Annotated in this window: 50 protein-coding genes, 1 pseudogene and 1 other annotated feature; of the genes and pseudogenes, 47 read left to right on the top strand and 4 right to left on the bottom strand. The window is 41.3% G+C overall.

From position 1 onward, the window contains the following. Positions 1-149, bottom strand: a pseudogene (locus BU200_RS11230) (IS5/IS1182 family transposase); the annotation flags it as partial. 106 nt (positions 150-255) lie between these two features. Between BU200_RS11230 and BU200_RS04170 the strand changes: the two are divergent. After that, entirely contained in the window at positions 256-999 is a 744-nt protein-coding gene (locus BU200_RS04170; RefSeq protein ID WP_075098972.1) for a polyphosphate polymerase domain-containing protein, read from the top strand. A 70-nt stretch (positions 1,000-1,069) separates the two neighbouring features. Further along, complete coding sequence (locus BU200_RS04165; RefSeq protein WP_428843387.1) at positions 1,070-1,663, top strand: DUF4956 domain-containing protein; 594 nt, start codon at positions 1,070-1,072, stop codon at positions 1,661-1,663. 193 nt (positions 1,664-1,856) lie between these two features. On the opposite strand, the gene BU200_RS04160 is transcribed toward BU200_RS04165, so the two are convergent. Then, entirely contained in the window at positions 1,857-2,027 is a 171-nt protein-coding gene (locus BU200_RS04160; RefSeq protein WP_075098970.1) for a DUF3042 family protein, read from the bottom strand. Positions 2,028-2,095: 68 nt separating this feature from the next. Here BU200_RS04160 and miaA point away from each other — a divergent pair, with 68 nt between their 5' ends. The 32 genes from miaA to BU200_RS03995 all read left to right on the top strand — a co-directional run bounded on the left by miaA (position 2,096) and on the right by BU200_RS03995 (position 39,091). Further along, on the top strand, positions 2,096-2,989 hold the full coding sequence (gene miaA / locus BU200_RS04155; protein WP_075098969.1) for a tRNA (adenosine(37)-N6)-dimethylallyltransferase MiaA: 894 nt from the start codon (positions 2,096-2,098) through the stop codon (positions 2,987-2,989). Then, on the top strand, positions 2,982-4,232 hold the full coding sequence (gene hflX, locus BU200_RS04150) for a GTPase HflX (RefSeq protein WP_075098968.1): 1,251 nt from the start codon (positions 2,982-2,984) through the stop codon (positions 4,230-4,232). The genes miaA and hflX overlap by 8 nt, the downstream gene beginning before the upstream one ends. Next, positions 4,219-4,845 carry a cystathionine beta-lyase gene (locus BU200_RS04145; protein WP_075098967.1) on the top strand — a complete coding sequence of 209 codons (627 nt, stop codon included), beginning with the start codon at positions 4,219-4,221 and terminating at the stop codon, positions 4,843-4,845. The genes hflX and BU200_RS04145 overlap by 14 nt, the downstream gene beginning before the upstream one ends. A 10-nt stretch (positions 4,846-4,855) precedes the next feature. Further along, the gene (gene rnz, locus BU200_RS04140) at positions 4,856-5,785 is read left to right on the top strand and encodes a ribonuclease Z (protein WP_075098966.1); all 930 of its coding nucleotides are present in this window, start codon (positions 4,856-4,858) and stop codon (positions 5,783-5,785) included. Further along, the gene (locus BU200_RS04135; protein ID WP_075098965.1) at positions 5,782-6,537 is read left to right on the top strand and encodes an SDR family NAD(P)-dependent oxidoreductase; all 756 of its coding nucleotides are present in this window, start codon (positions 5,782-5,784) and stop codon (positions 6,535-6,537) included. Before rnz ends, BU200_RS04135 begins: the two co-directional genes overlap by 4 nt. A 946-nt stretch (positions 6,538-7,483) precedes the next feature. After that, positions 7,484-9,031, top strand: coding sequence for a cardiolipin synthase (gene cls, locus BU200_RS04130; RefSeq protein WP_075098964.1), 1,548 nt, complete (start codon positions 7,484-7,486; stop codon positions 9,029-9,031). A 397-nt stretch (positions 9,032-9,428) separates the two neighbouring features. Then, the gene (gene recJ / locus BU200_RS04125) at positions 9,429-11,672 is read left to right on the top strand and encodes a single-stranded-DNA-specific exonuclease RecJ (protein ID WP_075098963.1); all 2,244 of its coding nucleotides are present in this window, start codon (positions 9,429-9,431) and stop codon (positions 11,670-11,672) included. Positions 11,673-12,506: 834 nt separating this feature from the next. After that, entirely contained in the window at positions 12,507-13,019 is a 513-nt protein-coding gene (locus BU200_RS04120) for an adenine phosphoribosyltransferase (RefSeq protein ID WP_075098962.1), read from the top strand. Between the two features lie 661 nt (positions 13,020-13,680). Then, a complete protein-coding gene (gene metA, locus BU200_RS04110) occupies positions 13,681-14,622 on the top strand; it encodes a homoserine O-acetyltransferase MetA (protein ID WP_075098960.1) in 942 nt (313 codons plus the stop codon). Between the two features lie 9 nt (positions 14,623-14,631). Next, positions 14,632-15,309: a DnaD domain-containing protein gene (locus BU200_RS04105; protein WP_075098959.1), complete on the top strand. Its 678-nt coding sequence runs from the start codon at positions 14,632-14,634 to the stop codon at positions 15,307-15,309. Positions 15,310-15,312: 3 nt separating this feature from the next. Then, positions 15,313-15,999 (top strand): tRNA (adenine(22)-N(1))-methyltransferase, encoded by a 687-nt coding sequence (locus BU200_RS04100; protein ID WP_075098958.1) that lies wholly within the window; start codon positions 15,313-15,315, stop codon positions 15,997-15,999. After that, positions 15,986-16,780 (top strand): Nif3-like dinuclear metal center hexameric protein, encoded by a 795-nt coding sequence (locus BU200_RS04095; protein ID WP_075098957.1) that lies wholly within the window; start codon positions 15,986-15,988, stop codon positions 16,778-16,780. The genes BU200_RS04100 and BU200_RS04095 overlap by 14 nt, the downstream gene beginning before the upstream one ends. 72 nt (positions 16,781-16,852) lie before the next feature. Beyond that, on the top strand, positions 16,853-17,722 hold the full coding sequence (rfbA, locus tag BU200_RS04090) for a glucose-1-phosphate thymidylyltransferase RfbA (protein WP_075098956.1): 870 nt from the start codon (positions 16,853-16,855) through the stop codon (positions 17,720-17,722). Further along, positions 17,722-18,315: a dTDP-4-dehydrorhamnose 3,5-epimerase family protein gene (locus tag BU200_RS04085; RefSeq protein WP_075098955.1), complete on the top strand. Its 594-nt coding sequence runs from the start codon at positions 17,722-17,724 to the stop codon at positions 18,313-18,315. The genes rfbA and BU200_RS04085 overlap by 1 nt, the downstream gene beginning before the upstream one ends. Positions 18,316-18,448: 133 nt before the next feature. Further along, on the top strand, positions 18,449-18,910 hold the full coding sequence (locus tag BU200_RS04080; protein WP_075098954.1) for a phosphoribosylanthranilate isomerase: 462 nt from the start codon (positions 18,449-18,451) through the stop codon (positions 18,908-18,910). A gap of 36 nt (positions 18,911-18,946) precedes the next feature. Further along, a complete protein-coding gene (gene rfbB, locus BU200_RS04075; protein ID WP_075098953.1) occupies positions 18,947-19,993 on the top strand; it encodes a dTDP-glucose 4,6-dehydratase in 1,047 nt (348 codons plus the stop codon). Positions 19,994-20,321: 328 nt separating this feature from the next. Continuing rightward, complete coding sequence (locus BU200_RS04070; RefSeq protein ID WP_075098952.1) at positions 20,322-21,017, top strand: glycosyltransferase family 2 protein; 696 nt, start codon at positions 20,322-20,324, stop codon at positions 21,015-21,017. A gap of 3 nt (positions 21,018-21,020) precedes the next feature. Next, positions 21,021-21,365, top strand: a complete 345-nt coding sequence (locus tag BU200_RS04065) for a DUF2304 domain-containing protein (RefSeq protein ID WP_075098951.1) — start codon at positions 21,021-21,023, stop codon at positions 21,363-21,365. Next, a complete protein-coding gene (locus tag BU200_RS04060; protein WP_075098950.1) occupies positions 21,349-22,635 on the top strand; it encodes a lipopolysaccharide biosynthesis protein in 1,287 nt (428 codons plus the stop codon). Before BU200_RS04065 ends, BU200_RS04060 begins: the two co-directional genes overlap by 17 nt. Next, positions 22,616-23,404, top strand: a complete 789-nt coding sequence (locus BU200_RS04055) for a glycosyltransferase (RefSeq protein ID WP_075098949.1) — start codon at positions 22,616-22,618, stop codon at positions 23,402-23,404. The genes BU200_RS04060 and BU200_RS04055 overlap by 20 nt, the downstream gene beginning before the upstream one ends. Before the next feature lie 192 nt (positions 23,405-23,596). Further along, the gene (gene rfbD / locus BU200_RS04050; protein WP_075098948.1) at positions 23,597-24,445 is read left to right on the top strand and encodes a dTDP-4-dehydrorhamnose reductase; all 849 of its coding nucleotides are present in this window, start codon (positions 23,597-23,599) and stop codon (positions 24,443-24,445) included. 22 nt (positions 24,446-24,467) lie between these two features. Next, positions 24,468-25,490: an LPXTG cell wall anchor domain-containing protein gene (locus BU200_RS04045; protein WP_075098947.1), complete on the top strand. Its 1,023-nt coding sequence runs from the start codon at positions 24,468-24,470 to the stop codon at positions 25,488-25,490. A 1,543-nt stretch (positions 25,491-27,033) separates the two neighbouring features. Continuing rightward, positions 27,034-28,182, top strand: a complete 1,149-nt coding sequence (cps2T, locus tag BU200_RS04040; RefSeq protein ID WP_075098946.1) for a beta 1-4 rhamnosyltransferase Cps2T — start codon at positions 27,034-27,036, stop codon at positions 28,180-28,182. Then, positions 28,179-29,114 (top strand): glycosyltransferase family 2 protein, encoded by a 936-nt coding sequence (locus BU200_RS04035; protein WP_075098945.1) that lies wholly within the window; start codon positions 28,179-28,181, stop codon positions 29,112-29,114. The genes cps2T and BU200_RS04035 overlap by 4 nt, the downstream gene beginning before the upstream one ends. 2 nt (positions 29,115-29,116) lie before the next feature. Next, positions 29,117-29,923 carry an ABC transporter permease gene (locus BU200_RS04030; protein WP_075098944.1) on the top strand — a complete coding sequence of 269 codons (807 nt, stop codon included), beginning with the start codon at positions 29,117-29,119 and terminating at the stop codon, positions 29,921-29,923. Then, the gene (locus BU200_RS04025) at positions 29,923-31,122 is read left to right on the top strand and encodes an ABC transporter ATP-binding protein (protein ID WP_075098943.1); all 1,200 of its coding nucleotides are present in this window, start codon (positions 29,923-29,925) and stop codon (positions 31,120-31,122) included. The genes BU200_RS04030 and BU200_RS04025 overlap by 1 nt, the downstream gene beginning before the upstream one ends. Before the next feature lie 8 nt (positions 31,123-31,130). Next, positions 31,131-32,174, top strand: coding sequence for a LicD family protein (locus BU200_RS04020; RefSeq protein WP_075098942.1), 1,044 nt, complete (start codon positions 31,131-31,133; stop codon positions 32,172-32,174). A gap of 9 nt (positions 32,175-32,183) precedes the next feature. Next, positions 32,184-33,416 (top strand): rhamnosyltransferase WsaF family glycosyltransferase, encoded by a 1,233-nt coding sequence (locus BU200_RS04015; protein WP_075098941.1) that lies wholly within the window; start codon positions 32,184-32,186, stop codon positions 33,414-33,416. After that, positions 33,409-34,389: a glycosyltransferase family 2 protein gene (locus BU200_RS04010; RefSeq protein WP_075098940.1), complete on the top strand. Its 981-nt coding sequence runs from the start codon at positions 33,409-33,411 to the stop codon at positions 34,387-34,389. The genes BU200_RS04015 and BU200_RS04010 overlap by 8 nt, the downstream gene beginning before the upstream one ends. Continuing rightward, positions 34,386-35,864, top strand: a complete 1,479-nt coding sequence (locus BU200_RS04005; protein ID WP_075098939.1) for a DUF2142 domain-containing protein — start codon at positions 34,386-34,388, stop codon at positions 35,862-35,864. Before BU200_RS04010 ends, BU200_RS04005 begins: the two co-directional genes overlap by 4 nt. A gap of 27 nt (positions 35,865-35,891) precedes the next feature. Further along, entirely contained in the window at positions 35,892-38,303 is a 2,412-nt protein-coding gene (locus BU200_RS04000; RefSeq protein WP_158015098.1) for an LTA synthase family protein, read from the top strand. A gap of 311 nt (positions 38,304-38,614) precedes the next feature. Further along, entirely contained in the window at positions 38,615-39,091 is a 477-nt protein-coding gene (locus tag BU200_RS03995; RefSeq protein WP_075098937.1) for an EbsA family protein, read from the top strand. On the opposite strand, the gene BU200_RS03990 is transcribed toward BU200_RS03995, so the two are convergent. Continuing rightward, a complete protein-coding gene (locus tag BU200_RS03990) occupies positions 39,092-39,289 on the bottom strand; it encodes a ferredoxin (RefSeq protein ID WP_075098936.1) in 198 nt (65 codons plus the stop codon). A 50-nt stretch (positions 39,290-39,339) separates the two neighbouring features. Here BU200_RS03990 and BU200_RS03985 point away from each other — a divergent pair, with 50 nt between their 5' ends. From BU200_RS03985 to BU200_RS03955, 7 genes are all read left to right on the top strand, one after another. Next, positions 39,340-39,837 carry an SAG1386/EF1546 family surface-associated protein gene (locus BU200_RS03985; protein ID WP_075098935.1) on the top strand — a complete coding sequence of 166 codons (498 nt, stop codon included), beginning with the start codon at positions 39,340-39,342 and terminating at the stop codon, positions 39,835-39,837. 8 nt (positions 39,838-39,845) lie between these two features. After that, the gene (cmk, locus tag BU200_RS03980) at positions 39,846-40,523 is read left to right on the top strand and encodes a (d)CMP kinase (protein ID WP_075098934.1); all 678 of its coding nucleotides are present in this window, start codon (positions 39,846-39,848) and stop codon (positions 40,521-40,523) included. A gap of 26 nt (positions 40,524-40,549) precedes the next feature. After that, positions 40,550-40,679, top strand: a sequence feature (ribosomal protein L20 leader region). A gap of 15 nt (positions 40,680-40,694) precedes the next feature. Next, the gene (gene infC, locus BU200_RS03975) at positions 40,695-41,225 is read left to right on the top strand and encodes a translation initiation factor IF-3 (RefSeq protein ID WP_075098933.1); all 531 of its coding nucleotides are present in this window, start codon (positions 40,695-40,697) and stop codon (positions 41,223-41,225) included. 26 nt (positions 41,226-41,251) lie between these two features. Beyond that, a complete protein-coding gene (gene rpmI / locus BU200_RS03970; protein WP_003025048.1) occupies positions 41,252-41,452 on the top strand; it encodes a 50S ribosomal protein L35 in 201 nt (66 codons plus the stop codon). Between the two features lie 42 nt (positions 41,453-41,494). Further along, complete coding sequence (rplT, locus tag BU200_RS03965) at positions 41,495-41,854, top strand: 50S ribosomal protein L20 (RefSeq protein ID WP_075098932.1); 360 nt, start codon at positions 41,495-41,497, stop codon at positions 41,852-41,854. A gap of 337 nt (positions 41,855-42,191) precedes the next feature. Then, complete coding sequence (locus BU200_RS11675) at positions 42,192-42,347, top strand: helix-turn-helix domain-containing protein (RefSeq protein WP_158015095.1); 156 nt, start codon at positions 42,192-42,194, stop codon at positions 42,345-42,347. A gap of 4 nt (positions 42,348-42,351) precedes the next feature. Beyond that, the gene (locus BU200_RS03955) at positions 42,352-42,729 is read left to right on the top strand and encodes a transposase (RefSeq protein ID WP_075098930.1); all 378 of its coding nucleotides are present in this window, start codon (positions 42,352-42,354) and stop codon (positions 42,727-42,729) included. Between the two features lie 131 nt (positions 42,730-42,860). On the opposite strand, the gene BU200_RS03950 is transcribed toward BU200_RS03955, so the two are convergent. Then, a complete protein-coding gene (locus BU200_RS03950; RefSeq protein ID WP_075098974.1) occupies positions 42,861-44,993 on the bottom strand; it encodes an LTA synthase family protein in 2,133 nt (710 codons plus the stop codon). 170 nt (positions 44,994-45,163) lie between these two features. On the opposite strand from BU200_RS03950, the gene BU200_RS03945 reads away from it, so the two are divergent. From BU200_RS03945 to BU200_RS03915, 6 genes are read left to right on the top strand one after another with little or no spacing between them, the layout of a single operon-like run. Further along, the gene (locus tag BU200_RS03945; RefSeq protein ID WP_075098929.1) at positions 45,164-46,327 is read left to right on the top strand and encodes a class I SAM-dependent rRNA methyltransferase; all 1,164 of its coding nucleotides are present in this window, start codon (positions 45,164-45,166) and stop codon (positions 46,325-46,327) included. Beyond that, the gene (gene aroD / locus BU200_RS03940; protein WP_075098928.1) at positions 46,324-46,998 is read left to right on the top strand and encodes a type I 3-dehydroquinate dehydratase; all 675 of its coding nucleotides are present in this window, start codon (positions 46,324-46,326) and stop codon (positions 46,996-46,998) included. Before BU200_RS03945 ends, aroD begins: the two co-directional genes overlap by 4 nt. Continuing rightward, positions 46,999-48,165 carry a chorismate synthase gene (aroC, locus tag BU200_RS03935; protein WP_075098927.1) on the top strand — a complete coding sequence of 389 codons (1,167 nt, stop codon included), beginning with the start codon at positions 46,999-47,001 and terminating at the stop codon, positions 48,163-48,165. It begins immediately after the preceding gene. Between the two features lie 3 nt (positions 48,166-48,168). Beyond that, positions 48,169-49,272 (top strand): prephenate dehydrogenase, encoded by a 1,104-nt coding sequence (locus BU200_RS03930; protein ID WP_075098926.1) that lies wholly within the window; start codon positions 48,169-48,171, stop codon positions 49,270-49,272. A gap of 9 nt (positions 49,273-49,281) precedes the next feature. Beyond that, positions 49,282-51,051, top strand: a complete 1,770-nt coding sequence (locus BU200_RS10625) for a T7SS effector LXG polymorphic toxin (protein ID WP_083609353.1) — start codon at positions 49,282-49,284, stop codon at positions 51,049-51,051. After that, the gene (locus BU200_RS03915; RefSeq protein ID WP_075098925.1) at positions 51,048-51,464 is read left to right on the top strand and encodes a hypothetical protein; all 417 of its coding nucleotides are present in this window, start codon (positions 51,048-51,050) and stop codon (positions 51,462-51,464) included. The genes BU200_RS10625 and BU200_RS03915 overlap by 4 nt, the downstream gene beginning before the upstream one ends. Positions 51,465-51,718: the final 254 nt, after the last annotated feature.

Below are 51,718 nucleotides of genomic sequence, written 5' to 3'. Positions count from 1 at the left end.
TTGCGTGGACGACCTCCTTGACGATGTTGACGTTGGTAAGCTACATTGAGACAGGTAAGCATTTCTTGAAAGGTCTCTTTTTGAACACCTATGAGAAGTTTGAAGTTCTCTGAACTGAGTTTTTGAGATTTTTCATACATTGTTTCCATACAAATAGTATATCACATTTGGTTACCGAACAAGTCTAATGAAATTTTCAGCTTTTTTTCATGTTTCTTAGCTAAACTATCTTTATCAATGATAAAGGAGTGACAGATGAAGACAAAAATTGTACAAAAGCAGTTTAGGCGTAAGGAATCAAAGTATATTGTGGACAAGGCGGTATTTGCTCAATTAGAGACGGAATTGAAAGTGTATATGGTGGCAGATGAATATGCCAATTCTACTATTACCAATATCTACTTTGATAATGAGAATTTTGAGATGATCCAAGATGCGATCGACAAGAAATATGGTCGGGAAAAGGTGAGAATGCGGGTCTATGATGCCCAGCCAAGTAAAAATAGTCAAGCCTTTTTAGAAATTAAGAAGAAAGAAAATAAAATTGGCTTCAAGTATCGTCTGACCTCAACGCCACTGGCGGTTATGGAGTATGTAGAAAAAGGTTTGGCTGATCAGACAATGGCTGATGAAAAAGTGATGTCTGAATTGGCAACATTGAAGAAGCGTTACGGCTCGATCAAACCTAAGATGTATATCTACTATGACCGTGTGTCTTTTAAAGGCAAGGAAGATCAGAAGGTGCGCGTGACTGTGGATCAAAATCTGCTTTATCGGGCTGACCATATTGATGTGGAGAGGGGAAGATTTGGCAAGGCTCTGCTGGATCCAGATAAGGTTATCATCGAAATCAAGGTAGCCGAGGAGCAACCCACATGGCTAGTGGACTTGCTTGAAAAATACCAGATTCAAAAGCAGTCTTTTTCAAAATATGGCAATGCCTATCGGTTGGCGAGCCTAAGTAGGGGAGGTGAGCAGCATGCAAACGCAGCTATTTAGCAGTATTTTTACCAGTGGTACAGCCAATGTTAGTATCGCCCAACTCGGATTGAGCTTGGCTGTCAGTCTCATGCTGGGCATAGGATTAGCTTGGATTTACAAGTATAAAGCCAGCTATACCAAGGAATTTGTCGTAACCCTGACCTTGCTCCCTAGTCTGATTGCGGTGATTATCTTCTTAACCAATGGGAGTTTAGGGACTAGCGTTGCAGTAGCAGGAACGTTTAGCCTCATTCGTTTTCGATCAGCAGCTGGGACTTCCAAGGAGCTTCTAGCAGTCTTTATGGCGACAGCGATTGGACTGGCGACAGGTATGGGGCACTTGGTGCTTGCGCTGCTAGTCACTATTATCTTAGGGGTGATGGTCTTGATCTTAGAACACACTCGCTTCGCCCAAGTGAACCAAAATCGTCGCTATCTGTTAGTCAGTGTTGCAACAGACTTTGATTACCAAGAATTTTTTGAGCATCAATTTGGCAAGGCTTGTCAGGAGCTAGCCTTGCTCTCTATCCACTATAAGTCTAAAAAGGGCATTTTAGACTTGGAATATGAGCTACTCTTGGATCGCAAAATAAGCGATCAGCAGTTGATGGATCGCTTACTTGCAGCAAATCCTGTCTCGGTCAGCCTTCATAAGCAGGCTCCTAAGAAGAAGTACCTATAATATTATAAAAATGAAATTTTCCCAGTTTTGATATTAGTATGCAAAAAAATGAGAGTGGAAAAATCGCTCACTCCTAAGAGTTTGATTTTTCCTACTCCCTACATTATTAAGCTCATAAAAAAATGCTCCACTGGAGCATTACTCGCTTTTATGTTTCTAGACTCGTGAAAAAATGCTCCACTGGAGCATTTTTTTAATGTGCGACGCGGCGGCGCGCTGCTTTTTTACGATTTTCTTCGATGAACGCTTCTTTCTTTTCTTCAGGTTCGATAATTGTTTTATGAATAGTAAAAATCGCACCTGCGGCAAGAGCAACTGTGCTAGCAACTCCTGTCAAGAAACCTTTTCCAAAACCTTTAGCCATAGTTGTTTCTCCTTTACTTGTGTTATAATAGATTGTAGCGAAAAAACAAGAAATTTTCAAGGAAAAAGATGAAAACGAAGATAGTAGTAGTGGTAGGCCCGACTGCGGTGGGGAAAACTGCCTTAGGAATTGAGCTTGCTAGACGCTTTAATGGTGAGATTATCAGTGGCGATAGCCAGCAGGTTTACAGGCAGTTGGATATTGGAACAGCCAAGGCAAACAAGGAAGAGCAGGCTCTTGCCCCCCACCATTTGATTGATGTCCGTGATGTGACCGAGGGGTACTCTGCTTTTGATTTTGTGGTAGAAGCCAATAAGCGTATTGAGGAGATTGCCAATCGGGGCAAGTTACCGATTATCGTAGGGGGGACAGGGCTTTATATTCAAAGTCTGCTCGAGGGCTATCATCTGGGTGGTCAGGTAGCACATGAAGAGATTCTCGCCTACCGTAAGGATTTAGACAGCTTATCAGACGAGGACTTATTTGGGAAAATAGCAGAGCTAGGGATTGAGATTCCCCAAATCAACCGTCGCCGTGCCATGAGACAGCTAGAGTTGGCACATCTAGGTCAAGAGTTAGAAAATCAAGAACCGCCTTATGAAGCCCTGCTGATTGGCTTGTCAGATGAGCGGCCTATCTTATATGAGCGCATCAACCAGCGAGTAGATCAGATGCTGGAAGCGGGCTTGCTAGTAGAGGCTAGGTGGCTCTATGAAGCGCACCCGAAAGCTCAAGCCAGCCTAGGGATCGGCTACAAGGAATTTTTCCCCTATTTTGCTGGGGAGGTTAGCCTTGAAGAAGCTGTCGATAAGGTCAAGCAAAATACTAGGCGCTTTGCTAAGCGCCAGTTGACTTGGTTTCGCAACCGGATGCAGGTGGCATTTGATAGGGTATCTGAAGCCGGTGTGAAAGACAGGATCTACCAACGAGTAGCGGAATTTTTAGAGGAAACACATGATTGAAACGAAAAAAGAAGAAGAGCGTGTCTTGCTGATTGGGGTAGAATTGCAACAGACAGAGAACTTTGCCATGTCAATGGAAGAGTTGGCTAGCCTTGCCAAAACTGCTGGGGCAGTGGTCAAGGGCTCCTATACCCAGAAACGAGAAAGGTATGACAGCAAGACCTTTGTAGGCTCTGGTAAATTAGAAGAAATCAAGCTCATGGTCGAGGCTGACGGTATCGATACAGTCCTTGTCAATAATCGCTTGACACCGCGTCAGAATGTGAATTTAGAAGAGATTCTGGGGATCAAAGTCATTGACCGTATGCAGCTGATTTTAGACATCTTTGCTATGCGGGCGCGAAGCCATGAGGGAAAATTACAGGTGCATCTGGCGCAGTTGAAATATATGTTGCCGCGCTTAATCGGACAAGGGATCATGCTTAGCCGTCAGGCAGGCGGAATCGGATCTCGGGGACCGGGAGAAAGCCAGCTCGAACTCAACCGTCGGAGTATTCGTAACCAGATTGCCGATATTGAACGCCAGCTGAAAGTCGTGGAGAAAAATCGTGCAACCGTGCGGGAGCGTAGACTACAATCGGGCATTTTTAAAATCGGTCTGATCGGCTATACCAATGCAGGCAAGTCTACGATCATGAATGCTCTGACGGACAAGCGCCAGTACGAAGCAGATGAATTATTTGCAACCTTGGACGCGACGACTAAGCAGGTTCAGCTATCCGATACCTTTCAGGTGACGGTGACCGATACGGTTGGATTTATCCAAGATCTACCAACAGAGCTGATTTCAGCCTTTAAATCCACCCTCGAAGAGTCCATGAACGTGGACTTGTTGCTCCATGTCATCGACGCTTCTGATCCTCATCACGCAGAGCAGGAAGAGGTGGTCTTGAGCATTTTGCAAGAGTTGGAGATGGAGGACATTCCCCGCCTAGCCCTTTATAATAAATTAGATAAGACAGACGACCGCTTTACACCGAGCCAATTTCCTCACGTTATGTTGTCTGCTAAAGACGAGAATGCCAAGTCCCATATCCAGATGATGATCTTAGCCAAGATCAAAACCCTGTTTGAACCTTTTGAGATTCGCATTCCCTTGAAAGACAACTATAAGATTCATGACCTTGGACGAGTGTCCTTGATCGATCAGCGCTTCTATGAGGAAGATGTCGAAATCATCAAGGGCTACATCGCCAAGGAACACAAGTGGAAATTAGAGGAGTTTGAAAATGGACTACATTGATTTAGCCTTGAAATACGGCGGTTTTACCAGTCTTGATCGCCTATACCTAACAGGGCAATTGAGGGGCTTGACGGATAGCCAAAAGCTGGCCTTTATTACGCCTCCTCCGTCAGTTATCAATGCCTATTTTGCAGAAATCTATCAAAAGCAGGGACCGCAGGCTGCGACAGACTATTATCTAGACTTGTCTAAACAGCTCAATCTGTTCATGGAAGCTCCCTCCTTTGAAGAGGAAAGACCCTTTGTCCGCCTCAATCTATCGGGGAAATCCTTTGGCTTTGCCTATCAGAACGAGCAAGAATTGGCGCGTGTATTTGCAGAGAAAGATGAGACAATCACACCTGCTCTCCTCTTTGAGCTTGCCCAGATTTTTCCCCACTACAAGGTCTTTGTCAAGGACGGGGTCATCTGGATGCAGCCCTTGGCGATTGATGAAGAGAGCTTTGCAGTCCTTGAAAGCAACTATCTTTTGACAGAGCTTGCCCAAAGTGCAGATTGGGTGCGGATTTCAGGTTTGAATCAAGACGAAGTTGTAGAGGTCGCAAGCCACTATCAGGGGCAGACCTACTATGCTTGGTCAGGGCGAGAAGCCCTTATCTATATTCAAAAATAGAAAGAAGTATATGTATATTCAATTTTTAGGAACGGGAGCGGGACAACCCTCCAAATCGCGCAATGTATCCAGTTTGGCGCTGAAGTTATTAGATGAAATCAATGAAGTATGGTTGTTCGATTGCGGGGAGGGAACGCAGAACCGGATTTTAGAAACGAGCATTCGCCCTCGCAAGGTTAGTAAGATTTTCATTACCCACTTACATGGTGATCATATCTTTGGTCTACCGGGCTTTTTATCTAGCCGTTCCTTTCAAGGAAATGAAGAACAGACAGACATTACCATCTATGGACCGACAGGCATTCGTCAGTTCGTCTTGACCAGTTTGAAAGTGTCAGGCTCTCGCCTGCCCTATCGGATTCACTTTCAGGAGTTTGAGGTGGATCAGGTTAGCAAGGTGCTTGAGACAGATAAGTTCACAGTATTTGCGGACAAGCTAGACCATACAATTCCCTGTGTCGGCTACCGTGTCATGCAAAAGGATCTGGAGGGGACGCTTGATGCAGAGGCGCTTCGTAGGGCAGGTGTCCCATTTGGTCCCCTCTTTGGGCGGATTAAAAATGGTGAAAATGTAGTCTTGGAAGATGGGACAGAGATTGTCGCCAGTGACTATATTTCGCCACCACGTCCAGGGAAGATTGTGACCATCTTGGGAGACACGCGCAAGTGTTATGCCAGTGTCCGCCTCGGGGTCAATGCGGATGTGCTGGTGCATGAAGCGACCTATGGGAAAGGGGATGAGCGCATAGCGCGCAAACACGGTCATTCGACCAATATAGAGGCAGCCCTAGTCGCAAAAGATGCAGGGGCTAAGCGCCTGCTACTCAACCATATTAGTCCGCGCTTTTTGTCCAAGGACATCAGCCAGCTTCGCAAAGATGCCAGTGGCATTTTTGAACAGGTTCATATTGTCAAGGATTTAGAAGAGGTGGAAGTGTGAGAACGATTCTGATAACGGGTGCTTCGGGAGGTTTGGTGCAAGCAATGGTACCACTCTTAGCAGATGATTTTCTGATTTTACTGGGACGGGATAAGGAAAAGATAGAGCGCCTCTATGCTGGTCATGCCAATAAGTTGGTCTTGGACACCGATATTCGAGATGAAGTAGCCCTAAAAGAGATGTTGGGGCAGGTGGAAGAGCGCATGGGCAGTATCGATATTTTGGTCAACAATGCGGGCTATGGTCGTTTTGCGGACTTTGCGGATTTTTCGGATCAGGAAGTGCGGGATATGTTTGACATCAACACCTTTGCCTTGATGACCCTGTCCCGCTTGGTCGGGGAGCAGATGCGGAAGCAGCAGAAGGGGCAGATTATCAATATCATCAGCATGGCTGGTCTGATTGCCTCAAGCAAATCCTCGCTCTATTCCGCGACCAAATTTGCAGCCCTTGGTTTTTCCAATGCCCTGCGTTTGGAGCTAGCGGCTTCAAATGTCGTAGTTACCACCGTTAACCCGGGACCAATTGCGACACCTTTCTTTGAACAGGCTGATCCAGACGGTGCTTATTTGAAGTCTGTCAAGGCTTTCTTGTTGCAGCCTGATAGGGTTGCCCGGAAGATCGTTGGAATTATGGGAACCAAGAAAAGAGAGCTCAACCTGCCTTGGACTCTTGCACTTGCCCATAAATGCTATACCCTATTTCCCAATCTAGCCGACTTTCTTGCACGCACGGTTTTCAATTATAAATAAGGTGCTGTATTCTGTGAAAACTTTGATTTATTGGAGATGGAACGAGTGCAACTCGTGTCGAACGCTCTCATATCTTGTTTAACTGAACTCGGGCTAAGAGCTGTGTAAAAAAGATAGATTTCCTCGTGTTCATGGAATACCACGTCAATCTCCTATTTTTACTTTGCTCTTTACGCCCTCGTATCTTAGGTAATTGAGTTCAGCCTAAAACCTTGGAAAATAGATAAACATTCCTAGAAGCTACGCTTCTTCGTCATATTTCCTAATTTTCAGTCGGTTTTTTAACGGCTTCACATCTTAACTGAACACGCCCTAAACTCTGTGCGAAAAAAGAGACATAGCTGTTCCAGTGTTAACTGGTTACAGATATGGCTCCCTTTAGGGATAAATCTTCCTAGGTCCAAAGGTATAGTATACCTTTGGAGGTGGGAAATAGAAGTTTGCGGAGCAAACTCTCTCTAAGGATCTGCGTCGTATTTCCTATTTTCGCTTTGAGTTTTTAACGGGCTTTGTATCTTAGGTAATTGAACTCGGACTAAGAGCTGTGTAAAAAAGATAGATTTCCTCGTGTTCATGGAACACCACGTCAATCTCCTATTTTTACTTTGCTCTTTACGTCCTCTGTATCTTATTTGAGCTACAACTCACTGACAAAGCGCAGTCAAAAGGTTGAGTAAACCCAGATAACATCACAGTAGGCATCTGATTGTAGTTATCACTACAATCTAGTTGCCTTTGTGGGGGTCTCACTACGAAGCGAACCGCTTCTGTTCGGCCGCCTATTTTGTCTAGGAGTTGCTTTACGCTCTCATATCTTGGAATTGAACACGCCCTAAACTCTGTGCGAAAAAGATAAATACTCCTAGAAGCAGTGGCTTCTGCGTCGTATTTCCTATTTTCGCTTTGAGTTTTTAACGGGCTTTGTATCTTAATGAAAGGAGATGTTATGAAAAAGTTATGGAGGTTGATTTATAGTCGGACCTTTATTGTTCTTTTGTTGATTGCGGTGACGGTGGGAGCGATTTTATGGACGGTCACTTCGGCAACGGTGCTGGCTCCCACTCTATTATCTGTATTGCAGATTTTTTCAATCTTAGTGGCTATCTCGGTGATTAACCGCCCGATGAATACCAGCTTTAAATTGACTTGGATTGTCTTTATCATTGGGATTCCGATTTTTGGTGCCCTGTTTTATTTTATCTTACAGTCCAATATCGAAACCAGACGTTACCGAAAGACCTTTAAACGCCAGAGTTTGCTCTTACGCTTATATGGACAGACTTCACCCAAGGTTCTAAATGCACTAGCAGAGCAGGACAAGGATCAGTTGAAGCTAGCGCACTATATGAACCAATATGTTGGCTATGCTCTTCATTCCAATACTGATGCGACCTATTTTTCATCTGGAGAGGCTAAGTTTGAAGCCCTGTTGAATGAATTACGCAAGGCAGAAAGATACATCTTCATGGAGTATTTTATTGTTGACTTTGGCTACATGTGGGACTCTATCCTAGAAATTTTAAAGGAAAAAGCAGCGCAGGGAGTGGAAGTTCGCTTTATGTACGACGGCACCAATTCCCTGACCCTTCTGCCTTATAATTATTATAAAACCTTGAGAAAATACGGTATCAAGGCCAAGGTCTTTTCTCAAATTATCCCTGCCTTATCAACCGTTCAAAACAACCGAGACCATCGAAAGATTGCGGTGATTGACGGGAAAGTAGCCTTTACCGGTGGGGTCAATATTGCGGATGAATACATCAATCGCAAGGAGCGCTTTGGCTACTGGAAAGATGCAGCCATTATGGTCAAGGGAGAGGCTGTTGCTAATTTCACCCTTATGTTTTTGCAGATGTGGAATTTCAATGAAAAGACACAAAATAATGATTTGAAATACCTAAAAGACCACCATGACCAAGAAAAGTCAATCATTGATTCGGAGGGCTTCTTCCTACCTTATGGCGAGAGCCCCTTTGATGGAGATGAAGTGGCAAAGCGGGTCTGTCTCGATATGATTCAGTCAGCGACCAAGTATATCTATATCATGACCCCCTATCTGGTCTTGGATGATGAGATGTTGGATAATTTGACCTATGCAGCCAAGCGAGGGGTGACGGTTCGTCTCTTGCTACCACATATTTATGATAAGCAATCGGCTTATCTAGCGGCACGAACAGACTTTCCGACTTATCTGGAGGCAGGTATTGAAATTTATGAATACACCCCAGGCTTTGTCCATTCAAAGGTCGTCCTTGTCGATGATAAAAAAGCAACGGTCGGCACGGTCAATATGGATTTCCGCAGCTTCTATCTCAATTTTGAATGCGGTCTCTATATTTATAAGCATCGCCAAGTATTAGCGGATATTCACAAGGATTTTGAAGATTCCTTTGCCCAATCCGAACAGATTACACTGCTGAACTTTGCACGCACTTATCCTTGGTATAAGCGATTCGCTGGCGCTCTGATGAAGATTGTCGCACCGCTCTTGTAGAAGAATAAGGCTCCTTTTGCAGGGGCTTTTTCTATGGGGCGATTTTGTTGCCTAGTCAGATTTTGATTTTTATAGGGAGTATGAAGTGTATGCCTGTATGGTTGGTCACTCTTTTTTTTCGAGCTCAATTCTAAAAGATAAATTTAACAGCTATATAGCCGTTTAGTTTATTTTTAGTACTAGGCAACGAGTCGCAGGTAGTACTGGGGGTACAGCAAGACGAGTTAACGAAGTAATAAAAATATAAACTAAATGACTATATCAATAGCTGACGCCGGCCTTTCTTCATGGTATAATGGTAGGCAAATATCATACTCATACTCTGCAAAAATCATTTTTAGTGAGTATCAATTGAACATGACCGAATTTCTGTTCAAAGAGTATAAGGAGAACAATAGTGATACAATCAACTTATGAGTGGACCCTAGTTCCAACGATTTCAGATGAAGGTTTTGCGAAAGTGGCTAAAAAAGAGGGTCTGGATTTGGCTGCTGCCAATTTTCTGTATACACGAGGGATTCAGAATGAAGAGGCTCTCAAGAAATTTTTACAGCCTAGTCTAGAGGACTTGCATGATCCCTATTTGCTACATGGGATGAAAGAGGCAGTGGAGCGGATTCGCCGTGCGATTGAAGTGAATGAGTTAATCTTAGTGTACGGTGATTACGACGCTGACGGCATGACATCAGCCTCCATTGTCAAAGAAGCCCTAGAGGAACTGGGAGCGGAATGCTTGGTCTATCTCCCCAATCGCTTTACAGATGGTTATGGACCCAATCAGTCCGTCTATAAATACTTTATTGAACAGCAAGGCGTGTCCTTGATCGTCACGGTTGATAATGGCGTGGCAGGGCATGAAGCGATTGACTATGCCCAGAGTGTCGGCGTTGATGTCATTGTGACAGACCACCATTCCTTGCCTGAAAGCTTGCCCAATGCCTATACTATCGTTCATCCAGAGCATCCAGACGGAGATTATCCTTTTCCTCATCTGGCAGGGTGCGGTGTTGCTTTTAAGCTGGCTTGTGCCCTATTAGAAGCCGTACAGCCAGAGTGGCTCGATTTGGTAGCGATCGGCACCATTGCGGACATGGTCAGCTTGACTGATGAAAATCGGGTCTTGGTCAAGTATGGTTTGTCCATGCTCAAGCAGACAGAGCGACTTGGCTTGCAGGAGTTGATGAGTTTAGCGGATATTAGCCCGGAAAGTCTGACAGAAGAAACGGTTGGTTTTCAATTGGCACCGCGCTTGAACGCTTTGGGTCGTCTTGATGATCCTAATCCAGCGATTGAATTACTGACAGGATTTGATGAGGAGCAGGCACAGACGATTGCCCAGATGATCGATCAGAAAAATACTGAACGCAAAGACATTGTTCAAGCCATTTATGACCAAGCAACAACCATGATTGACAAGGAAAAACCTGTTCAGGTCTTGGCTAAGGAAGGCTGGAATCCTGGGGTCTTAGGTATCGTGGCAGGGCGCTTGCTAGAAGAGTTGCAACAGCCGATTATCGTTCTCTCTATTGATGAGGGTAGAGCTAAAGGATCTGCCCGTTCGGTTGCCTCTATCGATATTTTTGAAGCCTTGAAAGACCATCAGGATTTGTTTATTGCCTTTGGTGGACATGCAGGCGCTGCGGGAATGACCTTAGAAGTCGATAAGCTGCATCTATTATCGGATACCCTCTCAAGCTATATCTTGGACAATGGCTTGGATCAGGTCAGCAAGGGAGAATTGTTGCTGGATGAAGAATTGGATCTGGAAGAATTGACCCTCGATACCTTGAAATCCTTTGAGAGTTTAGCTCCCTACGGCATGGAACATAAAAAACCTGTCTTTTATATCAAGGATTTTCAGGTCGAATCAGCTCGAACCATGGGGCAGCAAAATGTCCACCTCAAGTTCCGCATTACTAAAGGGCGGGCTGCCTTTGATGTGGTTGCCTTTGGCTTGGGGCATTTGGCACTTGAAATTTCCCAGAGCAAGCACTTGGAGCTGGCTGTCAGTCTATCCGTCAACAAATGGAATGGGCAGACGACCCTGCAATTGATCTTGGTCGACTTACGGGTAGAGGGTGTTCAACTCTATAATCTTCGCAGTAAAAAAGCGAATTTCCCAGCAGGTGTTCTGGTGATTGATGCCAACCAAGACTTACCAGATGTGACTGGTCATCAAGCTATCGGAATTGCAACGGTTCCAGATGATATACAGGTGTTGAAAGGCTTGTTCCAAACCCATGATTTTCAGGCTATCTATTTCAAAAATGAGATTGCTACTCCCTACTACTTGGATGGCTATGGCAGTAGGGAACAATTTGCACGTCTCTACAAGACCATCTATCAGTTCAAAGAATTTGATGTTCGTTACAAATTAAAAGAGCTGGCTAACTATCTCAAGATAAAAGAGCCTCTCTTGATTAAGATGATACACATTTTCCAAGAATTAGGCTTTGTCACGATTACAGATGGCGTCATGACTGTCAATAAGGAAGCAGCAAAACGCGAGATTAGCGAGAGCACCATTTACCAAGAACTGAAAAAGCAGGTAGTCGAGCAAGAACTTATGGCACTCGGCACCGTTCAGGAAATTTATGACTATCTAAGATGTGAAGCCGTTAAAAAAACGACTGAAAATTAGGAAACATGACGAAGAAGCGTAGCTTCTAGGAATGTTTATCTATTTTCCGAGGTTTTAGGCTGAACTCAATTACCTAAGATACGAGGGCGTTAAGTGAGCAAAGCAAAAATAGGAGTTTTGACACGGAGCCTTAGAGAGAGTTTGCTTTCGCAAACTTCTTATTTCCCACCTCCAGAGGTATAGTATACCTCTGGAGCTAGGAAAAACTATCCCTAAAGGGAGCCATATCTGTAACCAGTTAAAACTGGAACAGCTACGTCTCTTTTTTGCACAGCTCGTAGCCCGAGTTCAGTTAAACAAGATACAAAGCCGTCAAGAACTCAAAGCGCACTCCTTTATGTAATAACAGTCACTTCCCTGACTGTTATTACTGTACCTGTAAAGCAGGCATAGCCTGCAACAGCTACGGCAAACTAGGAAACATGACGAGTGAAAAGCTCCAGTGGAGGTTTTCAGCTTACTCCCTAAAGGGAGCCGCAACTGACACGAGTTTCACTCGTCCTATCTCCAACCTTCAACAGTCTATTCCCAGACTGTTGAAGCAACTAAAGTTGCAACAGTTGCGTCTCTTTTTTCCGAGCTTTTAGGCTGAACTCGATTATATAAGACGAGTTAACGAAGTAGTAATTGGGCTCTATAAAAATAGAAACGAAATGACCATAGTTGAAAGTGCTGCTGTATCAAAGCTAATCCAAATGACCGTAAAAACTCTCAAATACTAAAAAATATGATATAATGAAGAGCGTTGCTCATGAAACATCAGAGCATTTCTACCATAGGAATCATTGATGTTTGAGAGTATCCGTAAATATAGAAGAATAAAGCGAGAATACAATGAACTTAAAAGATTATATTGCTTCGATTGAGAATTATCCGCAAGAAGGGATTATCTTCCGTGACATCAGTCCTTTAATGGCTGACGGTAATGCTTATAGCTATGCTGTTCGCGAGATTGTCCAATACGCGACCGATAAGAAAATTGATATGATTGTGGGACCTGAAGCGCGTGGTTTTATCGTGGGGTGTCCAGTTGCCTTTGAACTTGGTATCGGCTTTGCCCCTGTGCGTAAGCCGGGGAAGTTGCCACGCCAAGTGATTTCAGCGGACTATGAAAAAGAATATGGTGTGGACACCCTAACCATGCATTCAGATGCCATTAAGCCTGGTCAACGTGTTTTGATTGTTGATGACTTGCTAGCAACAGGTGGTACGGTCAAGGCGACCATTGAAATGGTCGAACGTTTGGGCGGTATTGTTGCAGGTTGTGCTTTCTTGATTGAATTAGATGATTTGAAAGGTCGCGAAGCAATCGGAGACTACGACTACAAGGTCTTGATGCACTACTAATAGCTTTTGCAAATCAAACAAAGAGTGTGGATAGATTGAGTTTATGTCCTTTGGGGATATTGTGGGCTTTTGATGTCTTTGTATCTTGTATAACTGAACTCGGGCTACAACTCACTGACAAAGCGCAGTCAAAAGGTTGAGTAAACCCAGATAACATCACAGTAGGCATCTGATTGTAGTTATCACTACAATCTAGTTGCCTTTGTGGGGGTCTCACTACGAAGCGAACCGCTTCTGTTCGGCCGCCTATTTTGTCTAGGAGTTGCTCCCACAGTCTAGGAATAGACTGTGGGAGGTGGGAGATAAAACGAGCAGTGCTCGTGTCAAACAGTCTAGGAATAAACTGTGGGAGGTGGGAGATAAAACGAGCAGTGCTCGTGTCAAACAGTCTAGGAATAGACTGTGGGAGGTGGGAGATAAAACGAGCAGTGCTCGTGTCAAACAGTCTAGGAATAGACTGTGGGAGGTGGGAGATAAAACGAGCAGTGCTCGTGTCAAACAGTCTAGGAATAGACTGTGGAAGGTTGGAGATAGAACGAGTGAAACTCGTGTCAAACGCCCTCGTATCTTGGTATAGATTGAAACTATAAGGTTTCCTATTTTTATTCTAATTGAAAGGCGCTTGCTCCTGTTATATAATGTAACAAAGGAGGAGTGACCAATGCCGATTAAGTTAGAAAAATCTTTACCCGCTGTTGAGCAGTTAAAAGCAGAGAATATCTTTGTCATGGACGATGACCGTGCCAGTCATCAGGATATTCGTCCCCTACATATCTTGATTTTAAATCTAATGCCACAAAAGATTGTGACTGAAACGCAGTTGTTGCGCCTCTTAGCCAATACGCCCCTGCAAGTGGAGATTGACTTTCTCTATATGGAAAGCCACTGTTCCAAGACGACCCAGGCGGCACACATGGAAGAGTTTTACCGTACCTTTGGAGAAGTGAAAGATCGCTATTTTGACGGTCTGATTGTCACGGGAGCGCCTGTTGAAAATTTAGCCTTTGAAGAGGTGGATTACTGGGAGGAGTTGCTCGCAGTCTTTAACTGGGCAAAGAGCCATGTCTACTCGACACTCCATATCTGTTGGGGAGCCCAGGCGGGGCTCTACGCTCGCTATGGGATTGAAAAGCATAGCCTGCCGCAGAAGCTGTCAGGTGTCTATCGTCAGGAAGTGCTGGCTGAACGAAATCCCTTGATGCGGGGGTTTGATGATGAATTTCGTGCCCCTCATTCTCGCCATACCGATGTAAGGGCAGTAGACATTGAGCGCTTGGAGAATCTTCAGGTTTTGGCTCAAGGGACAGAGGTAGGTCTATCCATTGTCGCAAGTAGCGACCTTCGTGAAGTTTACAGTTTTGGTCATTTGGAATATGATCGTGACACCCTTGCAAAAGAATATGAACGCGACTGCCTTGCAGGGCTAGATCCTGCTCTTCCAGAGCATTATTTTAAAGGAAATGACCCGACGGCACGTCCAGTTTTGACATGGAATTTGCCCGCAGCTCAATTTTTTACCAACTGGATTAACTATGCCGTCTATCAGGAGACGCCTTATGACTGGAAGACGTTTGAACAATCGGCCTTATCAGCAAGTTTATAAAGAGGAACTATGAATTATTTACAGCAATTTCAGAAAGGCTATCTGGTTCTGCCACCGGATTTGCTCTTTCATTTTAAGGACCTATTTCCCTCAGCTGATGACTATCTTGTCTGGCAATTCTTTTGTTATCAAAATACCAGCAATGTCGAGGGGCTGGCACCCAGCCAGATTGCCCAAGCTTGTGGTAAGACTGTTTCTGAAATCAATCGTTCGATTGAGCAGTTGCAAGAAGCAGGGTTGCTGGATTTTAAAACCATCAATCTATCCGGGGAAATCGAAATGATCTTTGACGCCTCACCTGCCTTGGAAAAATTAGATGCACTCTTGCAGTCTGTAACACCTATACCGGAGACTGAGGCGATTCAGTACGACCTCAAGCAATTGGTGGCAGATTTTGAGGCAGAGCTGGGTCGATTATTGTCTCCGCTTGAAATCGAAGATCTGCAAAAAACATTGAATGATGACCAGACTGCACCAGAAGTAGTGCGGGAAGCCTTGAGAGAAGCTGTATTTAATAATAAGACAAATTGGAAGTATATCCAAGCGATCTTGAGGAATTGGCGCCGTGAGGGGATTACGACGGTCGCACAAGTAGAGGCAAAACGGCTTGAGCGAGAAGGTCAGCAACCTCGGAATATCTCTGTGTCAGCAGATTTCTTAGAAGCTATGGATTATTGGAAAGAGTAGAAGATGAATCAGAAAATTTCAAAACGTCTGGAAATGGTGGCTCAATTTGTGCCACAAGATGCTCGTTTGGTAGATGTAGGGAGTGACCATGCTTATCTCCCTCTTTTTTTGGTAGAAAGGGGTGTCGTTGCCTATGCTATTGCAGGGGAAGTCGTCCAAGGACCCTATCAATCTGCCCTACAAAATGTGCAACAGTCTAGCTATGGCGATCGCATTGATGTCCGTCTAGCAAATGGACTCGCCGCCTTTGAAGAGGCGGATCAGATGACCGTTATTACCATTGCTGGTATGGGAGGACGCTTGATAGCCGACATCTTAGAGTCAGGAAAGGACAAGCTCAAGCAGATCGAGCGCCTCATTTTGCAGCCGAATAATTGCGAAGATGATGTGCGGACATGGCTAGAAGCCAACCATTTCAAATTGGTCGCAGAAAGCATCTTAGAAGAACATGGAAAATTCTATGAGATTCTGGTCGCGGAAGCTGGCAATCAAAGGTTGACAGCGCTGGAAAGACGGTTTGGTTCCTATCTATTACAGGAAGCATCACCTATCTTTCAGCGAAAATGGGGATTAGAAGTAGACAAATTACAGCATGCCCTAGACCAAATTCCTAGGGAACATGGAGTGGAGCGTGCCCGTATTGAGAAAAAAATACAGCAAATCAAGGAGGTGCTAGATGTTAGCAAGTAAAGTCATTGAACGGTACCAGACCTTTTGTTCGCCAAGCCTATCTATGGAAGGTGATGTCTCTGGACTTCAGTTCGGTACCTTAAATAAGGATATCCAAAAAGTCATGGTGGCGCTCGATATTCGGGAAACAACGGTCGCTGAAGCCATTGAGAAAGAGATTGACTTGATCATTGTCAAGCACGCGCCGATTTTCCGACCGATTAGCAATCTGGTGGCAGATGATTTACAGACGAAGATTTACCTAGATCTTATCAAGCATGATATAGCAGTCTACGTCAGTCATACAGATATTGATGTGGTTTCTGATGGCTTGAATGACTGGTTTTGTGAGCTGTTAGGGATTACAGATGTCACCTATCTCCATGAAACGCAGACCGGCCAAGGAATTGGTCGGATTGGAATGGTAGAGGAGCAGACCTTAGAAGAACTTGCTCTCAAGGTCAAGCAAGTCTTTGAACTAGATGCTGTGCGCTTGGTGACTTATGATGATCAGAGCCAACAACTGGTGAAGCATGTTGCCATTTGTGGAGGAAGTGGCGGCAGCTTTTGCAAGGATGCGCTAGGAAAAGGAGCGGATGTCTATATTACAGGAGATATTTACTACCATACTGCTCAAGAAATGTTGACCCAAGGGCTATTGGCTATTGATCCGGGGCATCATATCGAAGTGCTCTTTGTAGAGAAAATCGCCCAAAAATTACAAGAGTGGGCAGAAAAAGAGAACTGGGATATCACCATTGAGACCTCCGGTATCTCCACCAATCCATTTCGTCATCTCTAATCCAGCAAGAGGTGACATTCTTACTGAAAAATGGTAGAATAAAGCAAATACGATTGAAAGGCTTTTGCAACTATGAAAGGTATTATTCTCGCAGGAGGTTCTGGGACACGTCTGTATCCCTTGACCCGTGCAGCATCTAAGCAATTGATGCCTATTTATGATAAACCGATGGTTTACTATCCCCTATCAACCCTAATGTTGGCAGGTATCAAGGATATTTTAATCATCTCTACACCGACAGATCTGCCACGTTTTGAAGAAATGTTAGGTGATGGCTCTGAACTTGGTATTTCACTGTCTTATGCCATTCAGCCAAGCCCAGATGGTCTTGCTCAGGCCTTTATTATTGGGGAAGACTTTATCGGTGATGACTCGGTAGCGCTTATTCTTGGGGACAATATTTACCATGGAAATGGCTTGACCAAGATGCTTCAACGTGCAGCTAGCAAGGAAAAAGGCGCGACGGTCTTTGGCTATCAAGTAAAGGATCCAGAACGTTTTGGTGTGGTCGAGTTTGATGAGGCTATGAACGCTGTCTCTATCGAGGAAAAGCCAGAAATACCGAAGTCAAATGTTGCCGTAACAGGTCTTTACTTCTATGACAATAGCGTGGTAGAAATTGCCAAAAATATTCAGCCCTCCCCTCGTGGTGAACTAGAAATTACGGATGTTAACAAGGCTTACTTGGAACGTGGTGACCTCTCTGTTGAGTTGATGGGACGTGGTTTTGCTTGGCTTGATACAGGGACACATGAGAGCTTGTTAGAAGCAGCCCAGTATATTGAAACCGTACAACGCTTGCAAAATGTCCAAGTGGCAAACCTTGAAGAAATTGCCTATCGCATGGGCTATATTAGCAAGGAGCAAGTCTATGAACTCGCTCAATCATTGAAGAAAAATGAATACGGGCAATACTTGCTCCGTCTGATTGGAGAGGCTTAATGACAGAAAAGTTTTTTGGCAAACCCTTAGCGGTCAGAAAGATTGATGCCATTCCTGGCATGTTGGAATTTGACATTCCGGTTCATGGTGATAATCGCGGCTGGTTTAAAGAAAATTTTCAAAAGGAAAAAATGGTGCCCCTAGGCTTTCCGGAACGTTTTTTTTCAGAAGGAAAATTGCAAAACAACGTCAGCTTTTCCCGCAAGCATGTTTTACGTGGACTACATGCAGAACCTTGGGACAAATACATTTCAGTTGCTGATAGCGGTAAAGTGCTAGGCTCTTGGGTCGACTTGCGTGAGGGTGATAGTTTTGGAAATGTCTACCAAACAGAGATTGACGCAAGCAAGGGAATCTTTGTGCCACGTGGCGTGGCAAATGGTTTTCAAGTCTTGTCCGATACCGTAGCATACAGCTACTTGGTCAATGACTACTGGGCATTGGAATTAAAACCTAAATATGCCTTTGTCAACTATGCAGATCCAAGTTTGGGGATTCAGTGGGAAAATCTTGAGGAAGCAGAGGTATCTGATGCAGATAAACATCATCCAATGCTTCAGGATGTCAAGCCATTAAGAAAAGAGGACTTGTGAGATGTACGATCACTTTTTAGAGATTGCGACGGTATTATAGTTATTTAGTTTGTTTTTAGTACTAGGCAACGAGTCGCAGGTAGTACTGGGGTACAGCAAGACGAGTTAACGAAGTAATAAAAATATAAACTAAATGACTATAAATGAGCTAGGCATCGTCCCTCTACTGATGGGGTCGGTTGGCTTAGAGCAACGATCAGGTCGAAGTTGGTCAGCCCGTGATCTGGATATTCAAGTTCCAAGTGACCCTAGAGGTTGGGAGGCGCCAGATGAGGAGAGGATCTATCGGGCAGATGAATTGATCGCCATGATGGAGCAACTCGGCTATACCTTTGTGGATCGCCATGAGTTTGCCTTTCAAAATGGGGACTGTGTAGTAGAATTTGGAGGTCTCTCTTCGCTCCCAACATTTGCGGGAGTTCCTCTAGAGGAATTAGAAGAAATAATCGATGGTGACGTTCGCTACTATTTGCCTACCTTGGAGCAATATTTAAAGATTTACCAAGCATCCTCTAAAGATAGCTATCGTAATGACAAGAACAATCAAAAAGATTTTGCCAAAATCGCTTACTTGGAAGAAGTCTTGCAAACATGAGTTGATTGGCAATGAAAAAATAGTACTGGAGAAATCATGTCTGAATTTAAAAATATCATCGTTACAGGTGGGGCTGGTTTTATCGGCTCAAACTTTGTACACTATGTCTATAACAACCATCCAGATGTCCATGTGACCGTCTTGGATAAGTTGACCTACGCGGGAAATCGTGCGAATCTTGTGGAGATTCTCGGTGAACGTGTGGAGCTGGTCGTTGGGGATATTGCAGATGCTGAATTAGTGGACAAGCTAGCCGCAAAAGCAGATGCTATTGTTCACTATGCAGCTGAAAGCCACAATGACAACTCGCTCAATGATCCAAGTCCGTTTATCCATACCAACTTTATCGGTACCTATACCCTTTTAGAAGCAGCTCGTAAGTACGATATTCGCTTCCATCATGTTTCAACAGATGAAGTGTATGGAGATCTTCCGCTTCGTGAAGATTTGCCAGGTCATGGGGAAGGGCCAGGTGAGAAATTCACCGCTGAAACCAAGTACAATCCAAGCTCGCCTTATTCATCCACCAAGGCTGCGTCTGACTTGATTGTGAAAGCATGGGTGCGCTCTTTCGGTGTCAGAGCAACCATTTCCAACTGTTCAAATAACTACGGACCTTACCAGCACATTGAAAAATTTATCCCACGCCAGATTACCAATATTTTGAGCGGTATCAAGCCAAAATTATACGGGGAAGGGAAAAATGTTCGCGACTGGATTCACACCAATGACCATTCATCAGGTGTCTGGACCATCTTGACCAAGGGTGAAATCGGAGAAACCTACCTAATCGGTGCAGATGGGGAGAAAAACAACAAGGAAGTCTTAGAACTAATCCTAGAGAAAATGGGGCAAGCTACTGATGCCTATGACCACGTGACAGACCGTGCAGGTCACGACCTGCGCTATGCGATTGATGCAAGCAAACTTCGTGATGAATTGGGCTGGAAACCAGAGTTTACCAACTTTGAAGCAGGCCTAGAAGAAACGATCAAGTGGTACACAGACCACGCAGACTGGTGGCAGGCAGAAAAAGAAGCCGTTGAAGCCAACTATGCCAAGACCCAAAAGGTGATTAAATAAAGAGTAATAAAAGCGGAAGAAGGGGTGAGATACTCCTTAAAAATATTTCTATAGTGGCTTTTAGCTCGAATACAATTCTGACTTCTGTAGGATACAAAGCCTATTAAAAGCTAAAAGTGAAAATAGGAGATTACAGCTGTGTTCACTTGGTTTACTTTTTGATTTTTATTGAGTATTGGCTTCCTACCTACATGTGCAGTGTCTCATCTGAATGGAATATAAACTGATTAGACTAATTAATTGTGGGAAATTTAGAAGATATCTGCTTTTGAAAAAAATAGTTTACTATAGTATAATGAATGTATATCAATTTTAAGGAGTTAACTTAGTGAAATCTTCAGATGTACTCATCATCATTCCAGCTTATAATGAGGAAGGGACGATTGAGCAGGTTGTTGGGAATCTCATTGCCAACTATCCGGAATATGACTATGTCATCATAAATGATGGATCCAAGGATCGGACATCAGAAATTTGCCACCAATGTGGGTTTACGATTATTGACTTGCCTGTGAATTTAGGATTGGCAGGCGCATTTCAAACAGGGCTAAGATATGCCTATGAACATCATTATAAAAAAGCAGTACAATTTGATGCAGACGGTCAACATTTACCAGAATATATTGAGGCACTTGATAGGAAAATGGATGAAGGTTATGATCTGGTTATAGGTTCTCGATTTGTAAAGGAAAAACGTGAAAATTCTTTGCGAATGCTGGGAAATAGCTTAATTAGTGCTGCGATCAAGCTGACAACTGGTAGGACAATCAATGATCCAACCTCGGGAATGCGAATGTTTTCGGAAGGATTGATCAAAGAATTTGCCCTTAATGTCAATTATGGACCAGAACCAGATACAGTATCCTACCTTATTCGCAATGGTGCAAGAGTTGCAGAGGAGCAAGTTTATATGCAGGAACGCCAAGCAGGTGAAAGCTATCTGACGCTCTCTCGCTCGATTCACTATATGACGCACATGTTTGTATCTATCTTGTTGATTCAAAATTTTAGAAAGAGGGGATAAGAGATGACGATTTGGTTTCAGGTAGTATTGGTAGTTGTCTCTGTTTCGACATGTGCCTTTATTTTGAAAAATATCCGTAAATCTCAGGTGCAGATTACAGATGCTATTTTTTGGGTGTTTTTCTCGCTGATTTTACTTATTTTCAGTATTTATCCACAGTTGGCAGAAAGCCTGTCCAGAGCTTTAGGAATAGTTTCATCGGTAAATTTTATCTTTCTGTTTATCATTTTCTTGTTACTAATCAATCAATTTCAATTGACTATCCGATTGTCAAAATTGGATTCAAAATTTAAAGATCTGGTTCAAGTAATAGCGCTACGGAGCAGAATTCATGAAGAAGAGGAGTAGTCCTACGGCTAAGTCTGTCTACATGTGGAATATGCTCGGGAATCTAGCAGCCGCAGGAGTATCAGTCTTGTACCTTCTACTGGTCACACGCCTAACCTCTGATAGGGTTGCAGATCAGTTCAGTCTTGCCATTTCCATTGGAAATTTATGGGTTATCATCGGGCTTTTTCAAGTTCGGAATTATCAAGGAACGGACATCACACAGCGTTATTCCTTTACGCATTACTTTTTTTCCCGCTTGTGGACGATAGGGATTATGCTTGTGACGATTATTCCTTATCTTTATCTCATTCATTATGATCTGTCTGCATTCTCATTATCGCTCTTATTGTTGATTATCTTATATAGAGCAAGTGATGCTTTATCAGATGTATTTCAGGGCTTATTTCAGCAGAATAGTCGGCTAGATATTGCGGGAAAGTCTATGTTTTTCCGCTATGTTTTCAGTGTATTGATTGTATGGATCGGATTGCTACAGACAAAATCCTTAATCCTATCATTAGCAGTATTAGCAGGTTTTAATCTTCTGTTTATTGTATGCTACGATTATCATTATTCGCATCAGTTTGCAACAATTGATTGGAACTATTTCGGAGATAGAAAGTACAGACAAGAAAGTTTTCAGGTTTTGAAGCAGTGCGTCTCCCTATTTGCTTATGGTTTTTTACTAAACCAAATTTTCAATGAGCCTCGATTAGTTATTGCGGCTGGTCTGAGGTCAGGAATGTTAGGAAAAGGTCTGCAGAGAGATTATAGTATTCTCTTTATGCCTGTCTTTTTTATGAGTTTATGTGTCTTGGTAATACGTCCCTTGATTACCAAACTTGCTGTTTTCTGGCAGGAAAGAAATATGGAGTGCTTCAATCAGATTGTCAAAAAAATAGTGCTTGTGTTGAGTGGTATTAGTATTTTTGTGGTTGGTGTAACCTTTCTGATTGGTCCAGAAATCATGACGCTTGTGTTCGGGGTTGATTTGTATTCCTATCGCTTAACCTTAACTCTCCTTGTTTTTTCAGGTTTTCTTTATGCCCTAGCTACCGTTTTTGAAAATATTCTTATTATTTTTCGCCAGCATCCAAGGTTATTTTTTGTTTATATCCCGATGTTTGCATGTTCTAAATGCATCACTTTTGCTCAAGTAATGGAAAAAAAATTACTAGGAGCAGCAGTGAGTTTCATGATGACAATGGTGATTTATGTAGTGGGAACCTATATCATTTTTTACTATTTTAAGAAAAAAGGAGAAAAGAATGGAAAGAGTTTGGTATAGGCATACCTTTGTAATCTGTGCTTATGGGGATAGTCCCTATTTGGAAGAGTGTATACAGTCGCTTCTCCACCAGTCCCTACAATCAAAAATTATCTTGTATACCTCTACTCCTAGTCCACTTATAGAGCAATTATGTCAGCAGTACCACATTCCTTGGTACACTAGCCAAGGCGGAGGGATTGGAAAGGATTGGAATGCAGCCCTGTCTTTTGTAGAGACAGAGTATGCTACGATTGCTCATCAAGATGATTATTATCACAAGGATTATGCAAGATATATCTTTGAGAGTAGTCAGAAGTATCAAGACTCTTTGCTCTTATATTCGGATTATGTGGAGGAAAAGGCTGGTAAAAAAATTAAGAGAACGCTGAATTTGAAGATTAAAAATCTGATGTTACGAGTTTTGTCTGTTTTTCCCAATAGTCCTTTTTGGCGAAAAAGAGTTCTTGCATTCGGAAATGCAATCTGCTGTCCTGCGGTCACCTACCATTTAGCTAGGTTAAAAGGATTTAGATTTGATGAGTCCTTAAAGGGTAATCTGGATTGGGTTGCTTGGTATCAGATTGCCGATTATAAAGGAAGATTTACCTTTATCAATCAAGAACTCATGTGTCACAGAATACATGAAGGTTCAGAAACCTCCAAAACAATCGAAGATAACACTCGGACGGTAGAAGATTTTGAAACCTTGCGCTTGTTTTGGCCAACGTGGTTTGCGAAGTTTCTCATGAAATTCTATATCAAAAGCCAAAAGACGAATCATCAGTAAAAGTCTTTGTAGAGTGATAGAAAGGTATCAGGTTATCTGCTGGACTGAGGAGGTACGAGGATCATAAACTAAAAACAGTGAAAAACTTCAGTATTGTCTGATAGATACTTGAGGCAAACCATTTAGGTGACATAGGGCACTTTGCCATTTTTTCTGGTATAATAAAAGGAGAAATGTAAAAAGGAGTCAATCATGATTTTAATTACAGGAAGTAATGGGCAATTAGGGACGGAGCTACGTTATCTTTTAGATGAACGTGGTCTCGAATACGTTGCAGCAGATGTGGCGGAAATGGATATTACTGATGCTGAAAAAGTAGCAGCCTTTTTCGAAAAAGTAAAACCGACTGTGGTCTATCACTGCGCAGCCTATACAGCGGTGGATATGGCGGAAGACGAAGGAAAAGAGCTGAACTATGCTATCAACGTAACAGGTTCTGAACATATTGCCAAAGCAGCCGAACAATATGGGGCAACCTTGGTCTATATTTCTACTGACTATGTCTTTAACGGAGACTTGCCCCTTGGGCAAGAATGGCAGGTAGATGATCAGCCAGACCCTCAATCAGAATATGGTCGTACCAAGCGCTTGGGGGAAGAAGCAGTGGAAAAATATGCCAGCAAATTCTACACCGTACGTACGGCTTGGGTATTTGGAAACTACGGGAAAAACTTTGTCTTTACCATGCAAAACCTTGCTAAGACCCGTGATACTTTGACCGTTGTCAATGACCAGCATGGTCGTCCAACTTGGACTCGTACCTTGGCGGAATTTATGGTTCATCTGGTCGATAGCCAGCAAGCCTTTGGCTATTACCATTTGTCAAATGATGCCAAAGAAGATACAACTTGGTTTGACTTTGCAAGAGAAATTTTAAAGGATACCGATACCAAGGTAGTACCAGTCGATTCCAGCCAATTTCCAGCCAAGGCCAAACGTCCTTTTAACTCCACCATGAGTCTGGAGAAAGCCAAAGCAACAGGCTTTAGCATTCCAAGCTGGCAGGAGGCACTGGAAGCATTTTACCAACAGGGGAAATAATTTATCTAAGGAGGAAGATAAAATGAAAAAGAATAAGATGATGAAAAATTTATTGCAGGCAGGACTAGTTCTTAGTTTACTAGGAGGAAGCAGTCTTCCCGTTTTCGCTACCTTACCTGTAGCGGCAGAAACGGTTCAGGTCAAGACCTATGAGCTGACAGCTGAAGAAAAGGCAGGGATTCAAGAATATACCCAAGCTAAATTACGGGTCGAGATGCAGGAATTTTATGAAACTGTGCTCAAAGAAATGTTGGATATTGCTCCCGAACTAGCTACTAAGGCTTGGGAGGAAGAAAGTGCGGACATAGAGAAGACTTTAACGCCGGAGCAGTGGGTAGTATTTGAGGGAATTAAACAATCTCTTATCAACAGTATCGCTGGACATTATCACTTCCTATGGACGATGCGAGGTGCAATGGGTGGTTACGGTATTCAGGAAGCTAAGGATACAGTTGCTAAGTATGAGGAAGATGATGAAGCAGCGACACCACCTGAAGTGGAGCTGGCTGCATTAAAGTATATGAAAGAACTTATCTTAGCAGAACTGGCTAAGAACAAGGCGGCTATAGAGGGTTATCAAGAATATGCTGTTGAAGAAGAGAAAAAATTTCAGGCACTCTTTCTTCAAGATACGATTGATATAGAAGCTCTACAGACTCAAATAATCCAATATGGTCAAGCCCTTGCTACGGCCTCTCAGCCAGAGTTTCCTTTTGACTTCACAGGGATTGAGCAGCGAATTGAGGAGTTAACTCGCCAATTGACTCCACAACCTAAAGAAGGAGAGTCAGGCGGATTAGGAACGAATGGATCTGGGAATCTACCTCCAACTCCAGCTGGTCAAGGAGATCCAGGAACTGGTTCAAATGATCAGCCAGGCGGGACAGGAGAAAACAATCCACCTGAGAACAATACTACTGGCAATCAGGTCAGGATTTTACCGAAAACGTCCAGTACTCAAGGGATGATGTTACCAACTCTCGGTCTATTCCTAGTTGGCCTAGTAAGCCTTCTTCTAGCCAAGAGAAAGACAGAAAAAAACTAAGGCTCGCTCAATAACATCAAATAGTGTATAGAGTTCTAAAATCAGTCAAAGTCTAGCTACTTTGGTTGATTTTTTATGATTGTTTCTAGAGAGGAATACTCAATAGGTCAAAAGCAAATAAGAAAGCTAGCCACAGGCTGTGCGGATTTCTCTTTTTACCTCATACTCGTTAAAAATCAAACTCTGCCCCTGTTTATTCGCTTGTTGACATTCAGTTCTACCTGCGGTTTCGTTACCTAATAGATGTTGATTTTTATAGATGCTACTGGTGCTTGAAGAATGAGTTTCAAAATGCGTTCGATGTAAACTCCTATTGAATGCATTTTTGTGCTATAGTCATTTAGTTTATATTTTTATTACTTCGTTAACTCGTCTTGTATAATTGAACTCGGACTACGAGCTGTGCAAAAAAGAGCGATACCTGTTTCAGTTTTAGCTGATGATGGTTCTTTAGGAAATAGGCTGAAAACCTCCACTGGAGCTTTTCACTCGTCAAAACTCCTATTTTTGCTTGGCTCGCTCCCACAGTCTAGGAATAGACTGTGGGAGGTGGGATATAAAACGAGTGAAACTCGTGTCAAACGCCCTTGTATCTTGTATAATTGAACTTGAGCTACAACTCACTGACAAAGCGTAGTCGAAAGGTTAAGTAAATCAAGAAATATCACAGTAGGCATCTGATTGGCGCTTATACGCCAATCTAGTTGCCCTTGTGGGGGCTCACGACGAAGCTAAAGCTTCTGTTCGGCCGCCTATTTTGTCTAGGAGTTGCTTCCACAGTCTATTTCTAGACTGTGGAAGGTTGGAGATAAAACGAGTGAAACTCGTGTCAAACGCTCTCGGATTTTGTGTAATTGAACTCGAGCTAAGCACTGTGTGAAAAAGATAAATTGCCTTGTGTCTTAAGACACGGCGTCAATTTCCTATTTTCACTGTGTGCTTTTAACGCTCTCGTATCTTATAATTGAACACGCCCTAAACTCTGTGCGAAAAAGAGACATAACTGTTTCAGCTTCAGCTGATGATGGTTCTTTAAGAAATAGGCTGAAAACCTCCACTGGAGCTTTTCACTCGTCAGATTTCCTAGTTTGCCGTAGCTGTTACAGGCTATGCCTGCTTTACAGATACGGATACTCTTGAGTGCGCTTTGAGTTTTTTACGGGCTTTGTATCTTGAAATTGAACTCGGACTAAAAGCTCGGAAAATAGATAAACATTCCTAGAAGCTACGCTTCTACGTCATGTTTCCTAATTTTCATTCGCTTTTTTGACGTCCTCGTATCTTAAATTGTACCATTGAGAAAAGTTACACTTTTCTTATCTGTCACTTGTCTAGTTATCAACTAGACAACTACCTGCGACTTTTAACGAAAACTTCGTTTTCTTCATTTCCCATCTCAAACAGTCTCTCCCCAGACTGTTTGAGCTAGTACTAAAATAAACTAAACGGCTATAATGTCAGCGCTTCGCTCCACGTTTTTCTATGATTTTTATCTAATTTATGGTAAAATAATACGATATTACTTTTTAGAGTTTGGGACATTATGAGACACGTTTTTATCATTGGCAGTCGTGGATTGCCAGCTAAGTATGGCGGTTTTGAGACCTTTGTTGAGCAATTGGTGAGCCGTCAAGTCAGCAAGAATATCAAGTACCATGTGGCATGTTTATCAGACCACTCACACCATGAGCATAGCGATTACAAGGGAGTGGACTGCTTTACCATCAATCCTCCTAAGCTAGGACCTGCGCGTGTGATTATCTATGATATGATGGCGATCCGCTATGCCCTTTCTTTGATAAAAAAAGAGCAGTTGGAGAGACCGATTTTCTATGTTTTGGGAAATACAATTGGTACCTTTATTGCACCTTTTGCCAGCCAGATTCGTGCAGCAGGAGGCAGCCTCTTTGTCAATCCGGATGGGCTAGAGTGGAAACGAAGCAAATGGTCTCGTCCTGTCCAGGCCTATCTCAAGTATTCTGAAAAGTTGATGGCTCGCTATGCAGATCTAGTAATAACGGACAATGAAGGGATTGAAGCCTATATTCGCAACTCCTATCCCGGCTCCAAGACCACCTATATTGCTTATGGGACAGATTTATTACCAACAACTTTAGGCAAGGAAAGCCCAGAAGTACGTGCATTTTTTGAGCGTTTTCAGTTAGTGGAAAAGGACTATTACCTAGTTGTAGGGCGATTTGTACCGGAAAATAATTATGCGACAATTATTCGAGAATTTATGGCATCTACGACCTCTAGAAAATTAGTGATCATCTGTAATTACGAGGGATCAGCTTATTTTGAAACCCTGAAAGCTGAGACGAAATTTGACACGGATGCACGGATCTTATTTGTAGGAACAGTCTACCAGCAGGAATTATTAAAATACATTCGCCAAGAAGCACGGGCTTATCTGCATGGTCACGAGGTTGGTGGAACCAATCCAGGTCTGCTGGAGGCCTTAGCTCAGACTGATGAAAATCTGCTTCTAGACGTTGAATTTAACCAAAAAGTTGCAGCTGACACTGCCTACTACTGGACTAAGAAGAAGGGTCATTTAGCCAACTTGCTAAATAGCATTGACGCCCAAGAAGAAAGCCAAGCGCTGGGTCAAGCGGCCAAGAAGCGGATGGAAACTTACTATACATGGGCGCAAATTGTTGGGCAGTATGAGGATTTATTTTTACGATGAAAGTACATATCTTACTCTCCACCTACAATGGTGAACGCTTTTTAAAAGAACAGCTGGATAGTATCTGCCACCAGACCTTTGGTGACTGGACCCTGTTGATTCGCGATGATGGGTCAAGTGACGGAACGCGGCAAATCATTGGCGAGTATTGCCAAAAAGATAGTCGGATTCACTTGATCAATCCTGATGAGACGACAAATCTTGGTGTGATTCGAAGTTTTCATGCCCTCTTGCAATATGGCGCTGCAGACTACTATTTCTTCAGTGACCAAGATGATATTTGGTTAGAGCAGAAATTGGAACTCCAGCTTGCTGCTGCAAAGAACTATCCGAAAGACAAGCCCCTGCTCGTCTATACGGACTTAACAGTCGTAGGGCAGGACTTGACCGTGATGTCTCCAAGCATGATTAAAAGTCAATCGGGTCATGCCAATACCCAATTGGTGCAGGAGTTGACAGAAAATACAGTTACTGGTGGTGTTGCCATGATCAATCATTGTTTGGCTACCTATTGGACTGGTCAAGAAGAACACGACTTACTGATGCACGATTGGTATTTAGCCCTAATTGCCTCAGCACTGGGAAATCTGGTCTACATTGATGAGCCGACAGAACTCTATCGTCAACATGAAGCCAATGTCTTGGGAGCACGCACTCTTAAAAAACGGATGAGACATTGGATTCGTCCCCATGTACTATTTGACAAATATTGGAAATTGATAAAAGCCAGTCAAAGGCAGGCTAAGAACCTCTTAGCGCTCCCCCTAACCGCTAAGGACAGAGCATTGGTAGAGAATTTTGTCTCCATTATGGACGTACCCGTTTGGGAGCGGCTCAAGCGGCTCCGTACTTACGGCTATCGGAAAAACAAGGGCTTTCATACTCTGGTCTTTACCAGCTTAATCCTGACGAAATTTGCTTATAAGGAGTAAACATGAATTTATTTCATAAAAAAAATATTATTTTACTAAAAGAAATGGTCAAAACAGACTTTAAACTACGGTATCAGGGAAGTGTGATTGGTCATCTCTGGTCTATCCTGAAACCTCTGTTGTTATTTACAATCATGTATTTAGTATTTGTACGCTTTTTGCGCTTTGATGATGGAACACCTCACTATGCAGTGAGTTTGCTCCTCGGTATGGTCACATGGAACTTCTTTACAGAAGCGACTAATATGGGAATGCTCTCTATTGCTTCTCGTGGTGATTTGTTGAGAAAAATCAATTTTCCAAAAGAAATTATCGTATTTTCTTCAATCATCAATGCTGCGATTAATTATTTTATCAATTTATTAGTTGTATTTATCTTTTCACTGATTAATGGAGTAACACCAACTGTGCAGGTACTGGTTATAATCCCATTGTTTATCGAATTACTGCTATTTGCTACAGGAATCGCTTTCATCTTATCAACATTTTTTGTCAAATACCGTGATATTGGGCCTATTTGGGAAGTTATTTTACAAGCTGGAATGTACTCGACACCAATTATTTATTCTATAACCTATATTATTCAAAGAGGACATATGACTGTTGCAAAAATTATGATGTTGAATCCTTTAGCTCAAATTATTCAAGAATTGCGACATTTTATTGTCTATTCTGGAGCAACAATTTCAAGTGATATCTTTAACAATAAATTATTTTTAACGATCCCCTATATACTATCTATTTCAGTTTTTCTATTTGGATATGTATTGTTTAAACGAAAATCTAAGAAATTTGCGGAGATTCTATAATGACAGAGAAACAAATTGCTTTAAAAGTAGAACATGTGAAGAAATCATTTCGCTTGCCGACAGAGTCTACTCAAAGTCTGCGAACTAGCTTAGTTAATTACTTTAGAGGAATTAAAGGGTATAGGGAGCAACACGTATTAGAAGATATTTCTTTTGAAGTTGAAAAAGGGGACTTTTTTGGAATTATTGGACGGAATGGTTCAGGGAAATCGACTCTTTTAAAAGTTATTTCTCAAATTTATACACCAGAATCTGGAAGAGTTATTGTAAATGGAACTTTAGTACCTTTTATTGAGCTTGGCGTAGGATTTAATCCAGAATTGACCGGTCGTGAAAATATTTATTTAAATGGGGCTTTGTTAGGTTTTTCTAGAGAAGAAATTGCGGATATGTATGATGATATTGTAGAGTTTGCAGAGCTAGAAGAGTTCATGGATCAAAAATTGAAGAACTATTCCAGTGGAATGCAGGTGCGCTTAGCCTTCTCAATTGCAATTAAAGCTCAAGGGGATATTCTAATTTTAGATGAAGTGCTCGCTGTCGGAGATGAGGCATTCCAGAGAAAATGTTTTGATTATTTTCGTCAACTTAAAGAAGAAAAAAAGACAGTAATACTTGTGACCCACTCAATGGATTCTGCCAGAAAATTTTGCAATAAGGCGATTATGCTAGAAGAAGGAAAGGTTGTTTTAAACAGTTCGCCTGAAGAAGTTGCAAATTATTACACAATGAAAAATTTAGATAACCATGTACACGATGAGTCAAGAGAAGATACAACGGATAAGCCGTGGATTAAAATCGAACTACTTTCTAAGACAGTCTTATCTAGTCAAGATATATTGAAAGCAAGGATCTTTTACTACACTCCCGACGATGTTCCTGTTAGCTTTGGTATTTCTCTAATTGATGAAAGTACGGATAAAACGGCTTCTGTTATCAATGATGGTATTTATGATGAGCATAGGAAGTGGAAGATTACCTCGAAAACAAAAGGAGTCCACTCTTTTGTTTATGAGTTGGAATTAACAGATTTCAACAATCGAAACTTTGAATTGACAGCCTCTCTATTTCAGTTTGATGAACAATATAAGGAATTTATTCCTTATGCATTCATAGAGAAAGAAGATATTGTACATTTTGCTATTCGAGGTGAAAAGCATGATAATGGATTGTTAAAATTAAAAGGAACCTGGGAGTAAATAAGCAAATGAATCCTATACAACAAAAAATGTTTCATGTATATGAGGAAATTAAAAAAATTTGTGAGGAGAATAATTTACGCTATTTTGCTGCTGGTGGTACTAAAATTGGTGCTGTATTGTGGCAAGGGATTATTCCATGGGATGATGATATAGATTTGGTAATGCCCATAGATGACCTAGAAAAATTGGTGGATATTATTCAGTCTTCAGAGTCTGAAGAGATTGCGGTTTTTAATGGCCTAACTGCCCTACATTCTGATATTTTAGGAATCAAGGTTTATGATGCTCATTCTATGTTTACATCCAATAATTTGTTGAATCACCCAGATTCATTTACGGGTATTTTTGTTGATATATTTCCACTGATAGGAGCTCCGACTGGAGATATTTATCCTTTTATTGAAGATATTTATGAAGTCAGTGATACATTATATCGACAAAGATTATTTGGGACAGATGAGGCATTCATTTTTCAATGCATCGAAAAGATGGACGAGATACTTCATCGCTATCCTTTTGAAGATTCTGATAATATTTTAAATGTTGCTAATCCAATTGGAGAGCACTATTCTAAGGTGGAGTTTTTAGACTGTCAGTCTTTTCCTTTTGAAACCAGTCATATTCCTATATCTAAAGAGTATGATAGTCATTTAAAAAAACAGTACGGTTCTTACACGAAAGATTGGCCTGTGGAAAAAAGACATAGTTTACATCAGGAATTTGCATTAGTAGATGATAAGAAAAATATTGAATTTTATAAAGAAAGTATTAAAAGTAGTCCTATCAAAAACTATATTGAAAAATTATGGGATATTAAAATCGGACTAGAAAAATCAGTCTTTGATATTGATGATCATCGAAAAATGATGGAAAAAAAATACCAGCAATTAGAAAAAAGTTATCAACAGCTAGAGCACGAAAAAGAAGTGCTAGCTGAGTCCTTGAGAGAATTGGAATCTCGATACCTATCTCTGATAAATTCTCAAAGTTGGAAAATAACGAAACCATTAAGAGACATTACAAATTTTATTCAATCTAAACGAAAGTAAAGAACTAATATGCTAAATAAATTGATAAATTCTTACAGAAATGAAGGTGGCAGAGCTACCTTAAGGAAAATATCTCATAAGTTAAAAAACAGAGGGCAGGCTGTAGGAGATACTCCATCAAGGATTGATATGTCAAGTATTCCTATCATGCCTCAATTTGAGGATCTGATGAAAGCAGACTATATTCATCATCCGTATGTGAGACCTGCAAAACTAGATAAAAAACTATTAAACATTGCATGGGTAACGCCACCTGTTGGTCCAGGCGGAGGAGGTCATACAACGATTTCTAGATTTGTAAATCATTTGCAATCTCAGGGACACCAATTGACTTTCTATATCTATCGGAATAATACTATCCCTCAATCGGCTAAAGAGGCACAGGATATTTTTGAACGATCCTACAAAATAAATGTTCCTGTGAAAGAGTTAGATGACTTTCAAGATGAGGATGTTGTATTTGCCACTAGCTGGGAGACGGCTTATGCTGTATTCAATTTGATGGGGGACAACTTGCATAAATTTTATTTTATACAAGATTTTGAACCGATATTTTATGGAGTTGGCTCTCGGTATAAATTAGCAGAAGCAACTTATAAATTTGGATTTTATGGAATTACGGCAGGAGCATGGCTTCCTGAGAAGGTTAAAGAATACGGTATGGAAGCAGATTATTTCGATTTTGGAGCAGATGTTGAAATTTATCGTCCTAAGACCACTATTCATAAGAAGAAGAAAATTTGTTTCTATGCGCGTGCACACACGGAGCGTCGTGGCTTTGAAATCGGTGTGATGGCATTGAAAATGTTTAAAGAGAAACATCCAGAATATGAAATCGAGTTTTTCGGGCAAGATATGTCGAACTATGATATTCCTTTTGAATTTGTTGATAGAGGTATTTTAAATAAGCAAGAATTAGCAGAAATTTATCATGAAAGTGTTGCTTGTTTAGTACTTTCATTGACAAATGTTTCTCTTCTTCCACTTGAACTTTTAGTAGCAGGCTGTATTCCAGTGATGAATACAGGGGATAATAATACGAAGGTACTGGGGGATAATACAGATATCGTCTATGCAGAAGCTTATCCCGTGGATCTAGCTACTAAATTGTGTCAAGCAGTAGAAAAAAATAATATAAATGAGTTTGCTGAAGCAATGAGTCAGAAATATCAAGGAACTTCTTGGGAAGAGAGTTATAAAAAAGTAGAAGAGATTATTTTACGAGAGGTGACTCATGTCTAAAATGAACAAAGCAACTATCTTTATTCCTGTTTATAATGGTGAACATGATCATTTGGAAGAGACTTTAGAAGGGATTTATCGACAAAAAACGGAATTTGATTGGGATGTTTTGATTACAGACTCTGGTTCTAAGGATAAATCTGTACAAATTATTGAGCGATTTGCCGAAAAATATGGCAATATCCAACTGCTAAAGATTTCCAAAGAAGAGTATTCGCATGGAGGAACGCGCCAAATGGCGGCAGAGATCGCCACAGGAGAAATCATGGTCTATCTAAGCCAAGATGCAGTACCTTATAATGACAATTGGTTAACAGAGATGGTTGCTCCATTTGCTTTAAATCCGAATATAGCAGGAGTTGTAGCACGACAAAAACCACGCTTAGCATGTTTTCCAGCAATGAAATATGATATTGAAGCAGTATTTCGTGAGCAAGGTGTCGAAGACGCTTTAACCTTCTGGACACGCTCTGAGGAAGCATTAAGAGGAAAATACACGAAAGAGTCCTTTTATAGCGATGTCTGCTCAGCGGCTCCTCGTCATTTTTTAGTGAATAAAATCGGTTATCGACATGTAGCATATTCTGAAGATTATGAATATGGAAAAGATATTTTAGATGCGGGTTATATCAAAGTTTATAACGCCAAAGCCATTGTAGAACATTCTAATGATGTCCTTTTGAAGCACTATAAGCAGCGAATTTTCGATGAAACTTACAATATCCGTATAAATAGTGGAGTTACTACTCCCTTATCGTTTTCTTCTCTACTTTTAAATACTTTCAAAGGAAGTTTGAAAGATTCTTTGAAGATTTGTAGAGATCGGAATTTTTCGTGGAAACAAAAATTGTATTGGTTATTGGTGAATCCGTTGTTCCATTTAGAAAAATGGAGAGGGATTCGCTTAGCAAATAAAGTGGATATAAGCGCTGATATCCACCGATATTCATTAGAGAGGAACAGGGAGATATGACTATAGGTTTGAAAAAGCTGCTTAGGATAGCTTTGGGAGTAGCTATTGTTCTTCTGGCACAGTTGGCTGTACCTATTTTGTTTGAATGGAAAATTGACCTTCGATTCTGGATCGTTGTACTTGGAGTTACTATAACTCTTTTAGTAACGAATTTTCAAGAACCGTCAAAACTTGCTATCAATGCATTTATCCTCATACTATGTTTGGGGAGTTCAATTGCACTTATTAAGCCTGTTCAATATGGTTTAGATGAGGAGGCTCATCTTGCAAACGCAATTGGTTTATCGGATAGTTTCTTATTTAAGTATTCGAATGAAACATTAGAGGATTATGAATCTGTATTCCTTCATGATGGGATTCGAAATCAAGAAAATTTTCGAGGGGATGACTATTGGTATTCTGTGGAGCATAAAAAGAGTAATATCAAAGGTACGCCTAATGCTTTTGATAACCCAGCATTCATTCCAGGTAGTCTTGGTTGGAATATAGGTCGCTTATTGTCTAATAAAGTTTATATTTCTTATTATTTAGGACGTATTTTTCATGTACTAGCATTTGCTTCTTTAGTATATGCAGCGATTAAACTTAGCAAAGCCTATCAAGAAATGATTTATTTGATGGGAACACTTCCCTCAACCATGTATATTGTATCTAACTATCACTATGATTATCTATATTATGGAGCCTCTTTACTCATCATTGCCCTATTGACTAATATTTTATCAGGGAAAATACTTGTGACTAAAAAAGTTTCATTACTCTACCAAGCATTTGTTACACTATTTATATTTTCCAAATTTCCTTTGGTATTAGCAGGTAGCTTGATTAGCGTACTACCAGGTAAATATTATGATTCTAAGAAAACAAGATGGTTTTCTCTCGGAGTATTTAGTTTAAATTTTTTATTTGCCTTACTTTATTCAGGAATCATTCCTATGTTTTCATCTGCAAATCCTGTTACTGGAAGTAGTCCAGGATTGCTATATTTTGCTAAGCATCCCTTGCCGATTATTCGCACAATGCTTAGTATGCCTGCGGTTATCGTGGAGAATTATATGATTCGTCCCTTGCATTATGTGTCCCACCAGTCAGATACTCTAATTGCTATTACTACTTTATTAGTATTTAGCTTGCTGACTATAATTGTTATGCAGACATCGTTTAAACTTAGTAAAAACTTTATTATTTGGACCCTTCTTACATTACTAGGGATTACCTTCCTAATTATTTATGCTATTACAGGAGATCCAAGGGTTTATAGTCCAGGCAATATTTTGGTTGGAGGTGTTCAGGGACGATATTATTACTTTATGATTTTAATGGCGCCTATTCTGCTGGGACATTTTATTCAGCGTGCTTTCAAGCCACAAAAATTTTCACTTCAGCAATCAAATACATTCCTTATGTTTTTACAATCTTCCATGGTTTATTTAAATATTTTTACGATTAGTGTCGGATTATATACTCAAATATAGTGAGAGTTGGTATATCATATTATGTTGTTGAAAAATAAGTGGGTTTACTTTGTCATTTATTTAAGTTTTTATAGTTTAATTTTTTATGATTTAAATGTCATTCTTGGAGCGAACCCACCACTTTTAAGTCTCTCTATTTTTATTATTGGGATATCGTTTTCAGTCAGGATGTTCCTAGTTTACTATAAAATAAATTGGTTGCATCTTCTTCATATTGGATCGCTATATTTTCTCTATTTAGTATTTGATTATTGGATGAAGATGACCTTTCATTTGAATGTAGAAGCATTTCATTGGTATGACTTTGATAAGAATGGTTTCATCCAATATAACGGTCTGATAGCTACAGTTGTTATTCTTGCCATTTGTGTAAGTTATAGAATGTTCCAACAGTATCGTGGAAAAATTTATTGTTCGATCCAAAGTAGGAATTATGAGATATTATTAAGCCAGCTTTTTACTTATTTCATTATGACAGGAAGTCAGATGACTTTAATCATTAAGGAAAATAGTTATCTAAAGCTATATAATAATCAGAAAATCTTAAATCAAAAACATCTATTTATATATAGTTTGATAGCCTATATACTGATCTCTGTTTTTTCTTATTATCTTGTTCAAGCAGGGAAAGCTATCAAAAAGAAAAAAGCAAATTTTGCTCTTTTGTTAACAACAAGTATCTTGTTAGCAGGAATTTTTAATTACACAGTTCAAGCAGGCTTAACTGATAAGGGAGATTGGTTTGGGACATATTTAGCCTCAGGAGCAACTTTCTTCCAAATTATGGTATTTACTTTTCTATTTATTGGAATTTATGGAGTCACAAATCGATATATCTTAGGGACGTTGATAAATGTTACTCTCGGAGTAATAATTAGTATTGTTAATAGTGTAAAATTTTCAATGAGACACGAGCCGTTTTTACCAGCAGATTTGACATGGCTGAAAGAAATCGGAACAGTTGCTCGTTTTGCCAATATTAATATTGGTTTAGTGATTAATCTATTCATATTAATCACTGCTATAATCATTGTCTTTTCCTATAGATTCCAGATATTATCAGATAGATTATTTAAGTCCAGAATACAGCAAGTGACAGTAGTTTTACTGGTTGTAGGTTTCTTTATAGGTATGACAAATGCAGTTTTGCATTCTAAAGAATTGAAGAAATCAGGAAATATTCCCCTACTGTCCTCAATAGATAATCTACAAAATCTTCATTGGTTAGAGATTTATTTTGGTTTATCAGCTAATTCTCGCTTTCAGTCTGTAAGCTATATTTGGTTCAAACAATTGACGCGTGAAAATATGGAGATGCCTTCCGACTATTCAAAGCAAGAGATGGGAAAAATAGTTGAAAAATATAGAGCACTGGCAGAACAGATAAATAATGAGAGAACATCGAATATTTCAGATCAAACAGTGATTTATATTTTAAGTGAGAGTTTTTCTGATCCAAGAAGGTTAGAAGGTATTCAATCTACGAGGGATATTTTACCAAATATATCAACTATTTTAAATGAAAATACAAGTGGTTTGATGAAATCAGATAGTTATGGTGGGGGAACTGCTAATATGGAGTTTCAAGCCTTAACAGGCTTACCTAAATATAATCTTAGCTCCTATGTATATATTATGAATTCAGAACTAGCTCCCAATTTAAAAGTATTTCCTAGCATTAGTAATCATTTTGAAGATAGATTTGTGGTGCACTTGGCTAGCGGAAATAATTATTCTAGGAGATCTATGTACTCCCAGCTGGGCTTTAATACTCAAGTTTTTTTGGAAGAAAAAGGAAAAGATAGCACTGTCCAAAATATGGGAGCCCATCCTAGTGATGAATCCACCTATAATAAAGTGTTGAATCAATTATCAACATCTAAAAATCAGTTCTTTTCAGTATTAACCATGCAAAATCATAGTCCATGGTATTATTATGAACCAGAGCACTTGATTGTGACGGGTGAACATTTTACTGACATCGAGTCGGGGAACCTGTTGAGCTATTCGCGCTTACTTTATCAGACGGATCAAGCGACAAAAAGCTTTTTAGATGAACTATCTAATGTGGATAAAAAAATCACAGTAGTATTCTACGGCGATCATCTACCGGGTTTGTATCCTAAGACAACATTTGAGAAAAATCCAGAGAGTCAGTTCTTAACAGATTATTTTATCTGGAGTAATTTTGAAACACCCAAGTTAGATTATCCACTTGTAAATTCTAGTGATTTTACAGCCTTACTATTCGAACAAACAAATGCTAAAGTTTCTCCATATTATGCTTTATTAACAGATGTATTACATAAAGCAAGTGTGGATAAAAAAGAGCTTGACGAAGAAGGGAGACAGATTGCAGAGGATTTACGCTTAGTAGAGTATGATATAGTAGCAGGTAAGGGATACCTTTCAAGAGAATTTTTTGAGATTCCACAATAATTTGGCGGATATTTAGTAGAAGCAAATAAAGAAGCGATTGCCGTTCTGTAAGCTTTACAGTATAAAGAATCTTTACTAACTATCATGAGCATTTCTTCTCTTAACCTCAACCAGTCTCTCCCCAGACTGGTTGAGCTAGTACTAAAAATAAACTAAACGGCTATACTAAAAGAAAACGAAGCAACTGTATAAAGAAAATACCAATAAAGGACTGAAATTTTCAGTCCTTTATTGGTATTTCGTACGTTTCCTTGGGTATTTTTATAGGAAAATGTTAAGTTTTATGCTAGAATAGTAGTAGGAGGAGCAAGATGATTAAGATATTTGGTCGGATTCGGTATCACTGGCAACCGGACTTGTCATGGTCGATTATTTATTGGTCTTTAGCAATTACTCCTGCCTTTCTTGCCTTATCCCTCATATTAGAAAAGCTACGAATATCGGATACGATTATTCAGCTATTCGTACTGGTGATTATCATGTTTGGGATAGGCTGGCATCGTTACTTTGTGATCGATGAGGAGTATCTGCGGATTGCTTCGGCGAATCCCTTTGCTTCGAAAAAAGTAGGAATCGCTACGATTTCAAAAATTGAAGTGACCTATCTATTCGTGAAAATTTTTTCAAGGGATATGCCAGACGGAAAGGTCTATTATATCAGGAAGTGGCCGAAAAAGTATTTTGTCAATGCCCTAGCCCTCAATCCTCATTTTCAAGGGGAAATTGTCTTGACGGATCATCTGGTCACGCAAGATTATTTTGAGGAATATTACGCGAATAAAGACTGATTAGTCAATAGAAATGGCTTTTGTAGGACAGGATTTAGCAGCTAGAAGTGTATCTGCTTGGTCATTCACTTCAATGGTAGCTTCTTGGGGAGCCTCTGCAAATAAGACAATACCATCATCATCGTAATCAAAGACGTTTGAAATGGTTTGACACAGTCCACAAGCGATACATTTTTCTGGATAAAGTGTAACTTTCATATTATTATTGTAATGAGATTTTATAAAAAAGACAAGGAGAAAGATTATTCATGTCACAAGAACCATGGAATGAGGAAATTTATCAATCCACAGAGAGTAGAAGAAGTCGTTCAGCCAAAGGGAACTCAGGTACCCGGGTGTTGAGCATTTTAGCGGTGTTATTTCTATTCATCGTTATTATAACAACCATCGCCATGGTCTACCTATCTAATGGAGGTAGCAAGACGGATGCCAGTCAAGAGTTTTATAATACCAGCAGTACAGTGTCAACAGCAAGTAGTACAAAGACAGCTACTACCACAGCCAGTACAAGCAAGCCGTCAGAAACATCAGATCCTGCAAGTAGCAGTAGCGCAGAAGATACAACGCAATCTTCAGCAGCAGTCAGCGGTGAAACCATTGCTGTTCAGGCAGGTGAGGGACGTGATATGATCGCAGCTCGTGCAGGTATTTCCCCTGAAGAGTTGGAACGCTTGAATCCAGATAAAATGACAGGTCCTGGTGGTACTTGGTGGGCAAATCCAGGTGATCTCGTTAAAATTAAGTAAGAGGAATTATGAAATCAATTCAAATCGCCATTGATGGTCCAGCATCAAGTGGCAAGAGTACAGTTGCTAAGATTATTGCGAAAAAATTTGACTATATCTATTTGGATACAGGAGCCATGTATCGTGCTGCGACCTATTTAGCCTTGCAACATCAGGTGGGGCAAGAAGATAGTGCCGCGATTGTAGCCCTGTTGGATCAGTTTCCCATTAGTTTTGGGCGCAGTGAACAGGGGGAGCAGTTGGTTTTTGTAGGTGATGTGGATATTACCCATGCCATTCGTGAGAACCAAGTGACCAATAATGTTTCCTGGGTGTCTGCCCTTGCTCCAATTCGTGAGAAATTGGTCGACTTACAGCGTAAGATTGCGGCACAAGGAGGTATTGTCATGGACGGTCGTGATATTGGAACCGTTGTGCTTCCGGAAGCTGAATTAAAGATTTTTCTGATTGCATCCGTTGAAGAAAGAGCCCTTCGACGCTTTAAGGAAAATCAGGAAAAAGGGATTCCAACTGATTTCGAGCGCTTGAAAGAAGAGATTGCTTTACGTGATCATAAGGATAGCACTCGAGCGGTTTCTCCCCTCAAGGCGGCAGATGATGCGATCACCTTTGATACGACAGGTGTGTCCATTGAGAAAGTTGTTGCATTTATTTCCAAAAAAGCAGAAGAAATTCTTGACAAATAAAAAAAGTATTGCTATACTGTTAACATTGAGAAAAGCAGAAGTGAGAGCTTCTCGCCTTGCGACTAACGTTGTCTGGCTCTACGTGTTAAGTTTTCTTCGGAAAGATAATGATGTAGTGGTGGACTTGTGTTAGCAAGTCCACTTTGTTTTTCTCGAAAAAAATAAAATGAGGTGAAAGCCATAGCAAAGCAAGATTTGTTCATCAATGATGAAATTCGTGTGCGTGAAGTTCGTCTTATCGGTCTCGAGGGTGAACAGTTAGGAATTAAACCACTCAACGAAGCCCAAGCGATAGCTGATAGCGCTAACGTTGATTTAGTGTTGATTCAACCGCAAGCTAAACCGCCTGTTGCAAAAATTATGGACTATGGTAAGTTCAAATTTGAGTATCAGAAAAAACAAAAAGAACAACGTAAAAAGCAAAGCGTTGTGACGGTCAAGGAAGTGCGTCTGAGTCCGACGATTGATAAAGGAGACTTCGATACAAAACTTCGAAATGCCCGTAAGTTCCTTGAAAAAGGAAATAAAGTAAAGGTGTCGATTCGGTTTAAAGGACGGATGATTACCCATAAAGAAGTTGGAGCAAAAGTCTTGGCAGAATTTGCTGAAGCAACGCAAGACATTGCGATTATTGAGCAAAGAGCTAAGATGGATGGACGTCAAATGTTTATGCAACTTGCGCCAGCTTCAGAGAAAAAATAAGCTTACTAAGCAAAAGGAGAATAAAAATGCCAAAACAAAAAACTCACCGCGCATCAGCAAAACGTTTCAAACGTACAGGTTCTGGTGGATTGAAACGCTTCCGCGCTTATACTTCACACCGTTTCCACGGTAAGACTAAAAAACAACGTCGTCACCTTCGTAAAGCAGCAATGGTACATTCAGGTGACTTCAAACGTATCAAAGCAATGCTTACAGGACTTAAATAAGTCGATCACTAGAAATTAGAGAATTATTCGGAGGAAAATGAAATGGCACGTGTTAAAGGTGGCGTTGTATCACGCAAACGCCGTAAACGTATTTTAAAATTAGCTAAAGGTTACTATGGTGCAAAACATATCTTGTTCCGTACTGCAAAAGAACAAGTAATGAATTCTTACTACTATGCATACCGTGACCGTCGTCAGAAAAAACGTGATTTCCGTAAATTGTGGATCGCTCGTATAAACGCGGCTGCTCGTATGAATGGTCTTTCATATTCACAATTGATGCATGGTTTGAAATTGGCTGAAATCGAAGTAAACCGTAAAATGTTGGCTGACCTTGCTGTTAATGATGCAGCTGCTTTCACAGCACTTGCAGATGCAGCAAAGGCTAAACTTGGTAAATAATTATAAAAGAGGGTGGACAAGAATCGGTAATTGCTAAGAGTTCGATTTTGTCGTCCACCTCTTCAGAGTTGAGTAGGACTGTAACTGCTGATAAAATCAGCCTATCGGACCTGCTCAACTACTACGTTTTAAAAACTATAAAGAAATAGACTAGGACAAAAAGTTCCAGTCTATTTTTTATATGTTGTTTATCAGCAGACAGCAGAGTGCTTGTTACAGCTTATGCCTAGGAGGGATAGGGAAGTAGGAACGAACCCCATATTATACTCGTCAAACATCAAAATTTGACGTTGTTATACTCCTTCAGTTTATAAATAGTATGTGTTATAATAAGTTTATGGCTTACGAATTGAATTTTAGAAAACGAGTAATAGAATACGTTACCGCTGGTCACACCAAAAAAGAAGCATGTGCAGTTTTTGGTATTAGTACCAATACGTTGTATGTGTGGGAAAAACAGCTTGCTTTACTGAAAGCGAGGGCGATCACCTAGAGGCGTGAAGATCTATGACAAGATAAGAGATCGTCGTTTTGAACGTACATCTGTTGTTGCAGGGTTGGTTGGTCAGGCTATTGTTGCACCTATGATTTACAAAGAAAGCATGACAAGTGACTTTTTTACTAAATGGTTTGACAAGCAACTCTTGCCTTCTCTGTCAGAGCCCCATCTGATTGTGATGGACAATGCTAACTTTCACCCTAAAGCCAGATTAGATACACTCGCTATAGCCAAAGGACATTATTTTTTTCCATTACCTCCTTATTCACCCGAACTCAATCCGATTGAACACTATTGGGCGAATTTCAAACATAAAGTTCGGGAGCTACTTAGAGGGGGTAAGTCTATCTATGAAAGTTTGGAATACTGTTTATAGACTAAATGACTATAAAAGTAAACTGAACAACTATATAAAAAACACAGACAGAAAGGATTACTTGAAAGAAATCACAATCTGCCTGTGTTTTTGGTTGATTTGACAAGTATCCTTTTTATCTCCAAAGAGCCTTACTCTTTTTTCTCACTGGATGTTGTACTCGTCGTTGTTGAGCTTTCGCTTGGGCTTGAGGCTTGTATGGCTTCATGTAAGCTACGGTAGCTTGGAGCTTGGAAGAGGTCACTGGTTGAACGATTCCCATTTTGACTATAAAGACTGGTTGATTTGTCTCCCAGCTCTTCCTCAATAGCCAGTTGTGCCTTGAGAGAGTTGATATAGGAGAAGTCCTTGGTATTGACAGTCGGTAGACCATTATCTAGGAAGCGAAGGAGGTCGCCTGTCTGAATGGCATCACTAGCAGCCAGTTGGTCTTTGACGCGTGTACGAATATCTTCTACTTTTTTGAGCGTGTCCTCATCAGGATTGGTAATTTCTTCTCCTGTTGGTGTACTGTATAGTTTGCCACCATAGCTGGTGTATTCTGGCGTAATAAAGTTACCAGGAGTGCGGAGCGCGACAATCTGTTGGTTATCTTTCGATAAGAGGTCTTGCCCGACTTGGAGGTATTTTTTAGAATCAATTCCGAGAAGGTGCTCTAGTGTAGGTAGGGCATCAATTTCTCCACCAAAAGTGTCGATTACTCGCCCCTTGTTTGTCCCCGGAACAACGATCATGTAAGGAACCCGTTGGAGCATGGCATTGTCATAGTCTGACCAGGTTTCAGGATTAGCCCCGAGTAAGGGAGCAAGGCTTGGATTACGGGAATTAGAGATGCCGTAATGATCTCCATAAAGGACAATGATGGATTTTTCATATAAGCCAGTAGCTTTCAGATAATCAAAGAAAGCCTTGATGGAAGCGTCTAAGTAGTTTGCAGTAGCGAAGTAGCCGTTGATGGTTTCATCCTTGGTATCGGCTAGAGGGAATCCTGTCTCATCGCCTGTGAGGCTTGTGGTGTAGGGATAGTGGTTTGAAACGGTGATAAATTTAGTGTAGAAAGGCTGTTGCAGATGCTCAAAGTATTGGATTGAGTCTGCCAGCATGACCTTATCATTCAAACCATATTCAAAGGAATTTTCGGCAGTGGTTTCTGTGAAATAGGATTTATCAAAGAAGTAATTGTAGCCCCATTGTTTGTAGGTGTTGTTCCGATTCCAGAAACCAGCAGCATTTCCATGAAAAACAGCTGATGTATAGCCTTCCTCCTGCGAAAGGATGTGAGGGGCTGCTTGCTGGGTGTTGCTACCACCATACTGGACCATGAAGGATCCTTGATTGAGCCCAAAGAGGGAGGTTTCAATCATGGTTTCCGCATCTGATGTTTTACCTGCCTTTACTTGGTTAAAAAAATTAGAAAAGGCAAAGGTAGAGTTGGAATGATAGAGAGAATTGAGGAAAGGCGTGACTTCGTAGTCTTGTCCATCAACATGTAGCTTATAATCAATGATGAACTCTTGTAGGCTTTCCAAATGCAGATAGATCACATTGCGCCCTTTTGCCATACCAAAGTATTCATCATTTGGCTTGGCGTAATGTCCCTCAACATATTGCTCCACAGGGACCAAGTCGCCTGCTGAAGCTTCTGAACGATCTTTGTGGACATTATAGGTCTGGTAGGCATTATAGCCTAGGAAAGAGGGCAGACCGAGAGCACGGACGATATAGGTGTTGGAAAAGCCACGCGATAAGAGTTCGGGACGGTCAACCTCTGCTAGAAAAAGATTGATAGAAAAGAGCAGGATGGAAAGAGCCGTGACCGCAAAACTCGACCGACTGTTAAAGGGCTGCGGATCAACAGGGATTTTTTTCTTGAAATAGAAGTAGGCTGCGATCATAAAATCCAAGAAATAGATCAAGTCCCAGATTCTCAAAGCCTTGATAGTTGTTTGCAATAGCCCAGCTGCGACGCTTGAACTAGCCATCATGGTGGAAATCGAGATATAGTCAGAAAACTCTCTAAAGTAGAGGGTATTTGAAAATAGCCATAGGAATAACAAGAAGTAGAGAAGTCCTGCGGTTCGGTAAAACCACTTGGTCGGTTTGACATAAAGGGCAAGACCGATAAAGAGGAGACCAACAGGAAGTGGATTGATAAAGAGGATAAAATTCTGATAAAAACCCTTGGTATCTAAATTAAAGTCAATGAGGTAAGCCCACAATGTCTTTGCCCAGTAGAGCATGACAAGAATCAGGATAAAGCCCATTCTAGAACGTAAGATTTTTGATAACAGATAACGATTTTTGTTCACAAGAGCTTCCTTTCTAGTAATGATACATTTCACAAAATCTTAGTTCATTATATCATATTTTCAAAATATTACTTCATTAGAGAAGTTTTTTTGAGATATAATGCAAAATTTGTTATAATCGATATATGATAGAATTGACAGTAAGCTCCATTGTAGAACGAAAAATAAAGCAAGGAATCTGCGTGCTTGAAGCCCGCGATTTTCCTCATCTCGAGCTGGTAAATAGGCTAGTCCATCTGGTAAATCAACAAGGAAAATGTTTAGGGCAGGCCTATCTTTCTGCCCAGAATAAGGGAATTGGTTGGTTGATTTCCCGAGAAAAAGTCCCCTTGGATCAAGCCTTTTTCCAGCATTTATTTGGTGTAGCCAGAACAAAACGTCAGGCTTTTGAAGTGTCTGATTTAACCACTGCTTATCGCTTATTCCATCAAGACGGTGATGGCTTTGGTGGGCTCACCATTGACCGCTATAATGATTATGCGGTTTTTTCCTGGTACAATGAGTATATTTATTCCATCAAAGAGGAGATTGTGGCGGCTTTTCAAGCTGTTTATCCAGATATTCTAGGAGCTTATGAAAAAATTCGCTTTAAGGGCTTGGACTATGAATCAGCCCATCTCTACGGTGAGGAAGCCCCAGAGACATTCACGATTCGTGAAAATGGTGTTGCCTATCAAGTGTTTTTAAATACAGGCTTGATGACGGGGATTTTCCTAGACCAGCACGAGGTCAGAGGAGCCTTAGTTGACGGGCTCGCAGCTGGCAAAAGTCTCTTGAATATGTTTTCCTATACAGCAGCTTTTTCAGTAGCAGCTGCCTTGGGAGGTGCGAGTCAGACCACCTCTGTTGATTTAGCAAAACGATCACAAGAATTATCAGAAGCCCATTTTAAAGCAAATGGTCTTGCTATGGATAATCACCGTTTCCTCGTGATGGATGTCTTTGCCTACTTTAAATATGCCAAGCGAAAAGGGTTATCCTATGACGTTATCGTCCTTGATCCGCCAAGTTTTGCCCGCAATAAAAAACAGACATTTTCAGTCGCTAAGGACTATCATCGACTGATTGCCCAATCGCTGGATATTTTAAATCCAAACGGGATTCTTGTCGCGTCTACCAATGCGTCAAATCTTCCCCTTGAAAAGTTTAAAAAAGAAATTGAAAAAGGCTTTGGTAGCTGTAAACACCGCTATCTCGAAACCTATCGCCTTCCCGGTGATTTTGTGTCCAATAAAAAAGATGAAAGTAGTAATTACCTCAAGGTCTTTACAATACAGGTAAAAAAATGAAAATAGTAGTACCGGTCATGCCTCGCAATCTTGAAGATGTTGCTAATATTGATTTAGACAGGCTAGCAGGAGCAGATTTGATTGAGTGGCGTGCAGATTTTCTTCCCAAGGAGGAAATTTTAAGAGTAGCGCCAGCCGTTTTTGAAAAATTTGTTGGGCGCGAAGTGGTCTTTACGCTGAGAACAAGCCGCGAAGGTGGCAACATTAAGCTGACCAATGAGGAATATATTCAGATACTAAAAGAAATTGCCCATCTCTACCAGCCTGAATTTATTGATTTTGAATATTATTCCCACAAGGAAGTCTTTGATCAGATGTTGGAGTTTCCCAATCTGGTCTTGAGCTACCATAACTTTGAAGAAACACCTGAAAATTATATGGAGATCATGTCGGAATTGACCAGCCTATCTCCTGCTGTGGTCAAGATGGCTGTGATGGCAGAGACCGAGCAAGATGTTTTGGATGTTATGAACTACACGCGGGGGTTTAAGACGCTCAACGCGGAGCAGTCCTATGCAACAATATCTATGGGAAACTTAGGAAAACTATCGCGTGTGGCAGGCATGCTGACAGGTTCTTGCTGGACGTTTGCAAGTCTCGACGAAGCGAGTGCACCGGGACAGTTGTCTCTAGCTAATGTGCAAAAAATCTTGACTGTATTGGAGGAATAGATGCGTTACTTAACAGCAGGGGAGTCTCACGGACCACGTTTGACAGCGATTATCGAAGGTGTGCCAGCGGGACTAGGGCTCACAGCGGCAGCTATCAATGAGGATTTGAAACGCCGTCAAGGTGGTTATGGTCGAGGTGCTAGGATGCAGATTGAGACAGACCAAGTTGAAATTACATCGGGAGTTCGGCACGGTAAGACCACAGGGGCTCCAATCACGCTCCATGTGATAAATAAGGATCATCAAAAATGGCTGGATATTATGGCGGTAGAAGATATTGAAGCCCAGCTCAAGGGCAAGCGGAGGATCAAGCATCCCCGTCCGGGACACGCTGACTTGGTTGGGGGCATCAAATATCGTTTTGCTGATTTGCGCAATTCTTTGGAGCGTTCGAGCGCGCGTGAGACGACCATGCGGGTCGCAATTGGTGCTGTCGCTAAGCGCTTGTTGGCAGAGCTAGACATCCAGATTGCCAACCATGTGCTTGTCTTTGGAGGCAAAGAAATTGAGATTCCAGATGGTCTGACAGTAGAAGAAATTCAGACGCGGGTCAGTCAATCAGAGGTCGCCATTGTCAATCCAGCACATGAGGAAGAAATCAAAGCCTATATTGATCAGGTAAAGCGAGATGGAGATACGATTGGTGGCGTTGTTGAGACCATTGTCGGCGGTGTTCCAGTAGGTTTAGGCTCCTATGTTCAATGGGATCGCAAACTGGATGCTAAACTGGCTCAAGCTGTTGTATCAATCAATGCCTTTAAGGGTGTGGAATTTGGTCTAGGTTTTCAGGCGGGTTACCGTAAGGGCAGTCAGGTGATGGACGAAATCATCTGGTCAAAAGAGACCGGCTATCGTAGATCGAGCAATAATCTCGGAGGCTTTGAAGGTGGCATGACCAATGGTGAGCCGATTGTCATTCGCGGAGTAATGAAGCCGATTCCGACCCTTTATAAGCCCTTAATGTCCGTTGATATTGATACCCACAAACCCTACAAGGCGACGGTGGAACGGTCTGACCCAACAGCTCTACCTGCGGCAGGTGTCGTTATGGAGGCAGTTGTAGCAACGGTTCTTGCGGATGAAATCATAGAGAAATTCTCGGCGGATAATATGGAAGAACTAAGGGAAGCGGTGGCGCAACACCGAAGATTTGTGAAAGAATTTTAAGAGATGACAAAAACTATTTATATAGTAGGTCTGGGTCTAATTGGAAGTTCGTTAGCATTGGGCATTCGTAGGGGACATCCAGACTACCGCATTGTAGGCTACAATCGGGGAGAACAGTCCCGTCAGATTGCCTTGAGAGAGGGAATTGTTGATGAGGCGACAGATGACTTGAGCCATTTTGCAGCAGAAGCAGATGTGATCTTCCTTTGTGTTCCCATTCGGCAGACGATTCGCTTTTTAGAAGAATTATCCACCCTGCCCTTGAAAGAGCAGGTGATTGTGACCGATACAGGCTCGACCAAGAAAGCTATTGTAGAGGCAGCAGAGACCTATTTATCTGCTGGGAAAATCAGCTTTGTCGGTGGTCATCCCATGGCAGGAAGCCATAAGACAGGGGCGATTGCAGCCGATGTTCATTTGTTTGAGAATGCCTATTATATTTTGACGCCGAGCCGTTTGACACAGCTAGATACCATTCCGTGCTTACAGGAAATATTGTCTGGCTTACATGCTCGCTTTATAGAGATTGATGCGGGAGAGCATGACCGGGTGACGAGTCAGGTCTCCCATTTTCCGCATATTCTCGCTTCTAGCTTGATCAATCAAGCGGGTGCTTATCGACAAGACCATCCCTTTACCCAGCATTTTGCGGCAGGTGGTTTCAGAGATATGACGCGGATTGCCGAAAGCGAGCCGGGCATGTGGACCAGTATCCTCTTGACCAATCGCAGCAGTATCATTGAGCGCTTGGAAGAATTTAGGAAGCGCCTAAAGCATGTTCAGCATATAATTGAAGCAGGTGATGGAGACGCCATTTGGCAGTTCTTTGATCAGGGACGGAAACTTCGCAAGGAAATGGAAATTCACAAGCGAGCTGGGGTAGACAGTTTCTATGACCTCTTCATTAATATTCCTGACCAAGAAGATACTATTTTAAGGATTCTTGAGTTACTAAGGGGCATTTCGGTCGTCAATATCCGGATCAACGAGGACAATCGGTCGGATATCCACGGTATTTTACAAATTACGTTTAAAACTAAAGGGGATTTAGAGCGGGCTGAGGGAATTATCCGTAATCAGACTAGCTATCAGGTTTTCGTAGATTAAGGAGGGCGTATGAGTTACAAGATTCGATTTGATGACATTACCAGCTTTCAGACCACTAGCCAGACAACGATAGCTTCATGGGGGCAGTCAATTGCTAGTATCAATACAGCCATGTCAGACTTTATCAATGATAGTAGCCTTCAAGGAGAGGGGATTGCGGGTATCCGCACCTATCTAAGCGAAGTACATGGCACCTTATTGCAGACCTTAATAAATTTGATGAATGATTATTCGTCTAGTTTTCTGCTTTACAAAGATGGCTATTACAATATAGAAAGCGATCACCATGCAGAATTGTCCGAACAGGTCTTTACCGCTCTTCAGTCAGACTTGAAAAATTCTCATGACCGCTTCAATCATCAGCTGGAACTTTTAAACGCAGAAAAGGATAAGATTTCTGACTTGGTTTCCTACTCTGGTACCAGCCATACGAGTACGGCTTTAGACTATGGCGTGCTAACAAGCAAACTCAAAACTCTGGATAGTGCTATCCAGCAGTATGAAAGCAATCATGTCCGACAGGATTTGACTGCCTTTAAGGAGTTGGTATCTGCGACTAAAGCCCTGTTATCAGAATACAGCGGTCAAACCCGAAAGATTAGCTCTTATCGGTCGGGCGATCTAGGGAAACTCCAGTCAGTAGAACGCTTTGCGACCGCCTATCAACAGGTAGAACAACACATCACCAATACAATGGACAAAGTGCAGGCAGCCCAAGAACGAGACCGAGTGAGATTTGAAGCCCTAGCAGCAGAAGAGAGAAAGACCCAAGGCTGGATTGACCTTGCCCTAGGAGCTGTAACCATTGCCGTTGGTGTCGCAGCCATTGTGGCTAGTGGCGGAGCCGCCACTCCTTTAGTGGCAGGAGCTTGGATTGCAGGTAGCGGAACGATCGCCTATGGTCTCTCCAATACAGTTGAGGCAGGACACAATCTCTATCTGGGCTACCAAGGAGACGGCAAGACCCATGCCACCAATCCCATTCGTGACACCCTATTTATGGGCAATGACAAGACCTACCATCAAGTGGGCGGTCTCTTTACCACCGCCAGTGCAGTGCTGATTCCCATAGGCAAGACCCAGAGCCTTGCCAAGGGCTTAACAGAATTTATGATTGGAGAGGTTGGCGGTTTTGCCGGTCACCAAGCCGCCTACCACGGCACCAAACTCCTCGGCGGAAGCGAAGCAGACGCCCAGCGCGCCAGCTTTGTGGGCAGTATCCTAGGAGGCTACGCCGCCTCGTCCGCGGCAGCCAAGTTTAGTTTGAATACTACTGTGGTAAAAAATAGCCTAGATGATGTTCGTATCCCTAGTAAGCCACAAAGCACTACGCAAAGGTTTCATGAAATTTCTATTGTAGAATACGCAGATAATATGAGCCAACATTATACACAAACTGATATTGATAAATTGACAGAATTAACGACCCATAATTCAGATTCTAAGACAGCGTTATTGGGATATTTTGAGCCTGACAGTGTGATGTCATACGAACAAATTGCTTACGCTAATAACTTAACTTACTTTGATGCAGGGGCTAATGGCTGGAATGCGATTGCAAAAGTAGATCCTAACTTAGCATACAAAGTGAATGATGAATTTTTGATGAATCAAATTAGGGAAGGAAAAGATTTTGTTTTAACTTCTAATCCGTTTAAAGCTAGAGATATAGCGGATACCACAGGTAGAGGAGTATCTTATGCCAATGAGATTGATATTTTAGCGAATACGGGATATAAAATTGAGCAGTATGGAAGTTATTGGAGGGCGTACAAATGAGTAATTCGTATTTACCAATAGAGGATAGTCTTGGCTACAAGAGCGTAAAAGATGCTCTTTGGAAAGTTTTTTCGGAGAATTTAGATGATATTGAAATCATTAGAGGAGAATATGAAAATTTTGGTTTTCAATTTTCATATAAAAGTTATATAGCTACTATGTGGATTTCCGCAACTGCTAAAAACACTCAATTTGAGTATGGTGAGGGTGGGCATTTTACTATTTCTGTACCTAACCCAAAATATCCTAAACATTCGTTCTTGGAAACAATCTATTTTCATAATTTATTGACAGATACAGAGTTAAGAGATAAGGTGAAAGATGCATTTGGTAAAAAGAAAGGGACAATAGAGCGTGCTTTATCAATATTAAAACAATATGTAGATAGTATTAGAGAAGAAAAAAATGAATAATCTGCCTAAGAACGAGAATAGGCGAAAAGGATGAAAAGAAAGAAGCAAGAAAGTGAAGTTTATAGGATAGATGATTAGCAATCAGTATTTATAAGGGCACCTCTAAAAACTTCAAGTAGTTGTTAAGTAAGCCCATGATGGCAATCCCAGTCGTTTGATTTGCTCAAAACGACAGATATTGTAGAGTAAGTTGGTTAAGGTCACATTGGTTTTAGCTCGTGCCTTCCCAATTGCTCGACAGATGCTACCTTTCA

The sequence above is a fragment of the Streptococcus acidominimus genome (assembly GCF_001921825.1).
Classification (GTDB): domain Bacteria; phylum Bacillota; class Bacilli; order Lactobacillales; family Streptococcaceae; genus Streptococcus; species Streptococcus acidominimus.
The sequence above is the reverse complement of the archived record's forward strand: the minus strand, read 5'-3'. Positions and strand labels throughout refer to the sequence as shown.

Coding starts and splice junctions, on each gene's coding strand:
- BU200_RS04005 (WP_075098939.1), top strand. CDS start 34,386: ATGACTATAGGTTTGAAAAAGCTGCTTAGGATAGCTTTGGGAGTAGCT.
- cps2T (WP_075098946.1), top strand. CDS start 27,034: ATGAGACACGTTTTTATCATTGGCAGTCGTGGATTGCCAGCTAAGTAT.
- BU200_RS04120 (WP_075098962.1), top strand. CDS start 12,507: ATGAACTTAAAAGATTATATTGCTTCGATTGAGAATTATCCGCAAGAA.
- BU200_RS04165 (WP_428843387.1), top strand. CDS start 1,070: ATGCTGGGCATAGGATTAGCTTGGATTTACAAGTATAAAGCCAGCTAT.
- BU200_RS04105 (WP_075098959.1), top strand. CDS start 14,632: ATGAATTATTTACAGCAATTTCAGAAAGGCTATCTGGTTCTGCCACCG.
- BU200_RS03930 (WP_075098926.1), top strand. CDS start 48,169: ATGACAAAAACTATTTATATAGTAGGTCTGGGTCTAATTGGAAGTTCG.
- metA (WP_075098960.1), top strand. CDS start 13,681: ATGCCGATTAAGTTAGAAAAATCTTTACCCGCTGTTGAGCAGTTAAAA.
- BU200_RS03990 (WP_075098936.1), bottom strand. CDS start 39,289: ATGAAAGTTACACTTTATCCAGAAAAATGTATCGCTTGTGGACTGTGT.
- BU200_RS03950 (WP_075098974.1), bottom strand. CDS start 44,993: ATGGGCTTTATCCTGATTCTTGTCATGCTCTACTGGGCAAAGACATTG.
- BU200_RS11675 (WP_158015095.1), top strand. CDS start 42,192: ATGGCTTACGAATTGAATTTTAGAAAACGAGTAATAGAATACGTTACC.
- BU200_RS04030 (WP_075098944.1), top strand. CDS start 29,117: ATGAATTTATTTCATAAAAAAAATATTATTTTACTAAAAGAAATGGTC.
- rfbD (WP_075098948.1), top strand. CDS start 23,597: ATGATTTTAATTACAGGAAGTAATGGGCAATTAGGGACGGAGCTACGT.
- BU200_RS04035 (WP_075098945.1), top strand. CDS start 28,179: ATGAAAGTACATATCTTACTCTCCACCTACAATGGTGAACGCTTTTTA.
- BU200_RS04085 (WP_075098955.1), top strand. CDS start 17,722: ATGACAGAAAAGTTTTTTGGCAAACCCTTAGCGGTCAGAAAGATTGAT.
- BU200_RS04145 (WP_075098967.1), top strand. CDS start 4,219: ATGGACTACATTGATTTAGCCTTGAAATACGGCGGTTTTACCAGTCTT.
- miaA (WP_075098969.1), top strand. CDS start 2,096: ATGAAAACGAAGATAGTAGTAGTGGTAGGCCCGACTGCGGTGGGGAAA.
- BU200_RS04095 (WP_075098957.1), top strand. CDS start 15,986: ATGTTAGCAAGTAAAGTCATTGAACGGTACCAGACCTTTTGTTCGCCA.
- BU200_RS04020 (WP_075098942.1), top strand. CDS start 31,131: ATGAATCCTATACAACAAAAAATGTTTCATGTATATGAGGAAATTAAA.
- aroC (WP_075098927.1), top strand. CDS start 46,999: ATGCGTTACTTAACAGCAGGGGAGTCTCACGGACCACGTTTGACAGCG.
- BU200_RS04055 (WP_075098949.1), top strand. CDS start 22,616: ATGGAAAGAGTTTGGTATAGGCATACCTTTGTAATCTGTGCTTATGGG.
- BU200_RS03945 (WP_075098929.1), top strand. CDS start 45,164: ATGATAGAATTGACAGTAAGCTCCATTGTAGAACGAAAAATAAAGCAA.
- BU200_RS04045 (WP_075098947.1), top strand. CDS start 24,468: ATGAAAAAGAATAAGATGATGAAAAATTTATTGCAGGCAGGACTAGTT.
- BU200_RS04060 (WP_075098950.1), top strand. CDS start 21,349: ATGAAGAAGAGGAGTAGTCCTACGGCTAAGTCTGTCTACATGTGGAAT.
- BU200_RS03915 (WP_075098925.1), top strand. CDS start 51,048: ATGAGTAATTCGTATTTACCAATAGAGGATAGTCTTGGCTACAAGAGC.
- BU200_RS04065 (WP_075098951.1), top strand. CDS start 21,021: ATGACGATTTGGTTTCAGGTAGTATTGGTAGTTGTCTCTGTTTCGACA.
- BU200_RS04160 (WP_075098970.1), bottom strand. CDS start 2,027: ATGGCTAAAGGTTTTGGAAAAGGTTTCTTGACAGGAGTTGCTAGCACA.
- BU200_RS04170 (WP_075098972.1), top strand. CDS start 256: ATGAAGACAAAAATTGTACAAAAGCAGTTTAGGCGTAAGGAATCAAAG.
- BU200_RS04010 (WP_075098940.1), top strand. CDS start 33,409: ATGTCTAAAATGAACAAAGCAACTATCTTTATTCCTGTTTATAATGGT.
- BU200_RS03995 (WP_075098937.1), top strand. CDS start 38,615: ATGATTAAGATATTTGGTCGGATTCGGTATCACTGGCAACCGGACTTG.
- rnz (WP_075098966.1), top strand. CDS start 4,856: ATGTATATTCAATTTTTAGGAACGGGAGCGGGACAACCCTCCAAATCG.
- rfbA (WP_075098956.1), top strand. CDS start 16,853: ATGAAAGGTATTATTCTCGCAGGAGGTTCTGGGACACGTCTGTATCCC.
- BU200_RS04100 (WP_075098958.1), top strand. CDS start 15,313: ATGAATCAGAAAATTTCAAAACGTCTGGAAATGGTGGCTCAATTTGTG.
- hflX (WP_075098968.1), top strand. CDS start 2,982: ATGATTGAAACGAAAAAAGAAGAAGAGCGTGTCTTGCTGATTGGGGTA.
- BU200_RS03985 (WP_075098935.1), top strand. CDS start 39,340: ATGTCACAAGAACCATGGAATGAGGAAATTTATCAATCCACAGAGAGT.
- rpmI (WP_003025048.1), top strand. CDS start 41,252: ATGCCAAAACAAAAAACTCACCGCGCATCAGCAAAACGTTTCAAACGT.
- BU200_RS04025 (WP_075098943.1), top strand. CDS start 29,923: ATGACAGAGAAACAAATTGCTTTAAAAGTAGAACATGTGAAGAAATCA.
- BU200_RS04080 (WP_075098954.1), top strand. CDS start 18,449: ATGACTATAAATGAGCTAGGCATCGTCCCTCTACTGATGGGGTCGGTT.
- rplT (WP_075098932.1), top strand. CDS start 41,495: ATGGCACGTGTTAAAGGTGGCGTTGTATCACGCAAACGCCGTAAACGT.
- BU200_RS10625 (WP_083609353.1), top strand. CDS start 49,282: ATGAGTTACAAGATTCGATTTGATGACATTACCAGCTTTCAGACCACT.
- cls (WP_075098964.1), top strand. CDS start 7,484: ATGAAAAAGTTATGGAGGTTGATTTATAGTCGGACCTTTATTGTTCTT.
- BU200_RS04015 (WP_075098941.1), top strand. CDS start 32,184: ATGCTAAATAAATTGATAAATTCTTACAGAAATGAAGGTGGCAGAGCT.
- rfbB (WP_075098953.1), top strand. CDS start 18,947: ATGTCTGAATTTAAAAATATCATCGTTACAGGTGGGGCTGGTTTTATC.
- aroD (WP_075098928.1), top strand. CDS start 46,324: ATGAAAATAGTAGTACCGGTCATGCCTCGCAATCTTGAAGATGTTGCT.
- cmk (WP_075098934.1), top strand. CDS start 39,846: ATGAAATCAATTCAAATCGCCATTGATGGTCCAGCATCAAGTGGCAAG.